Raw genomic sequence first — 57,671 nt, 5'->3', positions numbered from 1 at the left:
AAGCGGCGCGACGGCGGCAGACGCGTCTCCATCGGTTTTTCCTCATCGATCGGCGATCCGGTCATCACCGAGATCCTGACTGCGCTGTGCGAGCAGTTTCCGCAGGACAGCTTTGTCACGCGGCCCGTCATTGCCGACGCGGCGCTTGCCGGCCACCTCGGCACCGGCGACCTCGACTGCGCCTTTGTCGTCGACAACGGGCACGATCCGGAGCGCGTGCGCCAGCACAACATCATGGCCACGCCGCGCCGGCTGGTCAGCGCCACGCGCGGGGGCAGCCATGATGAAGGCGAGAGCGACTGGATCCTGCTGCAGGAAGACAGCGAAGCCGGCAGCCCGCTGCGGGCCTTCCTGAGCCGGCAGGCCAGCACGCCCGGCCATCGCGAGACCGTGGTGCCGTCATGGCATACGCAGATCACGCTGCTGCATTCCGCCGGCGGCATCTGTCCGGTGCTGGACTTCAACGTGCCACTGGTCACGCGCGAGCGCATGACCCGCCTGATGGCACCGCCGAGCAGCTTCCCGGAATGGGCCGCCCTGCATTTCTGGTCCCCGGAATCCAGCCGCGACCAGGGCGTGCTGCGCGACATCCTGGAGGTCGGCAGCACCGTGCTGCGCGATCCGCTCAAGGCCATCGACGGCCGCCGCAACGGGCGGTCCGCGGCACAGGCTCAGCCCGCTGCCGCCTGACGCAGACTGACCCGGATGGCGCGAGGGCGCTGGCAGCCGAATGGCGCCAGCGCCCTTTTTCATTGGTCCATCGCCGCGGGCCTGCGTCGTTTATCACAGTTTTGAGACATATTTTCGAGCGGCCAGAGCGCGCTACACTCGCGCGCGCTGGCCGGCGCAGGCCTTCCGCCACGGTGGCGCTTTGCGAATCTTCCTAGTTTCGTCCGACAGCGCGGCCGATATCCTGCCATGGCATTGCCGCGATCCGGCCGTCTCCCGTTTGGCCCGGATCGTCGGCCGTGCATGCAGTTGTCTGGCGTCGTATTGTTTGGCGTCGTTTTTGCGCCGCACGTCTTGCTGACGTGCGGCGTTTTCTTGATGCCGGCGCTGCCACGAACACGAATCGAGGAGCAACCAGATGGCATTGAGGATCCTCCTTGCCGATGACCACCCCCTGGTCTCGGCGGCCGTCGCGGACCGCTTGCATACACAGACCGGCTGGGAGGTCTGTGGCAGCGTGACCAGCGCCACAGCCTTGCTCAACGGCATCGACAGCCTGCGCCCCGATGTCGTGATCACCGACTACCACATGCCAGCGCACGGCGAAGGCAACAGCGACGGGTTGCGGCTGCTCGCCAGCCTGCGCCGCCGGCATCCGTCGCTGGCCGTGATCGTGCTGACGATGATCACCAATCCGCTGGTGCTGCGTTCCATCCTCGACACCTAGGTGCACGGGCTGGTACTGAAGGATGCGCCGCTGTCCGAACTGGTCACCATGGTCTGCCGCATCCAGCGCGGCTTCCACTACATCGGCAAATCGGCAATGGAGGTGCTGTCCCAGGCTGACCCGGGCAGCCCGATCGCGCCAGGCCACGCCGGCGCGGAACGCCTGTCGCGGCGCGAAATGGAAGTCCTGCGGCTGTACCTGACCGGACGATCCGTCAGCGAGATCGCCATCCAGCTATGCCGCAGCGTCAAGACCATCAGCCGGCAGAAGAATTGCGCCATGCAGAAGCTCGGAGTCACCAACGACCGCGAGCTGTTCGAGTTTGCCGCGCTCAACGGCATGCTGCTGAGCGGCTGAGCGCCATCACCCGGTCAGGCGGCGTCGGCCTCCTGCGCCGCGCGGGCCTGCGCGTGCGCGATGCCGGCCTCAAGCCGTGCCAGGCCGCGCGACAGCTCTTGCATGGTCGCCGGCGACACCTCCGACAGCACGTCCTCTAGAAATGACGAGCGCAGCGGCATGGCGCGCGCCACCACCTCCTGGCCGGTCCGCGACAGCGTGACGTGGGTCACGCGATTGTCGCGCTCGGACGTGCTGCGCTCCACCCAGCCCAGCTCCTGCATGGCCTTCAGCTGGCGCGTCAGCGCACCGGGGTCCATGCCGACGTGGTCGGCCAGCGCCTTCTGGGCGATGGCGCCCTCCTGGTGATGCAGTGCGTGCAGGATGCGCCAGCGTGGCAAGGGCAGTCCTATGCGCTGTTCGAACGCCGCTGCATAGGCGCGGTAGCTCCGGCCGAACTGCTGCAATACGGCCACGCTTTGTCGCTCCAGTTCCATCCGTTCTCCTCGGTGTGGGTTGCTGCAGGCCGGCTGGTCAGTCCGCGGCCATCGCGGGCGCCGGCGCCCGGGTCAGCGTGATCGACGGCACCTGGCGGGCGCACCAGACGCCCAGTGCCGCGGCCGCGGCGGCCACCACCAGGCCGAGATGGATGGAGCTGACCAGCGACACACGCGCCTGCTCCAGCAACAGTGCGCCGTTGTGACCGGCCTGTTCAAGCTGGCCCAGCAGCGCGACTTGCGCAGCCTTGTCGATCAGCACCTGCGGGTCGGCCATGCGCGCCGCCCATTGGGCGGCATTGGCCGCCGACAGCGCATGTTCCACGCCGCCGGTATAGCTGCGCGTCACCAGCGTGCCCACGACCGCCGTGCCGACCATGCCGCCCACCATGCGCAGCGACTGCAGCATCGCCGTGGCGATGCCCAAATGCTCGCGTCCGGCGGTCTGCTGCGCGAACACCGTCAGGTTCGGCATGATGAACCCAAGGCCAAGGCCGCCGACCAGCATGATCGCCATCAACACGCCGTGCGGCATGCTGCGGGTCGCCTGCGACAGACCCAGGCAGGACAGCGCCAGCATGCCGAAGCCGGCGTAAAGCATGGAGTTCGGTCGGCGGATACGGGTAACGAGGCGGCCATTGAGAATGCTGCCCACGGTGATGCAGACCACCAGCGGCGTGATCAGCACGCCCGCGTCCTTCGGCGAGTAGCCGAAGCCGCCCTGGAACAGCAGCGGCGCATACAGCAACAGCGCGAACATGGTGAAGCCCGCGCATACCGAGAGCCTGAACAACGGTGCCAGCCCCGGGTCACGGAACATCTCCACCGGCAGGATCGGGTTGGCGCAGCGCCGCTCCCAGTGCCACAGCGCCACCAGCGCCACCACGGCCAACGCCAGCAGGCCGGCGGTGTAGGCATCGAAGCCGCGTTCGGGCAGCAGTTCCACGCTCATCTGCATGCTGCCCAGCCCCGCCGCGATCAGCAAGGCGCCGAGCCAGTCCACGCGGATCGGCCCGCTGTGCGCCTGCTGGCGCATATGCGGCAGGTAGCGCCAGGCGAACCACAGGCCCAGCACGCCGACCGGCAGGTTGACATAGAACACCGCGCGCCAGCCGTACCACTCCGTGAGCAGGCCACCCAGCGACGGCCCCACCGCGTTGGCAATGCCGAACGATGCGCTCAGCATCACCTGCCAGCGCAGCCGCACGTGTGAATCCGGAAAGAGGTCGGCAATGCAGGCGAAGGCCGTGCCGACCAGCATGCCGCCGCCAATGCCTTGCAGCGCGCGCGCCAGCACCAGGAACGGCATGCTCGGCGCCATGCCGCACAGCGCCGAGGCCACCGAGAACACCACGATCGACGCCAGCACGAACGGCTTGCGTCCGTAGTAGTCACCCAGCCGCCCGAACACCGGCACCGTGATCACCGACGTCAGCAGATAGGCCGTGGCGACCCACGCGTAGTACTCGAAGCCCTGCAGTTCTGCCACCACGGTCGGCAACGCGGTGCCAACCACGGTCTGGTCAAGCGCCACCAGCATCACCACGAAGGCCACGCCCAGCATGGCCATCAGGGATTCGCGAAAGGGCAGGACTTGGCCAGTGGGCGGAGCGCTATGTGGCTCGGATGTCATTTTATTGCTCGGTCAATCGTTGTGTTGTCAAGAATTATAGGACAAGAGCGGAGGCCGCGGGCGCGCCACGCTGATCGCGAGAAATAAAGTCGGTCGGACAAGCCCTCCCCTCATTCGCAACCGCCAACAGGCATGGGCTTGCCGGAAACCCCTTGTCCACAAAGGCTTTCTGCGAAACCGCCAGATTTTGCATGAAAAGTACGGTTGCCCTCCTTGCAACTATCTGACAGATCAGATATTGTCTCATCTGCAAGCAAGGAAACCCGCCATGGACCACTACACAAAGGAAAACTTCCAGATCACCAAGAGCATCGGTTTCTTCCTCAACCGTGCCCGCAACACGCTGCTGATGGAAATGGATGCGGCACTGAAGGATCTGGACATCACTGGCCAGCAAATGGGAATCCTGATGTCGCTCACGCATGGCCTTGCTGCCACCCCATTCGAGCTGAGCAAGTTGCTCGGCATCGACACCGGGCTGATGACCCGCATGCTGGACAAGCTGGAGGCCAAGGGCCTGCTGTCACGCAGCCGCAGTATCGACGATCGCCGTGTGGTCAACCTGACTGTGACCCGGAAGGGCCAGGAAGTTGCCGATCGCATCCCGGATGTGGCCCCCAAAGTACTCAATCAGCGCCTCAGGAACTTCAGCAAGGAAGAATTTGCCGAGTTCCGTCGGTTACTCGCCAAATTTGCGGACGCCTGAACGCGTCTTTTTTGCCCATTTGGTTGATTGGTCAAGGTTGAGAGGTCTGAGCCCGTTTTTTTACCCATTTAACTGACAGATCAGACAATGCACAGTCAAATTACTCGCCCGGCCGCGCTCAGCCTGGCCCGCCGACTTGCCGGTTCCCTCCTCTCGGTGCTGCTAGCTGCAGTGCTGAGCGCCTGTGCCAACTATGCCGGTATCCGTAGCGACAAGCGATTCGCCGAACCCACCGGCTACGCCACCACGCAAAGCATCCCGGCCGAGCAAGGCCACTGGCCTTCGGCGGACTGGGCCGACCAGTTCGGCGACGCCCAACTCAAGGGATTGATCGCGGCAGCGCTGCAAGGCAGCCCGTCACTGGAAAAGGCCCGTGCCCGCGTGGCTTCCGCGGTGGCGTTCAGCGAGGGCGCCAATGCCAACACGCTGCCGCAGGTGGGCGCCGGCTATTCGTTCAACCGCCAGCGCTACACGGAAAGCGCGATGGTGCCGCCGCAGTTCGCCGGGACGTGGCAGTCGGAGAACAAGGCGTTCATCAACGCCTCGTATGATCTCGACCTGTGGGGCAAGAACCGCGAGGCGCTGAAGTCCGCGGTGTCTGGTGTGCATGCCAGCGAAGCCGAGGCCGAGCAGGTCAAGCTGACGCTGAGCAGCGCCATCGCGCGCGCCTACAACGAACTGGCCCGCCTCTACACGTTGCTTGATATCTCCAGGGACGAAGTCAGACAGCGCCGCGAAGTGCTGCGCGTGACCAACGGCCGGGTGACCATGGGCCTGGAGACCGACGTCGAGAAGCGCACCGCCGAGGCCAATCTCGCCGCCAGCGAAGTTGCCGTCGCCGCGCTGGAAGGCAGCATCCAGCGTACCCGCTACAAGCTCGGCGCGCTGCTCGGCCAGGTCCCGGACCGCGGCCTGGCGATCACCCGCCCCAGCCTCGGCGCCGGCGACGAAGTCCGCCTGCCCGACAACCTGCCGGCCGACCTGGTCTCGCGCCGCCCCGACATCGTTGCCGCGCGCTGGCGTGTCGACGCCACCCTGCACGACATCAAGGTGGCCAAGGCCGAGTTCTACCCGGACATCAACCTGACGGCGATGATCGGCCTGGATGCCATCGGGTGGGGCCGCTTCCTGCGCGCAGCCAGCCGCACCGCCTCGGCCGGCGCCGCGATCCACCTGCCGATCTTCGACGGCGGCGCGCTGCGCGCCCAGCTCAAGGGCCGTTATGCAGATTTCGACTTCGCGGTCGCAAACTACAACGAGACGCTGGTGAACGCCCTGACCGACGTGGCCACCCAGCTCTCTGACATCCGCGCCGTCGACGCGCAGATCGACAACGCCGTACGCAGCGACACCGCCGCGCAACGCGCCCTGACGCTGGCGCTGGCGCAGTACAAGGCCGGCCTGACCACGCAACTGACCGTACTGAACGCACAGACCAACGCGCTGCGCAGCAGCCAGGTGGTGGCCAACCTGCGCATGAACCGCCGCGACCGGCAGATTGCGCTGGCCGCCGCGCTGGGCGGCGGCTTTACCGATGCCTCCGAATCGACCACAAAGGCGGCCCCGGTCCGCTGACTCTCCTCTCGACGCAAACAAACACAGTTGCAGATGACGCCATGAACGATACGACCAAGACCACCCCGGCCGACCAGCAAACCGCGCCCGCCGCGGCCGCCCCGACGTCCGCCAGGAACACCCGCAAGCGGCTGCTCGCTCTGCTCGGACTGACCACCGCGCTCGCCGCCTCCGGCTATGGCGCCTACTACTACACGGTGGCCCGTTTCCACGAGGACACCGACGACGCCTACGTCAACGGCAACCTCGTCCAGCTCACGCCGCAGGTCGCCGGCACGGTGATCGCGGTGAATGCCGATGACACGCAGATCGTGAAGGCCGGCGAACCTGTGGTGACGCTCGACGCTGCCGATGCAACGGTGGCGCTGTCCAATGCGGAGGCCACCCTCGGCCAGACCGTGCGCCAGGTCAGCGCGCTCTACGTCAACAATGACGTGCTCGGCGCCACTGTGCAGCAACGCCAGGCCGACCTGGCCCGCGCCCGGGACGACCTGCGCCGCCGCACCGAGGTGGCCGAATCCGGCGCCGTTGCCGCGGAAGATGTGGCGCATGCCGGTGACGCCGTCAAGAGCGCCGAAGCCGCGCTCGAGACCGCCCGCCAGCAGCTTGCCGCCAACCATGCGCTGACCGACAAGACGAGCGTCGCCGACCATCCCAGCGTGCAGGCCGCCTCCGCCAAGGTGCGCGACGCCTACCTGGCCAACGCCCGCAACACGCTGCCGGCACCCGTGACCGGCTACGTCGCGCGGCGCTCGGTGCAGGTGGGCCAGCGCGTCGCCCCCGGCAACCCGCTGATGGCCATCGTGCCGCTCGACGGCGTGTGGGTCGATGCCAACTTCAAAGAGGTGCAACTCAAGCGTATCCGCATCGGCCAGATGGTCGAGCTGCATGCTGACCTGTATGGCAGCAGCGTGACCTATCACGGCAAGGTGATCGGCTTGTCGGCAGGCACAGGAAGCGCGTTCTCGGCACTGCCGGCGCAGAACGCCACGGGCAACTGGATCAAGGTCGTGCAGCGCCTGCCGGTGCGCATCCAGCTCGATCCGGCGGATCTGCGCAAACATCCGCTGCAGATCGGCCTGTCGATGCAGGTCGACGTCGAAACGCGCAAGAACTCCGGTTCACACCTGAGCCCGGGCGCGGAAGTGCCCGAACTCACCACCTATCGCACCGCCTATCGCACCGAAGTGTTCCAGCGCTACGGCGAAGAGGCCGACCGCGTGATCACGCGGATCATCGCGCAGAACAGCAACGGCACGTCAGCTGTAGGTCAGTCATCACAAGCTTCGCAAGTTGCGCAGCAACCTCAGGCGATCAAGCGCACGGCACAAGCTGCCGGCACCGCCTCCGGCGCATGAGCGGCATCACGCCAATCGCCTTCCCGCGCCAATTTGACTGACGCATCAGGGCCGCCGGCCTTGGTCATTCCAAGGTCAAGGCCCGCAACGACGCATGCGCCGCGCCTGGCTTGAACCCGCAGGGAAGGCTGCTGCCGGGCCGCATGGCGTTGTTGCAGCTGGATTGCGTGGAATAACCACGCGGCGTCGGCCACGCCTGGCCCTGCGGCCCGGCAGCAGCCTTCGCGCCCCTGCTTCATTGTGAAATGGGTTCTAAATGGTCGGAGGTGGGAAAGCGATAAGCTTGAGTGGTCAGAGGACGATACCGTGCTCGGCCGTCGGCGCGGGGATATCGCACTTCTCGCCCAGCATGTCCATGAGTTCGTGTTCGATCTTCCGGCAGATCTGTGCCATGGGCACATCATTGGCGTTTCCTTCGAACGGGTTCTCCGTGCTTTCGCCCACTTGCTCCAGCGCGAGGTACATCCAGGAGATCATCGTGCTAAATGGAATGACCAGCCAGATCATATTGCCATGCATGACGCCTGAAACGCTGGCATTGAGCTTTTCGAACTCCGTAAGAATGCCAAAAGGCAGTAGCAAACAAAAGGTACGGACAAAGAGCTTGTTGACGACCGCATATTGCCTGGGATACGGATAGTCCTTGATACGCTCCGCCCGTCCTTGCTGCGCGAAGAAGCCTCTGATCGATGCTACCAACTCCAGATAGAAGGCATTGCTGATCTCGCCAGCGTCAAGGAATCGCCTGATCGTCGCGGACTGCGTTCCCAGCAACCGGCTTGTCTTGCTCTCGGCGTGCGCAAGCGAGTCGAGCTCGGCCTGGGGCAGATACCGCGCAAGCGCTTGTTCCAATGGAGTCTCCCACTCTGGAACCCGGTAGTACTTCCGGTACTCCACGTTGGATGCCTTGCCCGCGCTTTCCCAGATCCTTGGGGTTCTCAGTTGATAGCGGAGCGCCGTCAGCCACGCGCAATGCCGGAGAACCAGATCCCGCCCGCCCGCCTGCCCTGCCAGAAAATCCCGGCTCATCACACCCAGACACCGGCTGCCGTTCAGGATCTCAGTCCAGATCTGCTGTGCCTCCAAGGCCCTGCTGTAGGTCTGCACGTTCCGGAAACCCACGATGAATGACGTGGCGGTACCCAGCAGCACCACAACCGAGACCGGGATCGACAGCCATTTCAGCCCGAAGAAATGATAAAGGACTACGGGCAGCGAACCGCATGCCAGCGAGGCATAAAGTTGCCGTCTCGACCAGAACGTGAACTCGGATACTGTGTACGATTTTCCCAGGTGCATGGTGCGCATCTCGCGGCGGTGCGGCAGGTCGCAGATCCGAGGTCCGAACTGCCGCAGGCAATACGGCCAACCGCCCTCACCACTGACCAGATCGCGGCCCAGGACCTGATTTTTTCATGGTGATATTGCCAAGAAACCGGCGTAGTATCAATTTCCGTCCCACAACCCTTCACGCCACCCTCGAAAACAGCGGCACGGCAAGAGCATGCCGTAGCGCCGCTCTTGCCGGCCGGATGGTGCGCACCGGCATTGCCGGCGCCTGCATGGACGGCGGCTATTTCACCGGCGTCAGGATCGGCGCGCCCTTTTTCTTGAGCAGGAACACGACGAACTTTGCTGGCTGTGTATTGCTGGCGTTGCGTCCGACGGTGTGGATATCGTTGGGACGTTCGTGGAAGGTTTCGCCTGCCTTGAGCGTCACCTCCTTGCCGCCCCTGACGCCCATGACGATGCTGCCTTCGAGCACATAGACGAAGGCGTGTGCGTCATGGCGATGCACGGGATCGACGGCGCCCGGCGGATACTCCACCATGATCATCGTGGCCTCCTTCCCCGGGTACTCGGGCAAAGCCTCCGTGAGCAAGGGCGTGACACTTGCCTCCGGCGCGGCGGCGGCCGGCTGTGCGACCGTCAGGCACGACAATACAAGTGCTGCCGCAACGGAAGTGACCGTCTTCATGGCATCACTCCAGGTTGGCCTTGTCGAGCCCGAACGCCTTGTCCGACGAACCAGGCACCATGCGGAACGCCACGTTCAGGCGGTTCCAGGTATTGATCGCCCCCACCAGGAAGGTGAGATCCGACAGTTCCTTCTCGGTGTACTGGGTGCGCACGCGCTCATAGATATCGTCGGGCACACCGTCGGCGGGAAGCCTGGTCAGCACCTCGGTCCAGGCCAGCGCGGCGCGTTCGCGCGGCGAGAACAGCGTCGACTCGCGCCAGATCGCCACATGATGCAGGCGTAATTCGCGCTCGCCGTGGATCTTTGCCATCTTGATATGCATGTCGACGCAGAACGCGCAGCCATTGAGCTGCGATGCGCGAATCTCGACGAGTTCGCGAATGGGCCCTTCGATCGTGGTCTTCTGGAACAGCGCGCCGAACTCCATGAGCTTCTTGGACAGTTCCGGGGATTGCTGGAAGTAATTCATACGTTGGGTCATGTTTGCTCCTGGTGATCTGCTCAATGTGGTACTGACGAAACCGGTGCTGCTTACGTGGGCATGCGCCCTTCGGACTATCGTTGTTGCGATTGACGCATCCATTCCTCGAGGCCGATGCGACCGAGGCGAGCCTCGCCCAACGGCACCAGCGAATGTTCCTCGACCCGGCCGCCGAAGTAGCGGGCCTCGGGATCGCGCACGACTTCACGCGGGTCGCCAACCGCCTTGAGATAGCGGGCGACGATCTCGTTGAACGGGGCTCGCTCCGGGCCGGCGATCTCGACGATGCCGTTTCGCGGCGGCGCGAGCGCTACATCGGCAACGAGGGCGGCGACGTCGTCCGCCGCAATCGGCTGGAACAGCCCAGGCGAAAGGCGGACGACATTTCCTTGCACACTGGAATCGGCGATGCCGCCGATGAATTCCATGAACTGGGTCGAGCGGATGATGGTGTAGGGGATGCCTGAGGCCTCGATCAGTTTTTCTTGCGCGACCTTGGCGCGGAAATAGCCGTTTTCGGGCGTCCGGTCGGTGCCGACGATGGACAGCGCGACATGGTGCTGAACGCCCGCTGCGGTCTCCGCCGCGTGAAGGTTGCGGCCGGAGGTCTCGAAGAATTCCAGCACCGCCTTGTCTTCAAACGATGGGGAATTGGCAAGGTCGATGACCACCTGAGCGCCGGTCAGGGCCTCCTGGAGCCCCTCGCCGGTGATGCTGTTGACACCGCTCCTGGGCGAGGCGGCGACGACCTCGTGGCCGCCCTGGCGCAGAATGGCGACGGTCTTCGAGCCGATCAGGCCGGTCCCGCCAATGATGACAATCTTCATGACGCTTCTCCGTGCTGAGAAAGGTGGAACGATTCCATGTTAGGGAACGCGGCATCCCCGCGCCAGATCGACTCGGCGCGCACCGTGTTTCCCCTGTCTGGCATCCATCCGGACGCGGCGCAGTGCTGCTTGATGAGGGGCCTCATTGCAGTTCCATGCAGAAGTGGAGGCCCTTGGCGAGCAGGCCGGAACGGAAATAGAAGCGCTGGGCCAGCGCGTTCGCAAGTGCGGTATCCAGGACAAGTCGCTGGCAGCCTTCTGTGCGCCCAAGCTCGCAAAGCGCTTGCAGCAGACGCTCGCCATGACCCTGCCCGCGGCCTTCGGCATCGGTGATCAGGTCGTCGACGTACAGAAAGCGCCCGTGGATCAGGTTGTCAAGACGCCGATATCCGGCCAGCGCAACAGCTTTGCCATCGTCCCAGAGCGCGAGCAGCCGGTACCCTTGTCCGCTTTGCAGCGTGACGGTGTCGAGAAAGTCTTCCGGCATTTGCAGCTTGGGGCGCAGTTGCCGCATGACAGGGAAGCAGGCACGGATCTCGTCCTCCGTTTCCGCATGCCTGAGAGTCAGGTTCTTGGTCATGGTGCCGATGCGTGCTGGTTTGTGCAGGCTTCAATGTAGTTGAGCGATGACACAGTCAACAGGCACATGTTTGTCGTTTTCAACTAGGCCATCGACATAGGGCAATGTGATCTAAGAGTTGTTTTACATGCGATCGGTGAGCCAGTCTGCCGGCGCCTTCGTGGGGCCCGGCAGATGCGGCGTCGTTTCAACTACGGATGAATGCCAACAGGTCGGCGTTGAATCTGTCTTTGTGGGTGTCGGTGAGCCCATGCGGCGCACCGGGGTAGACGATCAGCTTCGAGTTCCTGACGACCTTTGCCGATGCGCGTCCAGCGGCGTCGATCGGCACGATCTGATCGTCGTCGCCGTGGATGATCAGGGTCGGCACATCGATCTTCCTGAGATCCTCGGTGAAATCGGTCTCAGAAAATGCCTTGATCGAGTCGTACGTGCTCTTGTGTCCACCCTGCATGCCCTGCGCCCACCATGCGTCGATCAACCCCTGCGACGGCTTTGCACCGGGACGGTTGAAGCCATAAAACGGCCCCGCCGGCACGTCCTTGTAGAACTGCGACCGATTGGCAAGTTGTGCGGCACGCAGGCCGTCGAACACTTCAATTGGCAGTCCGCGCGGATTGGCGGCGGTCTTCACCATCAAAGGCGGCACCGCTGAAACCAGCACCACCTTTGAAACGCGTCGCGTCCCATGCCGGCCGATATACCGGGCCACCTCGCCTCCACCTGTGGAGAAGCCCACCAGGATGGCATCCCGCAGGTCAAGGGTTTCGAACACAGTGGCCAGGTCGTCGGCATAAGTGTTCATCTCATTGCCATTCCATGGCTGGCTTGAACGGCCGTGGCCACGACGGTCATGCGCAACGGCGCGATACCCCTCCGACGCAACGAGCATCATCTGGGATTCCCAACTGTCCGAGCTCAGTGGCCAGCCATGACTGAATACAACGGGGCGACCGGCGCCCCAGTCCTTGAAATAGAGCTGGGTGCCGTCCTTTGCCGTGATGTAGCCGCCTGAAGCCTTGCCGCTCGCCTTTGCGGTGTTCGCCTTTTCTGCCGACGGCGCTGCCGCCGCAGGTCCGGGCAAGCCGGAAGCCATCAGCGCGCTGGCTGCGGCAGCGCTGCCCAACAGCAGGTTACGTCGCGATAGGCCTTGATCGAGGCTGCGATCTGAAGACATGGTGAGACTCCTTTATCGGCGTGTGCGCGCGTTGCCTTGAATATGTCTGAGCATCAGGTTCCTGGTCATGGTGCCGACGCGTGCTGGTTTGCGCAGGCTTCAATGTAGTTGGGCAATGACACAGCCAACAGGCACATGTTTATCGTTTTCGACTGGGCCATCGACATGGGCGGCATTCGGAATCAACGGTCAAGCGTCCCATGACGATCGTCTATGCTTTCAGCGCGCGCATCAGTTCGGCTACCAGACGATCGGCTTCAGTCTGACTGCGCAGATTGGTAAAGCCCATCATCAAGCCACGCCGCCCTGGCGCACCATGCCGCCAGGCGGTCAGCGAATGGACGGCGAATCCTGCCTCGCGCGCACGACGGGCCATCGCCAGGTCGTCAAGATCGTCCCTGACGTCGAGCAGAAGGTGCATGCCGCCATCCTGCAGGCAAACCGTGAAGCCGTCCGTTTTGTATGGAGCCAGCGCCTGGGCCAGCATTGCGCGTCGTCGCGCGTAAAGCGTGCGCATGCGTTTGATGTGCCGGGCGAAGTGCCCCTGCGCAATAAACTCCGCCGCCACGGCTTGCAAGAGTTCGGGGCAGCCGCCATGCACCGTGCGCCTGCAGGCCAGATCCATGGTCGGCACCAGACTTTGTGGCACGACCACGTAAGCGAGCCGAAGCCCCGGATACAGCACCTTGCTAAGCGTGCCGCAGTAGATCACCCGGTCGCCTGTGTCCAGGCTCTTCAAGGCCGGTAACGGGTGGCCGCGGTAACGAAACTCGCCGTCGTAGTCGTCCTCGATGATCCATGCGCCCTGCTCACCGGCCCAGTCGAGCAGTTCGACGCGACGTTGCAGTGTCAGTGCCACGCCAGTCGGGCTCTGGTGCGATGGCGTCACTACGGCCAGGCGCGCCTCTGGAAAATGCTGACGCCCAAACTCGACGTCGAGGCCATGCTCATCCACTGGCACATTCCGGACCTGCAGGTTCAGGCGCCTGAGTGACTGGGCTGTCGGTGGGTAGCTGGGATCCTCAACCCAGGCGCTTTCGCCCGCCAGCCTGAGCGCATCCACAATCAGCGCAAGGCTGGCCGTATATGCCGGCACGACGAACACCTGGTGCGGCTGGGCGTCGATGCCCCGTGAGCGCTGCAGGTAAGCGGCCAGCGCTTCTCGCAGCGGGCCAAATCCAGCTGACGCCGGCCTGGTCAGCGAGCCGGCGTTGCGTATTTGCCGCGCCATCAACCTCGTCCATAGTTTTCGCGGGAACTCATCCAGCGCGGGAAGGCCCAGCTGCAACGGCGCGGGGATTCCGCCATCCGTTTCGATCGAAAACTCAATAAGTTCCTGGTTCGGTGGCGTGCGGCTGGATCCAGCCGCTGTGGCCACGCGGTGGGGGCGCGATGGCGCAATTTGCTCGGAGACGAACGTCCCCGCAGGGCCTCTGGCGATCAGGTAACCTTCGCCCAAGAGCCGCTCATAGGCGACCTGAACGGTCCCGCGCGCCACGCCGAGCTCGCCCGCAAACGCACGCAAGGATGGCACCCGCTGCCCGGGTTTCAGCTGCCCTTGCTGGATCGAGGCACGAATCCGCGCGTATATCTGCTCATGCAGCGGCGCAGCATTGGATGGAACCTGGGCCGGTGACTTCGTCATAGCCTGGCAGACGTATCCGGGCAGTGCCGCAACGCCGACGCATGGGAACGCGAATCATCGTGGCAACGGATCGGATGTGGGTGTGATCTTGACCTCCGATCATACCCCAGGGCGCGCATCCGCCGGGATCCGGCCCGTAACAGCTTGAGAAGGCAAATGGGCGGAGATTCAGAGTCTCCGCCCATTCCCCTCTTGCCACAGGCACCGGCATTGACCGGCGCCATCGGGCTGTAGAACTACACCGGCACCGCCTCCCCGCAGCCGGCAATGACATGCATATAGCGCGAGGGCGGCATGGATTCGACCGTGGACTGGACCGCCTCCTTGCACAAGGACGGACGCTTGGCCAGCGCATCAACATATCGCTCGATGTTGGGCAGGTTTTCCCACATCGACGCAAGCCCCAGATAAGCCATCCGGACCAGGTTGACACCCCACAGCACATCGCCGAGCGAGAATGATTCCCCCCTGAGGTACGGTGTCGACGAACCAAGCGCATGGTCGAGGTCCGCCAGGAGGCCCGCGACGTGCCGACGTGCGGCGCGCTGAAATGCCGCATCGTGGCGGACCGACTTGCCGCCCTGCTCCTTCGCGATCTTCGCGCGATAGGCCGCAACGAGCTCCGCATCGTCGGCATTGGCCTCAATCATGGCTTCGAGCGCCTTGATCTTGTAGTCGTAGACCGTTTCCATGGCCGTCTTGAGCGCTTCAGGCCGCCGGTCGGCATCGGGATGAAAGCCGTAGAGCAAGGTGCCGTTCGGGATCTGATCGACGATGCTCACCTGATGCATCACCCGGGCCCGCGCATCGGCATCTTCCGGCACGAGATGAATGGAATCGCGCGACACAGCATCGAGATAGCAGCAGATCCGTCTGGAATCGGCAATGACACGGCCAGCCTTGTAGTCCACAAGCAACGGGACCGCGCAGGGATCGAAGCCTTCGGTCTCCACCGACGTGCGCCCGCTATAGCCGCTGACAAGTTCCCGCCCCACTTCCCGGCCTGCAAGCAACCGCAGTCGGACGTAGGGCGGATGGTAGTGCTCGGCTGGAACAACGCCATCCGGACCCATCGAACCGAGGATCATCATATTGTTCGAACGATACGGCAACTGCTTCTCGAACAGTACCGTGCGCACTTTCTGCGAGCAGAGCGAACTGGCCGCGTGGAACAGTTCGAAGCGCGGGTTGGCGTCACTACCCACGAGAGAGATTCGCGCGGGGTCCGCGATGGCGGCGCGGGCACCGGCCGCCATATTCGTCAATTTGTCATGGCTCATTGCTGGTTTCCTGGCACTCAGGTTTGGCGTTACCGTTCATCGTTGTCTCCTGATTGTAGGGCTGGCGTCTAGTAACTCTCGTGGACGGTGCCCGTTCGCAGCATCAGCTCCATCTGCTGTGCAATCTGCAGCAGCGCACCATCGTCGCCGGGCTTCGCGACGATCTGCAAGGCAGCGGGAAGGCTGCTTTCGCCGGTCGCCAGGGGAATCGAAATCGCAGGAAATCCCGCGACATTGAACGGTGCCGTATAGGTCATCAGGGCCTCGCGGACCGTGCCGGTCCAGGCACCAATGCTGACGGTGCCGGCATCGAGATGCGGCGCGGTGCACGGGCATGTCGGCAGCACGAGATAGTCAACCGTCGACATCACCTCGTGCAGCCTTGCCGTGAAATCTCGCCTGGCCTGCTGGGCCATCGCATAGGCGCGCAGGTCCATGGTTTCGGCGCGTTTGAGCCGGTCGACGGTTTCCGGGCTGTAGTGCGTCGAGATACGGTCCCAGTCATTGCGGCGGAAATGCTCGATGCCGCCTTCGATCAGGACGATGCTCGCGAAGGCACCGAATACCGCATCGAACAGGCCGGACGTGCTGACGTTCACACAGGAAAAGACTTGCGCCAGCCGCTTCATCGCGCCATCAAATGCCACCGCAATTTCCGGACTCAGTGGAACCGGTGCAATGTCACGAATGACGCCCAGCCTTGCGGACAGCCACGCATCGCTCTCGGGAACCTTGATGTCAATGGCATCGGCGAGCAACAGCACGTCGTCGACCTGCTCGCCGAGCAGGCCAACGTGGTCGCAAGTGGGCGCCAGGGGGAACACGCCGCGCGTGGATAATGTGCCGAGCGTGGGCTTGTATCCGACGACGCCGCACAGCGCAGCGGGAATCCGGACCGAGCCGCCAGTATCCGTGCCCACGCCCGCCATGATGGCACCGTGCGCAATCGCCGCCGCGGCGCCACCACTGGAACCCCCGGGTATGCGTGCATGGTCCAGCGGATTCAGGGTATCGCCAAACCTGGCGCTGGCGGTTGTCACGCCCCACGCGAATTCGTGGGTCGTGGTCTTGCCGATGATGATCGCGCCGCGCTCCACCAGAGTATTCACGATGTCCGCATCGGCGGCCGGCACATGACCGAGATAGGCTGCGGAACCGTAGCGGGTCTCCATGCCCTTGGTGTCGATCAGATCCTTGACCGCAATGGGCAGTCCTTCCAGTGGCCGCGGCCGCCGTTCGCCATAGCGGCGATCGCTTTCCGCGGCCGCCTTCAGGGCACGGTCCCAATCGATCGCAGAGAATGCATTGAGCAGCCGCTTGCTGGCTTCCGCGCGTTCAAGTGCCTGCTCCGTCAATGCCGTCGCGGTGATCTGCCGCGTGGCAAGGGCATCCCGCGCGTTGCGCAAGCCCATGGAATGCGGGGCCGTCGTTCGGGATGCGCGTCGAATGCCGTGCTGGTCGAGCGACGCGACAGCGGTCGGAAGTATGTCGTGGCCAGAGAAGATCGCGTCTTGTGGCTGGCAGTTCAGCTGGTTCATGTGTTCCACTCCGGGGTGACGTTGCAGTTGGCTTATCCCTGGTTGGAAACGATAGTTGATCGGCTCGGCCTTGGAAGCTGGCTGGCGCCGAACGCAGCGTCCATGAATATGGAACGCCCGGCGGGACACACGGGGCGTGGCCCGCGTGGCATTGGAGGCAGAGGAGGTAGTGCCGGGTCAGCGGCCGTCGAACGCGGTGACCTTGGGCAGCTCTGCGGCGAGGAAATCGACCAGCGACCGCACCGCGGGAAGCAGTCCGGTCCGATAGGGCATGAGGGCGGAGATGCGCGCATCCGCGGCGATCCAGCCCGGCAGGACTTGCCGCAGCACGCCGGTCTGCAGCTCGGACCGGCAGATATACCCGGGCAAGGCTGCCACGCCAACGTTGGCGCAGGCTGCCTCCTTCAGGGACATCATGCTGTTGCTCTGGAATCTTGGCTCGATCGGGACGGTGACGAGCCTGTCGTCGGGGCCTCGCAGTTGCCACTGCAGCGGCCCTTTGCGCACCATCGAGACGATGGCATGGGATGCAAGTTGCTCCGGTGCCTCCAGCAGTGGCATCCGTTCGAGGTAGTCGGCACCGGCAAACAGGTACCATGGCGCTCTGACAATGGGCCGTTGGACCAGGTTGGAATCCTGCAGTGCCGAGCTATGTCCGCGCAGCGCCAGGTCGAAGCCCTCGCCGACAACGTCGACGAGCCTGTCCGTGGCGATTTCCACAATGCTGACCTTGGGATGGCTGCTCAGGAACGTGGGCAGGACCTGCCGCAGCGCAAACTGCGCAAGCTCGACCGCTACCGTCACGCGGATGATCCCGCTGGGTTCCGCGAGCCTCTGGCGCATCGCCTGTTCCGCGACGTCGGCGCTCTGCAGCAAGGCGACAGCGTACTGGTAGAACTCAGCGCCTACGTCGGTCAAGGCAAACTGGCGCGAGGTCCGGTTGATCAGGCGAACGCCCAGCGAAGCCTCCAGTTCCTTGACCCTGTGACTTAACGTGGACTTGGGCAGCCCCAGGCTGTTGCCGGCAGACGTAAAGCCACCGCGATCGACCACTTGCACGAAGTGAAAAACGTCTTTCAGGTCCAGCATCTGGCTGCCTTGGTAGCGGTTGGGTTGGCCAATGGTGTGTGCCTGCCATCGCATGGTACTGCAAGGGGGGTGCACAGTGCCACGGTCGGGCGCCCCAATGACCCCCATTGCCGTGGCCGGCGCCCGCTCGCGCCACGACCGTCAATGCGCGGTGCGCCACCTCGGCCGGTTCGGCCAGTCGATCAAAGAGGGAAGCACAGTTCAACCCAGAACTTGTTGCCTTGCGGCCGATTCTGCACTTCGAACTCGCGCTGATACTTGAACACAATGCCCGCCGCCGGCGACCACATGTATCGTAGTTGCGGCCCGACTGCGACCGCTTTCCCGCGAAACCCATTCCCTGGGACGGGCGTGCCGTTGACTTTGTCATCGGTGAACTGCTTCAGCAGATATCCCTGAAGCCCGAGCTGGATCTTGCTGTTAAGCGAATAGCCAAAAAGATACTCAAGTGCTGCAACCGCGCCGGAGTGATATCGAGTCGCTGAATTCGGTGAACTGATCTCTACCAGCGTCGTGGTAGAGACTTCAACTGCGGCCGTGGGGAACCATGTCGTGCTGAGTTGCGGCGTTAGCGCATATACATTCCGGCCAGTGTTCGCCACTCGGTTCGCGGAGTAGGACCCGCTCGGCACTGCAATTTCGGTGGTGAGGTAGCCGAAGAATGATCGCGATGGATTTGAATAACCGATGTACAGCGGCTCAACGATGATGTCTCCAATTCCATTGCGCTTGCCGCTGCCGCCTGGCGTGTCCGCCCGAATATGAACGAGCGGGATGATTACACCACTAGACAGAGTAAAGGGGCCAAATGTAGTGCCCCATGTGTGAACGATACGCGGGGCGTCAACAAACGCGTTCAACTGGAACCCGGGCAGGAGACTTTCTCCATGCGGGCCAGCGAACTTTCCGGCATCGTAGTAGAGCGTGTAATTGTAAAACTGGGTTTCACCAGGAGGTGGCAAAATTCCATTCAATACGGTATTGACGCCAACCGGGTAACTGGTCTGACCATTCTCGGTTGCCTCGGCGTTGGCGGGCAGCAAGCATGCGAGCGCAACCACCGCAGAAAACTTCGCGGGCACTTTAATCATGTCTCCTCCGTCTCTGTATTCTATTTTTCGGCTGAGGGCTCGGGGCATCCGCATCAGCCGGTGAAGCGCGCCTGCCTTAACGATTCGACATCTCCACAACTTGCCGAAACTAGCTAACGATGGCTATCGCTTCTTCGCGCTTTTCCAGGTCAGGGAGCGGCCTGGACGGTTCCGCGTGTCACCGGTCGACGAACGAGACGAACTCGTCCAGTTCCAGCTTGCGCAGCTCCATGTTGTTTTCCGGAATATTGTTGTCTGCATAGCCGAGTGACATTCCGGCCACGATCATCTCCTCGTCGGGAATGGCGAGGCCTTCACGAAGCACCGCCGATTGCAGCGACCAGATCTGCTGCGGGCAGGTATCCAGCCCCCGTGCGCGCGCGGCCAGCATGATGTTCTGGAGAAAGCAGCCGTAGCAGATGAAGCTGGCCCATTCCAGGCGCCGGTCCATGGTGAAGATCAGTCCCACTGGCGCATCGAAGAACCGGAACTGCCGTTCGACGTCGCGCCGGCGCCCGACGATATCGCTCCTGTGCACGCCCTGCGCATCGCCCAGCATGCCGCGAAACGTATCGAAGCGCGACGAGAATGGCGCCGGCAATTCCTTTGGAAAGAACGGGTAGTCGGGAGTCAGTCCCTCAGGATCGGCGCGATACGCCTCGACCGCGGCTCCCGCAATCTTCTCGCGAGCCTTTCCCGTCAGTACATAGCAGCGCCAGGGCTGCGTGTTGCTCGAACTCGGCGCGTATTTCGCGACCGACAGGATGTCCCTGACAGTCTCGATCGGCACCGGCTGGTCAAGGAAGCCGCGCTTGCTGTGGCGTCCGCGAATCAGCGCTTCTGTAATCTGGATTGCCTCCATCTTCATGTCTCCGTTCTCGTGGTGGGGGTCGCTACGGTGGAAAGGATCATAGACACGTCCCCGGCCTTGTGAAGACGGCAAAACTTGAAAGCTTCGTCCGGAAACAACGAACGACAGGCCCCGGTTGCACATGTGCGGCGTCCAAAATCCTGGACGCTCTGTTCTCAAATCCCGCGCGCACGCGCGAACCCGATTCGCCTATCTTCCTACTCGGGATCGGAGCCCCCGATCGCATACGAAAATATGGTGGAGAAGTGGAATGAACCAGTTGAAATGCTTGCCGCAGGAAGAGATTGTCTGGGGACACGACGTGCTGAAAGCCGTCGCCCCCTCCATGGGGAACTACGGCATTCGCCGTCCGATGACGTTCACCGTGGAATTCCTTGAGGCCTTGAACCGCGAGCACCTGCAGCCTGTCATCGGCGACGGCGTGGGCACCTTCACCGGCCTGCCGCCGCATGTGCCCGATTTCGCCGTAGGCAACGGACTGCGTGCATGCATCGAGGCCAATGCGGGATCGATCATCGCCCTCGGCGGCGGCTCTGTACTCGATGCCGCGAAGGCAGTCTCCTACCGGCATTTCCAGCAGACGGGCCACTACCTGCCCATTGCCGCGATTCCGACGACCCTGTCGGGTTCGGAGTTCTCCCACTACTTCGGCGTGACGGAAACGGACGGTCCCCAGAAGTTCAAGCGCAGTTATGCCGTGCGCGAAACGACGCCCAGGCTGGTGCTGATTGACCCCCGGATGATTGTCGACACGCCACGTATGCTGCTGCTGAGTTCGGCCATCAAGGGGATCGACCATGCGGTGGAAGGCATGCGCCGGGTCGACGTGGACCACCCTCACGCCATCCTGGCCGCCAGGGGCGTGGAGCGCTTCCTTGCCGTGCTGGAGAAGTGGCCGCGCAAGCTCGAAACGCGCGAGGCCATCGCGGGCGGCCACGTCTCGACCGACGACCTGTTGCAGCTTCAGCTCGCCGCGTGGCAGTGCTACTTCTATCCTGCTTCAGTCATCTACGGCCTGAGCCATCGCATCGGGCACATCCTCGGCGGGACGTTCGGGGTACCGCACAGCGTGACATCGTGCATTGCGCTGGCGCCCGTCATCCGCGCCTGCGCCGACGCATATGGCCGAAAGCTCGAGATTTTCTCCACGGACCGTGGCAGCCGCACGCCCGCCGCATTCCTCGCTGACCGCATTGAGGCAGCCGTGGACGCACTGGAACTGCCGAGCCGGCTAGGCGACCTCGATTTCGATCGCGCGAAGCTTCCCGAGATGGCGGCCCTGCTCAAGCAGAACTATCCCTCCGAGGTCGGCGACCTTGGCGAGAATGCCGGCACGAAGCTGGATGCGCTGTTGGAGAGCCTGTGGTAATGACCGGCCGGCCATCCGACAGCTTCCGGCATCCCCTCGGCCGGCGCCACGCGCTCGATGCCCTGATCACCGCGACAGGACTGACGCAGATGGAGTCGATGCTGCGGACCGTCGCCGTTCCACAGAATTTGCCTGACCCCACCACCACGAGGAGACCAAAGTGAACGATACCGTCACGCCCGCATCCCCGGCGCCGGCCGGAACCCCAGCCGGGCATACGCCATACAGTGACTGGCTACAGACAGACGTGCTCCACTCGCTGCAGCGCCCGGTCAGCGATCATCCCGGCGAGCACGCCTGGATCGTATCGGCGCAGGTGTCCGAGCTCTACTGGATGCTGATCATCAAGGAAATACAGGCCGCGCAGACGCAATTGCGTGCCGATGACCTGACCGGAGCCTGCCGTACGCTGCGGCGCGTCGTCGCCCACCACGAGCCGCTCAATGCCACATGGCGCTCCATCGCGTGGATGACGCCTGTCGACCTGCTCGCCATCCTGTCCTGCGTTGGCCCGAAATACGGCAAGGACACTGCCCTCCAGGGCTGGACGTACCGGCAGATGGTCTACCTGCTCGGCATCAAGCAGGGGGAGCACCTGCAGCACTTCCTGCCGCAACCCCGGCGCTGGGAACAACTCAGCAAGGCGCTGGCAGAGCCGAGCCTGTATGACGACGTGCTCGCCCACCTGAGGCGCAAGGGCTTCGCCGTGCCGGCGGTGGTACTCGACCGCGATTTCAGTGCGCCCTACACGCCGGACAAGGTGGTCGAGAACGTCTGGCGCGAGGTCTATGCCGACCCGGGCGAGCACCGGGAACTGCAGCAGCTCGGCGAGACGCTGGCCGACATCGCGGAGGGATTCTCCACGTGGAAGCACCTGCACCTGATGGCAACGCGCCGGACCTTCGGCGCCCGGCCGGCCTACTTCGGCACCGAGGGCATTGCCTGGCTCCTGCCGACCATGAACGAGATCCCGTTCCCGGAACTCTGGTCTGCGCGCGGCTTCATCGGCGATCCGCCCGCGATGTGTCCGCACGCCCGCGGGCAGGGAAACGCCCGGGCTGCGGAGTGACACGCTCAGGACGGTCATGGCAAGCGTCTACGATCACAAGATTGCGGTGCTCGCGTCCATGATCGTCAATCATGCCGGGGACGCAGGACTTGTTGCCGCCTGTCGCGCGAGCATTGATGCCACGGGAAGCTGCATGAAGACGGCGCCGGCCTGAGTGATTGCCATGCCATCGTGTCACCGGCCTGTGCCAGTGCAAAAAAAGGGCGGAGACTGCGAGTCTCCGCCCTTTTTTACCATCAGGCTTTTGCTTTCAGGCTGCCACGGGCTGCGGCTGGACCTGCAAGGCGCGGGTGACGGTCGTCACCCTGCGGCCCTGGAACCGAGCAACCGCCAGGTGATCTTCGTCGGGCTTCACGGCGTCACGCTGCGAGACGTGAGTCGCGCCGTACGGGGTACCGGCCTTGAACATCGCCGCGTCGGCGTAGCCCAGCGGCACGATGATCAGGCCGAGGTGCGCCATCGGCGCGTAGGTCGCCAGCAGGGTGGCTTCGTTGCCGCCGTGGCGCGAGGACGTCGTGCCGAAGACCGAGCCCACCTTGCCATTCAGTTTTCCCGCGAACCAGAGGCCGCCGAGCCCGTCGATATACGCCTTGAGTTCGGCCGAGATCGACCCGAACCGCGTCGGCGTGCCGAACACGATGGCATCAGCCCACTCGGCATCGGCTTCGGTCGGCGCCTCGTATTTCGCGTTCATCTCCGTGGCGTTCTCGAGCCAGCCCGGCGCCTGCCGCATGACGTCGGGGCCGACAACCTCCCGCACACGCCGCATGCGGACTTCTGCGCCAGCCTCGAGGGCCCCCTCGGCGACAGCCTTGGCCAGCATCTCCGTGGAGCTGTTTCGTGAGTAGAAGACAATCAGTACTTTCGGTTTTTGCATGGTGATCCCCGGCAACGTCATACAGAGATGGGCTCGAGCCGGCCCAGCAGCTCGTCCTTGCGATCCGCCAGCCACGGCGGGAGCTGGAACTCCTCGCCAAAATGGCCGGGCTCTTCATCGATCGCGAAGCCGATGTCGGTGGTGGTCGCCTCGAACATCACGCCGCCGGGCATCTTGAAGTACATCGAGCGGAAGTAGTTGCGGTGCACCGATTCGGACGTATCGATGTAACCCAGGGCAAACATTCTCTCCTTCAGGATCGCCTGCTGCTCCACGTTGTCCACCGCGAAGGCCACATGGTGGACCGTGCCTTCGCCGTAGATCGACGAACCCTGGTGCCGGTCCGGCTCATGCAGGAACTCGACGATCATGCCCGGGCCGCCGTTGTACGTCTCGAAGCGGTAGTAGGCTCCCTCCTGGCCTGCGTTCCGGAAACCGATCGCTTCGCTCATGAAGCGGATCGATTCGGCGACTTCCCGCAGCGACAGCGTGATGCTGTGGACGCCGCGGATGGCATGGGCTTCGGGGATATCGCTGGCCACGCAAGCCGGACGCGAATCGCGATCCGTTTCGACGAGATCGAACTCGATGCCGCACGGATGCTGGAGCCGCTGGCGGCGCTCTCCGAAGCGCTCGACGATCTCGCTGTCATACGGCACGTCCATGGCATCGAAGCGGCTGCGCCAGAATTCGAGCGAGCCCTTGGGAACCGAGTAGTTGATGACCCGCACCTGGCCCGATCCCGGACGCGCCATGACGCCCCGCTGACGGAACGGGAACGACGTCACCAGGGTCCCTGGATCGCCATTCGCGTTGCCATAGTAAAGGTGGTAGATGGGATCCTCGCCGTCGAGAAGCACGGTCTTCTTCACGAGGCTCTGCCCGAGCAGCTTGACGTAGAAGTCCACATCCTCCTGTGCGTGCCTTACGCCGAGGGTCAGATGATGAAATCCCTTGAGCATTAACATTGTCCTCTCCAGTTTGAAATAGACATGTGGAAACAGCGCATAGCCGCTCCTGTGCAACAGCTTATGACGGCAGATACCGATTGGGCAGCCATCACGGGTTGTACGCAGGGTTCGGCAAACGTGGACAATGCCGCCCTGTGAGGCGCGGCGCGCGCGATGGCGCAGGAGGGGCATTTCCCGAGGCTGTCGGGACGCAGACGCGTCAGGGCGCCAAGGTTTGCTCGTGTGGCAGTGGGCGCCAGCGCTGGAGTATGATCGGGCGTCGTCCACTCACCCCCGCAACGAACGCCGCCGGCACCGGAATGGCCGGCGAGCCCCCATGCCATGCTCGATCTGAAGGATGACTGCGGTGGAGGACGTACCCAATGCTGCCGAAGCAGAATTCGAGCGGAGATCGAGAAAGATCGGGGAGACAGCGCAGAAGGCTCCTGCCCACAATGACGCCGAGAGCGAACGCCAGCCCGAATCTGTTTGCTCTGCGCGGCCTGAGCCCACCGGTTTGGCGACGCGTCCTCGTTCCCGAGCACTTGACGCTCAGACAATTGCACAACGCGTCATTCAGGTAGTCATGGGCTGGGCGGACGAACATCTGCGTCAGATATCGCATTACTTCCAGGTCCTGGACCCTGCGCCGGGAACGGTGACCGCTGGCCCAAGAGTCTAGTGGGCTTCTTCTTCAACCTCCCAACCGCCGCCCGCAGCAGCGAAAATTCGCACGAGGTTCGTCCGCAGGCTCGCATCCGACGTAGCCCGCCGCGACTCCGCGTCGAGAAGATCACGTTCGGCCACCAGCACGTCCAGCAAGCCCACATAACCGAAACGGTACTGCGCTCGCGCCAGTTCGGCCGCGCGCCGATTCTGGGCCACACCCGCTGCGAGCGACGCGTTTCTCGACTGCTCGTTCAGGTAGGCCGATATCGCGCTTTCCATATCCTCCAATGCATCGAGCACTGCCTGCTGGTATGCCAGGAAGGCTTGCGTCTGCCGCGCATCGGCAGCGTCAATCTGTGAGCGGATGCGACCAAAGTTCAGCACCGGCTGCACCAGCCCGATGCCGATCCCCCACGGCGTTGAGGAGAACGGCGTGGCGTCCTGCACGCCAAACAGCGCGGTTAGCGAGATGTTCGGGAACAGTTCTGCTACCGCCGCCTTTCGCGCGGAGATCGAAGCGGCGAAGCGTCGCTCCGCCACCCGCACATCCGGCCGCGTGGCAATCACTGAGGCCGGGGCCGAAACTACGATACGCCCGTCGAGCGGCGGCTGCGGCGCTGCGGCCACCTCCTGCAGGTTGCCCGGCGTCCGACCGATCAGCGCGGACAGCCGGTTAGCTGCGGCGTCCCGCGCTGCCCGGAGCGACGGTACGCGCGATTCGGTCGTCGATGTCTGCGCGGCCGCGCGCTGCACGTCGAAGTTGCTCACCAGCGCGCCGCGCTGCTGGGCTTCCACCAGCTTCAGCGTCCGCTGTTGCGTCTCGAGATTGCTCTCCGTCAGTTCGATCTGCCGGTCCAGGTTGCGCAACTCGAAGTAGGTGCGCGCCACCTCGGCCAGTAGCGCCACGCGCACGGCCTGCTCGCTGGCCTCAGTCGATTGCAGGATGGCCGTGGCCTGTGCCGTGCGAGCCTGATTGCGACCGAACAGGTCCAATTCCCATGCCGCAGACAGCGCGACCTGGTTCACCGTGACCGACTTGTCGTTAGTCAGCAGCCCGCGATTGCCGCGCTCGCTGCTCACCACGGCGTTCACTTCCGGCACCAACGCCGATTGCGCCTGCACCCGCGCTGCCCGTGCCTCCTTCACCCGTGCCCGCGCAATCGCCAGCGACTTGTTGCCGGAAATCGCCTCACGAACCAACGCGTCCAGCGCAGGATCGTGGAAGTGAGACCACCATTTCTGGAGGACCTGCGCGTCATCGTGGCTGACGATCAGGTCGGCGTTCGTCGGTGTGGGCGCCAGCGTCTGCCAGTGCGGCGCGACGTCGACACCGGGGTCTTGGGGCCCCACAGGGCTCGTGCAACCGGCCACGAAAGCTGTCGCGGCGGCAAGAACGGACGCAGTCAATCGTTCAAGCTTCAACATGCTGCTGTACCTTTTCCTTTCGCGTGAGGCGCTTTTCCAGGTTCCGGATCAGGACATAGAAGACTGGCGTCAGGAACAGGCCGAAGAACGTGACGCCGATCATGCCGAAGAACACTGCCACGCCCATCGCGTGGCGCATCTCGGCGCCGGCACCGTGCGACAGCACCAGCGGGAGCACCCCCATGATGAAGGCGATCGACGTCATCAGAATCGGTCGCAGGCGAAGGTGTGCGGCCTCGATGGCCGCCGCCAGCGTACCCTTGCCGTGCATCTCCAGTTCGCGGGCGAACTCGCATATCAGGATCGCGTTCTTGCAGGCCAGTCCTATCAGCACGAAGAAGCCTATCTGCGTAAAGAGGTTGTTTTCCCCTCCTGTCAGCCAGACCCCCGCGATCGCCGAGAACAGGCACATCGGCACGATCAGGATGATCGCAAGTGGCACGAACGGGCTTTCGTACTGCGCGGTGAGCACCAGGAACACCAGCAAGATGCAGATCGGGAACACGATCAGCGCGGTGTTGCCGGCCAGGATCTGCTGGTAGGCCAGCTCGGTCCATTCGAACGCCATGTCGCCCGGCAGCGTGTCGTTCAGGATGCGCGTGATGGCCGCCTGCGCCTGCCCCGTCGAGTAGCCAGGGGCCGGACGGCCATTGATGTCCGCGGAGCGGTAGGCGTTGTAGCGCGAGGCGTTGTCGGGGCCGCTGGTCTCGCTAAGCGTCACCACGGCGCCCAGCGGCACCATCTTGCCTTCGACGTTGCGTACCTTCAGGCCGAGGATGTCATCGCGCTTCGAACGGAAGTCCTTGTCGCCTTGCGCGATCACCTGGTACGTGCGGCCGAACTTGTTGAAGTCGTTCACGTAGAGCGAGCCAAGATAGATCTGCATGGTCTTGAACACATCATCCACATCCACACCAAGCTGCGCGGCCCGGGTACGGTCCACGTCTGCATAGAGCTGCGGCGTGGAGACGTTGTAGTTGGTATACACACCGGCCAGCTCGGGCGCCTTGCGCGCCTTTTCCAGCACTGTGTTCACCACGTTGCTCAACGCCAGATACCCGGTGTCGCCACGATCCTCGATCTGCAGCTTGAAGCCTCCGGTGTTGCCGAGCCCTTGCACGGGCGGCGGCGGGAAGACGGCGATGAAGGCATCGCGGATCGACGCGAATTGCTTTTGCAGGCTGCCCGCCATCGCCGGCCCCGACGTCCCCTGCTTGCGGAGTTCCTCAAACGACTGTTCACCGACGAATACCACGGCAGAAGATGGGCTGTTGATGAACCCGTTAATTGACAGCCCCGGCAACTGCACGGCGGTGTTGACGCCTGGCGCCTTCAATGCCACATCGCCCATCTGACGGACCACGGCTTCCGTGCGATCCAGCGTTGCGCCTTCCGGCAAGCGAACCAGGTTGACCAGGTAGCCCTTGTCCTGGATCGGCACGAAGCCGGCCGGCACGCGGGCGAAGCCAAGCACCGTGGCCGCCAGCAGCGCCGCGTAGAACACCATGGACCCGCGCTTGTGCTGCAGCGCTCGCTTCACGCCGCCGCCGTAGAACTCCCCTCCCCGCCTGAACACCCGGTTGAAGCGAATGAAGAAGCCACCTAGCCATCGGTCCATCAGGCGCGTCAGCGCATCCTTGGGCGCGTCGTGCGAGCGCAGCAGCAAGGCGGAGAGCGCCGGTGACAAAGTCAACGAATTGAACGCCGAGATCACGGTCGAGATCGCGATGGTCAGCGCGAACTGGCGATAGAACTGACCGGTGAGGCCGCTGATGAACGCGATGGGCACGAAGACGGCGCAAAGTACCAGCGCAATGGCGATGATCGGCCCCGTCACCTCTTTCATCGCCTTGATGGTGGCTTCGCGTGGCCGCAGGCCCGTGGCAATGTTCCGCTCGACGTTCTCGACCACCACGATTGCGTCATCCACGACGATGCCAATCGCCAGCACTAACCCGAACAGCGACAGTGCATTGATCGAGAAGCCAAAACCAAGCATCACCGCGAACGTGCCGATTACCGACACCGGCACTGCCAGCAGCGGAATGATGGCCGCGCGCCAGGTCTGCAGGAAGACGATCACCACCAGCACCACCAGCACGATGGCTTCGAGCAGCGTATGGATGACTGCCTTGATCGAATCGCGCACGAACGTGGTCGGGTCATAGGCAATGCGGTACTCCAGGCCATCCGGGAAGCGCTTGTTCAGTTCGGTCATCTTGGCGCGAACGTTGTTCGAGATATCGATGGCGTTCGCGCCCGGGGTCTGAAAGATCACCATCGCCAGCGCCTGCTTGTTTTCCAGCAGCGCACGCAAGGCGTACTCGCTCGCGCCCAGCTCCACGCGAGCTACGTCCTTGAGGTAGGTGACCGCGCCCCCCTCTCGCTTGACGATGATATTCTCGAACTGGTCCACGTCGGCCAGGCGACCCTGCACGTTCACGGGCAACTGGATCTCGACGTTGTCCTTGTACGGCGGCCCGCCCACTACGCCAGCCGCCACCTGGATGTTCTGCTTGCGGATCGCGGCTACTACCTCGTCGGGATTCATATCGCGCTCGGCAATCTTCTGCGGATTGAGCCAGATGCGCATCGCATAGTTGCCCGAGCCGTACAGCTTGATCTGGCCGATGCCCGGAATCTTGGACAGTTCGTCCTTGACGTTCAGCAGCGCGTAGTTGCGCAGGTAGAGATTGTCATAGCGGTCCGACGGGGAGATCAGGTGGACGACCATCGTCAGGTCCGGCGAACTCTTGACCGTGCTGACGCCGAGCTGCCGGGTCACCTCGGGCAGGCGCGGGAGCGCCTCGTTGACGCGGTTCTGCACCAGTTGCGTGGCGAGGTCTGGGTCCGTGCCAAGCTTGAACGTGACCGTAAGCGTCAACACGCCGTCGCTGGCCGCCTGCGAGGACATGTACAGCATGTTCTCGACGCCGTTGATTTGCTCCTCCAGCGGCGTAGCCACGGTTTCGGCAATGACCTTGGGGTTAGCGCCGGGGAATTGCGCGCGCACGACCACCGACGGCGGCACGACTTCCGGATACTCGGAAATTGGCAGCTTCGGAATGGCCAGCACACCGGCAAGAAAGATAAGTATCGAGATGACCGCCGCGAAGTTCGGGCGGTCGACAAAGAACTTCGACAGATTCATGAGACTACTCCGCCCCGCGTGCTGCGGTCGCGGCGGCAGTCTTCACTTCGCCTTCGGCCAGTTCCTTCGGCATGACCGTCACCTCGGGCTTCACGAACTGCAACCCGCGCGCGACTACGCGCTCGCCGGGCTTGAGTCCACTCGTTACCACATGCCTGCCGTCGAGGCCTGCACCGAGCGCGACTTCCCGATAGGCCACCTTGTTGTCCCGGCCCACCACATACACGAATCTCTTGCTCTGGTCGCTGCCGAGGGCCACGTCCGGCACCACCAGCGCGGACGCGGCGTCACTGCCGGCCAGCCCGATCGAGACGAACATGCCCGGAACGAGCGCCCCGTCGCGGTTCTCGAACCTCGCCCGCGCGCGGATCGTGCCGCTGCGGGAGTCGATCTTGTTGTCGAACGTGTAGATCACGCCCTGGTAGATCCGCTCCGTGTCGCCCTGCACGCGCATTTCCACCGGGATGTGCTGCTCCTCGTTGTGCGTCCCGGCATGCCGGCGGATCGACTGAACATAGGCCTGCTCGTCGACATCGAAGTCGGCATAGATGCCGTTGTTCGACACGATGCGGGTCAGCACAGGCGCATTGGCGCCGGGCTGGACGAGGTTGCCGAGGGTGACTTCCGCGCGGCTGATACGGCCGCCGATCGGAGCCTTGACGTTGGCGTAGTCGAGATTAATGTCTGCCTGCCGCAACGTGGCCTCGGCCGCCAGCACCGCTGCCTTGGCCATGCGGTCTTCGTTGGTACGCTGGTCGTGCAGGCTCAGCGGGATCGCTTCGGCGTCGATCAGGCCCCTGGCACGCTCACGCTCGGCGGCCGCGAATTCGGCGCGCGCACGGGCCGAAGCCAGGTCGGCGCGGGCGCGGGCCACGGCGGCCTCGTAGGGACGCGGGTCGATCACGAACATTACATCGCCTGCCTTCACTGTTTGCCCGTCGCGCACGCGGACTTCCACGATTTTTCCGCCCACTTCGGGCCGGACCAGCGCCTCGTCCACCGCGCTGAGGCGGCCGGAAAAGTTCGCCCAGATGCGCACGTTCTCAGGCACCAGTGTCTTCACGAAGACCTCGGGCGCGGCGGTCGCCGGGGACGTCGCTGCGCGCGTGTCCTTCAATGCCATCGTTGCGACCAATGTGCCGGTCGACACGATCAGTACCCCACCTGCCAAAAGCCAACGCCGCCCAGGGGCGAGGCCGTTCTGTTTCTCTGCCATGCTCTGCTGCCAATCCATCAGTTGATTCATCGGAGATTCGAGCCGACTGGGCACCACGCACGCCCGTCAGATACCTCGGTCTTCAGCGCGTAGTGCCGGATGTTGCGGCGACCACCGCGGCTGGCTGCACTTCCGGCCGCACGATCCGCTGTCGCGCCCGTTCGGCGACGAACAGCGCCACCGTCAGGAAGACCGCCCCCGCGAGGCCGAGGGCATGACGATCGAACCACGTGATGGCCGCGCCGCCGATGACGCCTGACATCGATACGCCAACGTAGATTGCCGCCGAATTCAGCCCCATCAGCAGCGGCGCGGCGGCCGGTGTGATGCTGATGAGCCGGTGCTGCTGCGGGACCAGCACACCCCAGCCACACACGCCCCAGACAATAAGTGCGGGAACGGCGCTCACCAGCGATGCCGACGTCAGGGGCAACAACGCGAAGTCGATGACCAGCGCGGCGATGGCAACGTTGATGATGCGGCGGCTGCCGTAGCGATCGGTCAGCCGTCCGGCGGCAAGGTTGCCGGCAGTCGCCGCCACGCCCCAAAGCAGCAGCAGGCCTGCCAGCACGCGCGAGTCGCCGCCGGTGGCCCGATCAAAGCTCAGGCCAATGTAGGTGTAGACGAGGAACAAGCCCGCATAGACCAGCCACGTAGTCAGCAGAGTCAGCAATACTCGGGAATCGGCCAGCGGCGCGAGACGGCGCGACAGGCTGACCGCCGGCGGTGTCGGGATCTCCGGCAGGCGCCAGGCCACGCCCAGGCCGGCCAATGTGCCGACGGCGGCCACGAACCACATCGTCGCACGCCAGTCCAGCGCGCCGCCGATGAAGGTGCCCAGCGGCGCGCCTAAAGCCGTCGCGCTGGACAGCCCACCGATCACGATTGCAAGTGCCCGCCCACGCTGCTCTGGCGGTACCAGCGACGCTCCTGCGGCCGTCGCGGTCGGACTGAACATAGCCGCGCCAAGGCCCGCGATTAGGCGGCTGGCCAGCACGAGCTCGATGTTCGGCGCCAGGGCCGTCACCACATTGCCCACCACGAACACGGCAAGGCCGGCGAGCAGCAACCGCTTGCGCGGCCAGTGGGCCGCTGCGGCGGCGATCACTGGCGACAGCAACGCATAGCTCATCGCATAGAGCGTGACCATCTGCCCGGCCAGCGCCACGGATATGCCGAGCGAGGCGGAGACCTGCGACAGCACGCCGGCAACAACAAAGCTGTCCGTGCCGATCGCAAACATGCCGCTGGCGAGGACGATAAGACGTCTATCCATTTGAGAGTCCTTCGCGGCACAACTGGCCGCCGATTAGCGGCATTGCTGGGCAAATTCCGCAAAAGTTTCTTGATGCAACTTACGATAGCGTATTAGGTTGCATCATGCAACCTTCTCGTCTACGATTGTGCTTATGCATCGCAAAACTTTCACAGGAATGAACTGCTCCGTGGCAGGCGCCCTTGAGCAAATCGGCGAATGGTGGAGCCTGCTCATCGTGCGTGAGTGCACGATGGGGACGACTCGTTTTGACGACTTCCAGCAACGCCTCGGGATCGCGCGAAACGTGCTGACTACGCGACTGAACACGCTGATCGAGCATGGAGTGCTGGTGAAGGTGGTGGCTGAGGGCAGCGAACGGCGCACCGAGTACCGACTGACGGAAAAGGGAGAGGCGCTTTATCCGATCATCGTGGGGCTAATGCAATGGGGCGACGAATGGTGCAGCTCGCGAAAGCCCATCCGCCTCGTCGAGGACAGCACCGGCAAGCCGGTCGAACCGGTCAGACTGCGCGTGGGTCCGCGCACGCTGGGCTTGCGCGACGTGCGCTTGGAAGCCGGCAAAGGTGCTACGGAGCGAACGACTGAGATCATCGACGCCCGCAACAAGGCCATACTCGGCAAATAATCACCAAGTCACTCACCGCTTGGCAAGGCGCCGGGTCGCACGGGCCCGGCGGCCGCCGCACGCCAACGGCGCGTTTCGCCCCGTGCGGCCCGGGCTTGTGGTACTCCACGCGCCCGCTGCCCTCCCCCTACTTGCCAAGCACGACGAGTGGGGCGCCGTTCGTGACGATATAGGTCGCGAGTTCCGACGCCTGCCCGCTGCCGACGTTCCTGGCCGAATGTGGCGTGCCTGCGGGAATGAAAAGGGACTCGCCCGCGTTGAGCCTGACCGGCTGTTGATCGGCAAGCTGGTACTCAAGGGTCCCCTGCAGCACGTGAGCAATCTCTTCGCCGGGGTGCGAGTGTTTCGGGGCAAACGCGCCGCGGTCGAAGTCCACGCGGACCTGAATGCCTTCCCGACCCGGGACGCTGAGGTCGTGGCGGGCCAGATCGGTTCGATGGACTTCAGGCGTCTGTGCCTGCGCGCTGTGGAGGTGCGCGGCAAGGCTGGCGATGACCAGGGCACCCATCGTGATTCGGACGATATTCATTTCACTTTCCTTGATTGTCTGTCGAAGCGAGCAAGCGATTCGTGCGGGGCAGGCTGGCTGCATCCACAACGATTCATCGCGGGTGAGAGATACTGGAGCGGCCTCGCCTACTCCGCGTCGAATGCGGCGCGCACCTCTGAAATCGTCGCAGCCTTGTCCTGGAGATGCGGGTAATGGCCGATGCCGGGCAACAGCTTCAGATGCAGATGCGCGCGGCTTGCCAGCTCTTCGCCCATCTCCTTGCGAATGTAGATGTCCTTCTCGCCCCAGATCACCGTGACGGGCGTCTTCAACTTGGCCAGGTTTGCTTCGAAATCGTCCTGGTCGCGCGTGAACCGGGTGTAGTACTGGTAGAACGCATCGGCAGAGGTCAGCGCACCGTTCTGCCATCCCCGGGCCATGTCTGCCTTGAACTCCGGCGAGACTTCATAGTGTGAGGACTCGGGAAGCCCGCGCGTGAATGCGTTCTGCAGGATCTCGTCGCGGGTCCGGTTGAACGCCGCATGCACAGCATCCGCCGTGGCGGGATCCTTGAGCCCCTGCAGTCGCTCCTGCATGAATTGCGGACGGTTGAACGGTGCAAAGTCGCCAACAATGATCCGTCTGGCGATGGCTGGGTCATTGACGGCAGCCATCAGGGCGGGCAGCGCCCCGATATCGGTCGCGTAGATCACCAGCCGCTGCTTGTCGATTCCGATCGTGGAGACGTAATCCACCAACACCTTGGCATAGTCCCTGGGCGCATAGGAAAACTTATCCACGCCGGGACGAGACGATTCACCATAGCCGGGCCAGTCGAAAGCATGAACCTCATAGTCTTGGCCCAGGGAAGACGCCACGTCTTTCCACGCGTAAAGCGTTTCAGGAAACCCGTGCAAAAACAAGACCGTGCCCTTGGCGCGCGCATTGTGCACAACCAGACGCCTTAGCTTGATATCGGGATTCACCTGCACGAAACCGATTTCAGGCGTCGTGACCGGCGTTGCCGCTTGTACGTTTCCAATGAGCAGCGTAACAGCTAGGGCGGCTGCGGGGCCCGCGGCACTTTTGAACCGAAGCGCGCTGCGAACCGTGGTTTTCATCGTCATGTCTTTCACCATTTGCTTGACCTGCAAGCACCCAAACCGACACGGCGGATGTCTGTTGCATATGCAGCATTGAAGAAGAGATTTGTATCTCTACTGTAGTGAATCGCTGGGGCCATCGTATTTGTTCGTATCGGCGGCTGCCATCGATACGTTGGGATACAAAAATCCCTCAGTACGTAGTTCGACGTGTGCTCAAATGCAACATCGCCTAGTTCCACGCGAAGTGGTCGGCCTCACAGTTTGCACTTTATCGACGTATGACCGCCAGAATGGTTGTATATGCAACTCAATCACCATGAAGACTTCTGACTCTGGCACTGCAAGAAAGAACAGCGCAGGCAGTGAAATCCTGCGGAGCTGCCTGCTTACCCGTACCCGTCAGATTTCCCGTGTGCTGACAGCGATCTATGACGATGCGCTGCGGCCATTTGGGATCAACGCGCCTCAGTTCACGCTGCTTGTGATGATCCAGGAATTAGGCCCAATAGGCCGCGCGGCGCTTGGCCGACGCAACCACCATGATCGTTCGACACTGACCAGAAACCTGCAGCCGCTGTTGGCACAAGGCTGGATAGCCGAAGGCACCCCGGACGAGAATGGTCGTACGCGGCCACTGGCCGTAACGAAGCTTGGTCAGACTCTGCTTCGCAATGCCGCGCCTGCGTGGGCTTCCGCACAAGCGACGACGAGGACGTTGCTCGGCGAGGCTGGTGCTAACGCCATCATGGACATTGCCCGTGATCTGCCGAAACAATAGCGGCCGCTTTTTTTGCCATCTATGTTGCATATGCAACCTCACCGCATCTATCTTTTTCCCGGATGCCTTCCAGCCGGGCCATCTCATCGTCCAATCTTTCGACGGGCGCAGTGCGTCTCCCCCGCACCGCTCCCCTTGGATCGATGCCTGAGACCCCTGCAAACGTAACGGACGTGGAGGTATTTTCCTCCCCGTCTTTCGAAACAAAGTCCACGTGTCAGGGCTAGCCCGAGTGGGCAATCATATTTACAAGTGAGGATTTCGCAATGACTAATGCACTTGATGACGTACGCGAACACTATCGCGCGACCAACTTGACCGAGCGGCTGAAGATAGCGCTCACCGTTTTCGGGCCGGAGGATCAGCCGCTCACACTGCAGCAACTGAGCGCACTCGATCACTTTCACACGCGTGGGCTTGGTGCCACGGCCGATCTTGCCAAACTGGCGGGAATCTCCGCCGACATGTCCGTGCTGGACGTTGGTTCGGGCGTTGGCGGACCGGCCCGTTTTCTGGCCGCGACCTATGGCTGCCGGGTGACCGGTGTCGACCTCAGCGAACCGTTCGTGGATGCCGCGCGCTATCTCACCCAACGCACAGGGCAGAGCGAGCGTGTGTCGTTCCATACCGCCAGTGCACTGGATCTTCCCTTCGACGGCGACTATTTCGACGCCGTCATGCTGCAGCACGTGGCGATGAATATCTTCGAGCGCCCACGGCTATACCGGGAGATCCGACGCGTACTGAGACCGGGCGGCAGATTCGCGACGTTTGACGTAGTCGCAAACGGCCGCGAGCCGTACTTCCCCGTCCCGTGGGCGCGTACGCCGACAACGAATTTTCTCCTGACGGCCAATGCAACGCGCGAGGCGATTGAACAAGCAGATTTCCGCACGCTGACATGGCAAGACGACACCGAGGCCGCAAAGGCCTGGTTCGCCGAACTGCGTGCGTCAGGGCCGCCACCCTCACCAAATCTTGGTGTTGTGATGGGGCCAGACTTCGCAGAGCTTGCCTCCAATCTGGGTCGAAATCTGCTGGAAGGCCGACTCGGCATTCTCACTGCGGTGTTCGAGGCCGCATGATGAAACACCTACTTCTCAATTTGGCAACAGCCTCTGTACTGGTCGCTTCTGCTGGAGTCTCCATGGCGCAAACCACTTCGATGCCAACCACACCAACCACACCAACCACACCAACCACACCAACCACGAAGATATTGGCGATTGGCACCTTTCCGCCGGGCACGGACATGCAACTTGTCCAAGACATTGTACCGACCGAAGTTCGCGAGACAGCGCAACTCTACCTCGAAGGCAAGATTGACCAGTGGTATTCACTGCAAGACCGGGCTGGGGTAGCGTTCATCCTGAACGTTACGGACGTAAGTCAAGCGCATGGAATGCTTGAGGCACTTCCCTTGGGGAAAGCGCACTTAATGACATTCTCGCCCTCATAGAAGGCCCACTGAAGCCATTGAGTAAGCTTTTGAATTCGCCTTCCCCCCAGTAGAAAGCGCTAGGGCGTACTGGGCTGCTGCGCCGCGGGTTTTCTTGGAGAGGAAGGCAACGTGGGCAGCGATGGCAGCGATCACGCCTGCTTCCATGCGCTGGATGAGGCGGACCGCGCAACCGATGGGCGCCGCGACCGACCGCGCTCGCCTCGCTTCCGCGGAATAAGTAGCGCATCGCGCTCGCACGCACCCGACCAACCATATCTGCGGTCCCGCGCTCCCGTTACTATGCTAGTCACCATCGACCGGCACGGGAGCGAGCTTGGCCAACCCGGATCTTCTCGATCGCGACCAAATGACCGCGCACGTCGTCGCTGCACAAGCAAGCCCGTGCGACGAACTCGTCATCCGCACGCAGCCCACCGCGGTCGACCGCCCGTGCCGGCGCAAGCGTCTGGCGCTCGCCGCGACGATCCTCGGCTCAAGCATGGCGTTCATCGACGGCTCCGTCGTCAATGTCGCGCTACCCGCCATTCAGAGCGAACTCGGCGCGAGCGTCGCGGCAATGCAGTGGATCGTTAACGCCTACCTGCTCTTTCTCGGGTCCCTCGTGCTGGTGGGCGGATCGATGGGCGACAAGCTCGGCCGCCGCACGGTGTTCATTGCGGGCATCGGGGTCTTCACGCTGGCGTCGGCCGCTTGCGGGTTCGCGCCGGACGCGAATTCGCTGATCGCCGCGCGCGCAGTGCAGGGCATTGGTGCAGCGCTCTTCGTACCCGGTAGTCTCGCGATCATCGGCGCCGTGTACGAAGGCGAAGCGCGCGGACGGGCAATCGGCACTTGGGCGGCCGTCGGGGCGATCACGTCCGCGGCGGCGCCGGTGGCGGGCGGCTGGCTCGTCGACGTGTTGTCGTGGCGCGCGATATTCTTCCTCAACGTCCCGCTTGCAGCGGTGACGATCGCGCTCGCGATTGCGTCGGTGCCGAACAGCCACAAGCTCGATGCGCCGCAACGGTTGGACTGGCCCGGCGCGCTTAGCGTCGCAGCGGGGCTTGCTGCCCTCACCTATGGTCTGACCGAGGCGTCCGCGCGCGGTTTCGCAGATCCGCTGGTACTGTGCGCGATCGGCGCAGGCGCGTTCGTGCTGGTCGCATTCGTGATGATCGAAGCGAACAGCCGTCACCCCATGATGCCGCTCGACGTGTTCCGCTCACGCGATTTCACCGGCGCCAACCTCGTCACCCTGCTGCTCTACTTCGGCCTGAGCGGCACACTGTTCTTCCTGCCCTACACGCTGATCCGCGCACATGCCTACACCGCAACCGAAGCGGGCGCTGCGCTGCTGCCGGTGCCGGTCATCATCGGCTTGTTGTCGCGCTTCACCGGCGGCCTGACGAGCCGCTTCGGTTCGCGGATCCTGTTGAGCGCTGGCCCGGGTATCGCGGGAATCGGATTCGTGATGCTGGCATTGCCGTTCGTGCTCGGCAGCTATTGGGCCGGATTTTTCCCTGCGCTCACCGTGCTCGGCCTTGGCATGACGATCACCGTCGCGCCACTCACGACGACTGTGATGGGGTCGGTGCAGGCTGACCACGCAGGCGTTGCATCCGGCATCAACAATGCGGTTGCGCGTGTGGCGAGCCTGCTGGCGATTGCGGTGCTCGGCATCGTGTTTGTGTGGTCGCACCAAGCGGCGCTGTCGGTGCGGCTGGATGAACTGGGCGTTCCTAGGGACGCGCGCCGGACCGGGCAGTTGCTGGAGCCGGGCGCGCAAGCCGGGGCGGCAGCGGGCGACGCCCATTTGCCGACTCAGACACCCGTGGCGCTGGCGGAAGCCGAAGCTATCACCGACGCGCTGCGCGCCGTTGCATTGGTGTCCGCCGTTTGCGCGTTCGCCGGAGCGGGTCTCGCGGTGGCGACCATCCAACCCCGCAGGTGAGATGCCTCGTGCCGCCGGGACGCGTCCGGTCCTGCTGACAGTTCAGCGTTACGTGAACCAAGACCCGGATAGTAGCAACAGATGCATTCAGTGAACTTTGCTGCGCCTCAACTGGAATGCCACAGATACCCGGTCGGCAGGATAGACGGTATCTGTCATTTCCATGATCCTGCCCAGGGCATCCTTGTAATGCCGGATCAGCCGCAACCCCGCAGAGCCCGTCTCCACGCCAAGCCGCTCCGCGAGCGTGGCGTCGATCAGCGTCGCAGTCACCATCTGGCGTATCTCGGTAATGGCGATGGCACGTTCGCGCTCGATCAGGGCGCTGACCATGACATGCGGATAACGGCGAACAGCATCTACCAGGCCGGCAAGCGACGCATCGATATAGATGTCAGCACGGGCCACCGGCGTGCTGCCATTGCGGGCATCCACGCGCAGGCCGCTGAGCAGCACCCATGCACCGCCTACCGGCGCCTCCAGCCGCCGCGCCATTACCCGGTCCAGCGCGACATTGCGCACGTCCTCAATGGCACGGACCTCGGTGGCCGCCACCCGCACCAGGTCCTCGGCCGTGCCAAAGGTCTGGGTATAGGCCGCGCTCGGATTGGCACTCTCGACAATGGTGCCGACCGCTTTCTTGCGCGAAATGTAGCCCAGATCCTGCAGCACCCGGAGCGACGCGCGGACCGTGTGGCGGCTGACGCCGTGCTGCCCGGCCAGTTCGAGTTCGGTCGGCAGCAGGCTGCCGACCACGTGACGGCCTTCCACGATTTGCTTGACCAGCGTGCTGGCCAGTTCGGCATAGCGCGTGGGCGCGACGGGTGAGTCGGCCCTGCTGTCCTTCGTTATGGCGGCCATGGCATTGAGGTGCGGGTCGGGAGCCCGCGCATTGCGGGATCCCCGGGAACTGAATGAACGGCCTTACCCGATAAAGAAGCGCTGGTCCGCCTCTGCCGGCAACGTCATGCCTGTCACCTTGGCCTTTTCCAGCACCTCCCAGAAATAGCGGTACGTGGCCCGGTCGTGCAGCTCCCCTTTGTACTGGATCGGCCCCCAGTCGGCGTCCTGCGCGGCGACCAGGATGCCGGCGGCATCCTCCACTTCACTGAAGTCGGGCCGCATGGCGTTGACGATCGGCAGGATCTGCGCTGGATAGATGCTCCACATGCGCAGAAAGCCGAATTCATTGCGCGCGCGGCTTGCGTCCGCGGCGATCACGTCGGCGTCCTTCAGGTTCAGGCAGACGTTATGCGCGGGGACGATGCCATTGGCCAGCGCGGCGGCCACCATGTCGGCCTTGGCGCGCGCAAGCAGCGCGTGCTCGAACTGGCCGGGACTGCGCATGGCCGCGGCCGGAATGGCACCGTGGTGGCCGCTGACAAAGTCCATCAGGCCAAAGTCCAGCACTTCGATGCCCGGCAACTCGGCGATGCGGAACACGTCGCGCAGCGCCCCGTGGGTTTCGATCAGCACGTGCACCGGCACTGGCCGGGACAGGCCGGCCTGCTTCGCTGCCTGCCCGATGTATTCGGTCACCTCGGCCACCTGCTCGTAGCGGGTCGCCTTTGGCACGGTGATATAGGCAAGACGACCTCCTGCCCCGCCCACGATGATGTCCACGTCCTGGCGCCATGCGGGGTGCGAGGGGTCATGGATGCGCGCGCCGGCCCGGCCGAACTGGTTGCGTTCGGAAGCAATCATGCGCGCCACCATCGCCGCGTGCTCTCGCTCCTGGCCGGCTGCGGCGCCGTCCTCGCAATCGCAGGTCACGTCGAAGACCGGGCCGTATTCGACCTGCAGGTCCAGCGCCTTGCCAATCAGCTTCTCGCTGCCGGCAAAATGCTCGCAGGCGGCCAGTACCGGAAAGCTTTTCTCGCCGGCAAAGAGGGCATCCTTCGGATGCGTCAGCGTCGTCATGTTGTGTCTCGATAGATTGGAAGAAAAAACTTGGGTTACCGCTGCCGCCTCGGCACAGCAATGGTGTAGTCCAGGTCGAGCACCACGTTGGACGGATGCGCCGCCCTGCCCTCACCCGGCTCCGGGAAGACGATCGACGCGCTGCCGGCGTTCTTCACGCCGATCATGCGCAGCCGCAGCCCGCCCACGTGGTCCTGGCCAAGGTCAACCTTGTCGAGCACCGTGGTCGCGCAGGCGATCGTGTCGCCGGCATGGGTCGGATTCACATGGCTGCCGCCGTTGATGGCCAGGATGGACAAGGCGTTTTCCAGGCCGTCATAGGCCAGCGCCCGGCACACCGAGATGACGTGGCCGCCGTAGACCAGCCGCCGGCCACCACTTGCCGCCATGGCATGACCGTCGAAGTGCGCGCGGGCCGTGTTCTGGTACAGGCGCGTGGCGATACTGTGGTCGCTGTCGTTGATCGTCATCGCGCCCGGGTGGTCGATGCGCTCGCCAATGGCGTAGTCGTCCCACAGGTCGTCGAAACCCGTCATCGCCGTGATTTCACGCACGCGCGCAGCGTAGTCATTGCGGCGCAGGTGCTCGGGCGGCACCACCGGCTGCGTGGCTGGCACCACCGCCTCGCCGCAATTGGCGCCATGGTCGCGCTTGTGCACCATCACCCAGCGCACCCAGCTCAGGACCTCGTGCCCGTGCTGGTTGCGGGTGGTGGAGCGCACGTACACCACCCCGCTCTTGCGGTTGGAGTTCTCCTTCAACCCGATGACCTCCGATTCCACGGCCAGCGTGTCACATGGATACACGTGCGAAACGAAGCGCACTTCCGCATAGCCCAGGTTCGCCACGGCATTGAGCGAGATATCCGGCACCGTCTTGCCAAACGCCATGTTGAACACAAGCATGTCTTCCAGTGGCCGGTGCTCGAAGCCGAGTTGCCGCGCATTGGTTTCGGCCGTGCACAGCACCGTGCGGCTGCCGGTCAGGCCGATATGCAGGCTGCGATCGCCTTCCGTCAGCGTGCGCGGGGTGGCATGGCTGAGCGTCATGCCGACGCGGAAGTCCTCGAAGTAGTTGCCGCTGCGATTCTTAGTCATCTCCTGCCCTTCTTGCTATCTGGCCCGCCCGTTTGCGTGGGCCCGGTCTCGTGGCTTTCCCACATAAGTCCGGACATACTCAGGTTCACGCGACATCCAGTCAACACCCCCACCCGATATTCCGCAGAAGTTCGTGAAAATCTCCGCCTTGTTTCACACACAACGAAGCGAAAGCCCACGAAATAAGCCTTGTTAGGCACACGCATTAATTGTACGTACATTGTCTACTGCCCGATCCCGTCTAATCCGATATACCGGAATTAAATTCACCCCCTCGAAATAATTGTTGCCGAACGCGAGCTAGCACCGTAATCTTGTACCGAGTGTCGTAGAGATATTCGATATATCGGAGATCTGATTTGCCCACCAAGATACCAGCCGTCAGCCGTGCCATGGCCGTGTTCGAGGCGTTCGCTCGCGAAAAGCGAGACCTGTCCAATTCGGACATGGCCAGGCTGTTGTCGGTCGCCGACAGCAGCTGCTCCGACCTGCTGCACACGCTGCATTCGCTCGGCTACCTGATGCGCACTTCCCGCACACGGCGCTTCTATCCGACCGGAAGGCTGCTGGAAACCGCACGCCAGATTGCCGGGACCGACCCGCTTAGTCGCCTGGCCCAGGAGGCCGTGGGACGCCTGACGGAAGCCACAAATGAAAGCGCCTTCTTTGGCTTGCTGGAACCGCTCGCCGTTCGGGTGGCCGCCGCGGCGCAGAGTCGCCTGCCGTTGCGCTACATCCTCGACGTGGGCGAGCGCGTAGCCCTGCACGCATCGGCACTGGGCAAGGCCATGCTGGGCATGCTGCCCGAGGAAGAAGCGCGCGCGCGCCTCGACGCCATCAAGCGCCCGGCGGTCACACCCAATACGGTGGTGGACGTGGAGCAACTGATGGTGCAGCTGGCGCGCGGACGCGAGCAGGGTTGGTACGAGGCGCACGATGAAGGCACGGCCGGCGTGACCGCACTGGCCGTCCCCGCGCGCCTGGATGACCGCCCGGTGGCCATCTCGCTGGCTGGCCCGACCGAACGCATCGAGAGGCATCGCGAACCCTATCTGGCGGCCTTGCGCGAAGTGCGCGACGCACTGCTGCCCGAAAACTGAAACCGCTGAAAACACTGCAACAGGAGGAGATATGGATCTTGGATTGAATGGCCGCGTGGCAATTGTCACCGGCTCGGCACGGGGCATCGGTGCCGAAACCGCCCGCATGCTGGCGAAGGAAGGCATGGCCGTGGTCATCACCGACCTGGACCTCGACGCCGCCGCGCAAACCGCGCTCGGCATCGAGGCCGCCGGTGGCAAGGCCATTGCCGTGCGGTGCGATGTGCGCAATGAAGAGCAGGTGCGCAGCATGGTGGGTGCCGCCAAGGAAGCCTTCGGCAGCGTGGACGTGCTGGTGAACAACGCCGGCCTGGTCAAGGACCGCACCATCCTGAAGATGGACGAGGCGGACTGGGATCTGGTGCTGAACGTGACGCTGAAGGGCAGCTTCCATTGCGTGCGCGCGGCGCTGCCGTACATGCATGAAAAAGGCTGGGGCCGCATCATCAACATCAGCTCGCGCGCGCTGTTCGGCAACCCGGGCCAGGCCAACTACTCCACGGCCAAGGCCGGCGTCATCGGCTTCACCCGGGCGCTGTCGCTTGAGCAGGCGCGCAAGGGCGTGACGGTCAACGCCATCGCCCCGGGCTATATCGAGACCGAATACATCAAGAGTCTCCCCAATTACGACACCATCCTCGAGAACGTGATGGCCAAGAACGCCGTGACCTTCCCGGGGCAGACCAGCGACATCGCCGGGGCCGTAGCCTTCATGGCGTCGGAACACGCGCGCTACATCACGGGCACCACCCTCTTTGTGACCGGAGGCCGCTATGGTTGACCAGAGCGTTGACGTCGACGGCCTCGATGCCGACCAGCGGCTGCTGCGCGATAACATCCGCCGCTACCTGAAGGAAAACATTGCCCCGCGCATCGACCAGGCCGAGAAAGAGAAGCGCTTCCCGCATGAGGTGCTGACCGGCCTGGCCGACTTCGGCTACTTCGGCGGCTACCTGCCAGAGGCCGACGGTGGCCTGGGCCTGGACTATCCGACCTGGGCGGTGATGATGGAGGAAGCCGGCTACTGCTGGTTGTCGCTGCGCATCCTGCTCAACGGGCTGAACATCGTCTCGGGCATCATCAACGCGTATGGCTCTGAAGACCAGAAGGCGCGCTTCATGCGTCCGCTGCTGCGCAACGAGCGCAAGGCCTTTGTGTCGATTTCCGAGCCGGACGTTGGCTCCAACGTGGCCGAGATCAAGACCCGCGCCGACAAGCGCGGCGACCGCTACGTGCTCAACGGCAGCAAGCTGTGGATCACCAACGGCATGTTCGCCGACTTCGGCATCGTGGTGGCGCGCACGTTCAGCGAGACCAGCAACGGCGAGCTGTCGCTGTTCCTGGTGGAACGCGACGTGACCCCGTACAGCGCTACGCCGGTGGAGACCATGTTCACCCGCAGCACCGGCACCGCGGCCTTCACCTTCGAGAATGCCGAAGTGCCCGCCGCCAACCTGCTGGGCCAGGAGGGCCAGGGCCTGCGCCAGATCCTGATCGGCCTGAACTTCGGCCGCCTGAACGTGGCCATGGGCGCGGTGGGCGCGGCGCAGTGCGCGCTGGACCTGTCGGTCGACTATGCGCTGCAGCGCAAGCAGTTCGGACGCCCGATCGGGTCATTTCAGCTGGTGCAGAAGCACATCGTGGACATGACGATGAAGACGCAGGCCGCGCGCTCGCTGGGCTATCGCGCCGCGCGCTCCATGCAGAACGGCACCTCGCGCACGGAATGCTCGATCGCGAAGCTGTACGCCACCGAAGCCGCGTTTGACGTGGCCAACCTGGCGCTGCAGGTGCACGGCGGCATGGGCTACGCCACCGGTTACCCGATCGAGCGCATTTTCCGGGATACGCGCGGCGGCATGATTCCCGAAGGCACAACTGAGATCCAGACGCTGATCATCGGCCGCGAAATCCTGGGCATCAGCGCGCTGACCTGAACGCTGGATACACAACCAGCCGCTCTCGTGGGCTCCTTCTTCCCTTTGCGGGAGAAGGGGGCAAACGGGGCAGAAGAGAGACCGAACACTGAAGGGGCACACCATGACTCAACCCGCCATTCTCGAACAGATCGCCAACACCACGCTCTACTGGGAAGACCTGACGCCCGGCATGACGTACACCACTTCGTCGCGCACCATCACGGAAGCCGACGTGGCCGCCTTTGCCGCACTGACCGGCGATTTCAACAAGGTGCACGTCGACGCCGAATTCGCCAAGGGCACCATCTTCGGCCAGCGCATTGCGCACGGCATGCTGGTGGCCTCGTTCATGGCCGGCCTGACCTCGCGCTCGATTCCCAACCAGTTCTTCGAAGGCTCGCTGTTCAGCGTGCTTGAGAACCGCCTGAAGTTCCCCAAGCCCACCTTCATCGGCGATACCATCCGCGTCGAGATCGAGGTCGTGGAGCAGAAGACCACCAGCCGCCCGGACCGCGGCATCGTCGCCTTCCTGCGCAAGGGCATCAACCAGCGCGGCGAAGTGGTGGCCGAGATGGCCGCCACCTGCCTGTTCAAGCGCCGCACTGCCGGAGCGTCGCAATGAGCAGCCAGGGCATCTGGTTCAATGACCTGTCGCGGCTGGTCAATCCACGCTCCATCGTGCTGGTGGGCGCTTCGGAGAAGCCGGACAGCATCGGCGGGCGCACGCTGGAGAACCTGACCACCTTCTCCGAATTCAAGGGCGACCTGTACCTGGTCAATCCCGGCCGCGCCGAGATCCACGGCCGCCCCTGTGTCGCCTCGGTCAATGACCTGAAGGAAGCGCCAGACCTGGCCATCCTGGCCGTGCGCGCCGACATGGTGATTCCGACACTGCGCGACTGCGGCAATCTCGGCATCAAGTTTGCCATTGTCTTCACCTCTGGCTTCGGCGAGACCGGCGAAGACGGGCGAGCCGTGGAAGCCGAGATGCGCGAAATCGTGGCCCGTACCGGCATGCGTATCTACGGGCCGAACTGCCCGGGCCTGAACAACATGAACGCGCGCCTGGGCCTGACCTTCTCGCCGGCGTGGCGCATCGACCGCCGGCCGGGCCCCATCGGCGTGGCCACGCAGGGGGGTGGCCTGGGCCGCTCGTTCATCCAGGCGATGGACCGCGGCGTGGGCGTTGGCCTGTGGTGCTCCGGCGGCAACGAGGTGGACCTGGAAGTCAGCGACTATATCCACTACATGGCCGACGCACCCGACATCGAGGTGATCGTCACCACGCTGGAGGGCGTGCGCAATGGCCCGCGCTTCATGGCGGCGGCGCTGCACGCAGCGCGCCGCGGCAAGCCTATCGTGGCCATCAAGGTGGGCAAGTCGGAGTACGGCGCCAAGGCCGCGCAGTCGCATACCGCTGCCATCGCTGGCTCGGCCGAGATCAACAGCGCGGTGTTCCGGCAGCTCGGCATCATCGAGGTCGACGACATCGACGAGCTGATCGACGTGGCCTCGCTGCTGGCGCGGCGCAAGCCTACGGGCAACGAACAGCTCGCCGTGTACAGTTTCTCCGGCGGCACCGCTGCACTGTGTTCCGACATGGTTGGCATGGCCGGCCTCAAGCTGGCCGAGTTTGCTCCCGCCACCATCGAGGCACTCAAAGAGGCCCTGCCCGGCTTCGCGGCCTTCAGCAACCCGGTGGACGTGACGGCCGAGGTGCTGGTCAACACCGAAGTGAGCTATGCCACGCTCAAGGCCACCGCCAGCGACCCAAATACCGACCTGGTGCTGGTGCCGATCCCGGTCGAGTATGGCAAGACCACCGCCATGCTGGCCGACAGCATGGTGCGCGTACAGTCCGAGCAAACCGCCACACCCATCGTGCCGGTATGGATGAGCGACCGCACCGGCGAAGGCCAGCGCAAGCTGATCGACGGTGGCCTGATGCCCATGCGCGCGGTAGGCAATGCCGTGCTGGCGGTCAAGCGCTTCATCGAGTACGGTCGCTGGAAGGCAGGGTTCGATCACCAATGGCAACCGCTGGCCAGCGTGGCCGGCACCGGCGCCACTGCCAACCTGTCAGAGGCAAAGACCAAGGCGCTGCTGGAAACGGCCGGCGTCTCCACGCCCCGGGGCGTAGTGGCCCGCTCCCCCGCCGAAGCGGCCCTGGCCTTCCGCAACGTAGCGAACGGCAAGGCGGTGATGAAAATCGTCAGCGCCGCCATCACCCACAAGACCGACATCGGCGGCGTGCGCCTGGGCATTGCCTCCGACGGCGCCGCCATGGCGGCCTACGAGGAGATCCACGCCAACGGCAGCAAGGCGTGCCCCGCGTCGGAGATCGAAGGCGTGCTGGTGGAGCCCATGCTGCCCGCCCCGTTCATCGAAGCCGTGGTGGGCATCCACCGCGACCCGGTGTTCGGCCATGTCTGCACCTTCGGCCTGGGCGGGGTCAGCATCGAGCTGTTCAAGGACGTCAGCCGCCGCCTGCTGCCGCTCACACCGGTATCGGCGCGCGCGATGATCACCGAGACGCGCTGCTATGAACTGCTGAAAGGCTATCGCGGCCAGCCGGCCTTCGATATCGACGCCCTGGTTGATGTGCTGGTGAAACTGTCCGACTTTGTCGTCGGGCACGCCGCCACCATCGACGAACTGGAAATCAACCCCCTTGCGGTGCGTCCGCAAGGCCAGGGAGTGACCGCGCTGGACGCCGTCCTCTCCTATCAAGGCAAGGAGCCTGCCACATGGTAAAGACAGAAATCGGCTACACCACCACTGACACGATCATGGTGCGTGGCCTGAACCTCGCCACCGAGATCATCGGCAAGTTCGACTTTGTCGACATGATCTTCTTCACCACGCTGTCGCGCCTGCCCAGCCCGCAGGAAAAGACCATGGTCAACGCACTGCTGGTCACCACCGCCGACCATGGCATCACGCCCAGCTCGCTGGCCGCGCGCCTGACCTACATCGGCGCGCCGGAAGCCCTGCAAGGCGCAGTTGCCGCAGGCCTGCTGGGTGCGGGCAGCGTCTTCCTCGGCACCATGCAGAACGCCGCCGAAATGCTGATCGAAGGCGCACGCGAACTCTCTGCGGACGCCACCGACGAGCAGATCCGCGAAGCCGCGCGCGCCACCATCCGCCAACACAAAGAGCAGCGCCGCGCGATCTACGGCGTTGGGCACCCGATCCACGTCGACGGCGACCCGCGCGTGCCGACGCTGCGTGAGCTGTCCCGCGCCAACGGCTACTACAACGTCCACTGGCGCCTGATGGACGCCATCGGCGAAGTGCTGACCAAGGAGCAAGGCAAGAACCTGCCGCTCAACGCCGTGGGCGCCATTGCGGCCGCGGTGGCAGCCATGGGCCTGGATCCGCTGATCGCGCGCGGCCTCTCGCTGGTCGGCCGCTCGGCGGGCCTGCTCGCCCACGTGATGGAAGAAAAGAGCGCGCCAATGGCGCGCGAAGCATGGCAATTGGTGCTGAAGGACGACCCCCGCAACGTCCTGCCCTGAGGCCAACCCCGCCGCGGCAGTGCCACGGCAAGGCTGCGCGCCGGCGGGCGCGCGGCCCGCACACACAGAACACCGAGGAGTACAGGATGCAGAGACTGACCGAAGAGCGGCGCATGATCCAGGAGGCCGCCCGTCAATTCACGATGGAGCGCGTGCTCCCGATCGCCAATAAGCTGGACCCCGAGAAAGGCCAGATCCCGCGCGAGCTGATCGACGAGATGGCCGAACTCGGCTACTTCGGCATCCTGATTCCCGAGGAATACGGTGGCCTGGGCCTGGGCGCCTATGAGTACTGCCTGGTGGCCGAGCAACTCTCGCGCGGCTGGATGAGCGTGGGCAGCCTGATCGCGCGCGGCAATGGCCTGATCGGCGCGCTCAAGGCCCTGTCGCCGGAGAAAAAAGCCGAATACCTGCCGCGCATGGCGCGCGGGGAGTTCCTTGGTGCGTTCTCGCTGTCCGAGCCCAATGCGGGCTCTGACGTGGCCAATATCTCGTGCCGCGCCGTGCGCGACGGCGACGACTGGCTGATCACCGGCAGCAAGTACTGGTGCACCTTCGCCGATGAGGCCGACTTCATCCTGGTGATCTGCCGCACCGACCCGGTCAGCGATCCGCGCGCGCGCCACAAGGGCCTGTCCGCCTTCATGGTGGAAAAGCCGCGCGGCGAACTGCCCGCAGGCGTCAAGGGCAGCATCATCCCCAAGATCGGCTACCACGGCTGGACCACCTGGGAACTGGCCTTCGACGGCTGCCGCGTGCCGCACGCGAAGATGGTCGGCGAGGAAGGCAAGGCCTTTTATCTCGCCACCGCCGGGCTGGAAACCGCCCGCGCCCACACCGCGGCGCGCTCGATCGGCCTGGCGCAGGGCAGCCTGGAGGACTCGATCCAGTACGCCAGGGACCGCGCCCAGTTTGGCTCGCCGATCGGCAACTTCCAGTCGATCCGCTTCAAGCTCGCGGACATGGCCACGCAGATCGAAGCCTCGCGCGCGCTGCTCTACTCCGTGTGCGAAAAGATCGATGAGGGCACCCGCGCCGACACCGAAGCATCGATGGTCAAGCTGTTCGCCAGCGAGATGTCCGAGCGCGTCACCAGCGAAGGCCTGCAGATCCACGGCGGCGCCGGCTACACCACCCATTTTGCCGCCGAGCGCTACTGGCGCGATGCGCGTCTGACCAAGATTTTCGAAGGCACCTCCGAGATCCAGATGCGCATCATCTCCGATGCCATGCTGGGCAAGGTCGCCACCTGACAAGGAGTGCCTGTGCACACCCAAGCCAAACCCACGGGCGCCCTTGCCGGCCTGCGCGTGATCGACCTGACGCAGATGCTGGCCGGCCCCTTCTGCACCCAGATCCTCGCCGACCACGGCGCCGACGTCATCAAGGTCGAAGCCATGACCGGGGACGGCACGCGCGTGACCGGCCCATTCTGTGCCGATGACACGCTGCGCGCCTTTGGCGGCTATTTCCAGAGCGTCAACCGCAACAAGCGCTCCATCGCTGTCGATCTCAAGACCGGGGAAGGCCGCGCCATCCTGCGCGGACTGATCGACAACGCCGATATCGTGGTCGAAAACTTCCGCGCCGGCGTGATGGAGCGCCTCGGGCTGGCCTATGAAACCCTGCGCGAGACCAATCCGCGCCTGGTCTACGGCACCGTGCGCGGCTTCGGCGACCCGCGCAGCGGTGAAAGCCCCTACGCCCAATGGCCGGCTTACGATGTGGTCTCGCAGGCCATGGGCGGCATGATGGGCATCACCGGGCCAGACCGCGACACGCCTACCAAGATCGGCCCTGGCGTGGGCGACACGATCCCCGCGCTGATGCTCTGCATCGGCATCCTGGCCGCCGTCAACCGCGTGCACGAAACCGGCCAGGGCCAGTTCGTGGACGTCGCCATGACCGATGCGGTACTGGCCATGTGCGAGCGCATCGTCTACCAGACCTCCTACACCGGTGAAGTGCCCGCGCCGGAAGGCAACCGCCATCCGCTGCTCTGCCCCTTCGGCTTGTTCCGCGCGCGCGACGGCCGTGTGTCGATCGCCTGCGCGACCGATGCCTTCTGGGAAAAACTGGCCATTGCCATTGGCCGGCCGGACATGGCCACCGATGCGGCCTTCGCCACCAACGCGGCGCGCGTGGCACGACAGCAGCAGGTGATCGACGCGATCGAAGCCTTCACCACGGTTCGCACCAAGGAAGAGATCGCCGCGGTGCTTGGCGGAAAGGTTCCGTTCGGGCCGGTCTATACCTCGGCGGAGATCTTCGGGGATCCCCACTATCAGGCGCGCGAGATGCTGGTAGAGGTGGAACAACCAGGTTCGGCCACGCCGGTGAAGATCGCAGGCGTACCGATCAAGCTGAGCGAGACCCCGGGCGCCGTGCGCCAGCGCGCGCCGCTGCTGGGCGAGCACACCCGCGAGATCCTGCAGGCCGCTGGCTACGCCATGAGTGATATCGACCACCTGAGGCACAGTGGCGTAGTCCGGTAGGCGTAAAGAATCGGCAGACAACGCTTCCCGGACTCTACGAAATTTCGTATAGTTCTGCTGTCTACCGAATCTGATACCTACCGACCCGCATGCCCACCATGATTCCCGCCGCCGGCCGCGCCATGGCGGTATTTGAAGTCTTCGCCCGCGAAAAGCGCGAACTGTCGAATTCCGACATGGCGCGCCTGCTGTCCCTGCCGGAAAGCAGCACCTCAGACCTGCTCCACACCCTGCACGCGCTGGGCTACTTGGTGCGCACAACGCGCACGCGGCGCTTCTATCCCACCGGCCGCCTTGCTGAAATTGCCCGGCAAATCGCCGAGAATGATCCGCTGACCACCGTGGCCCAGGAAGCCGTCGAGCAGGTCAGCGCCCGGACCAACGAAAGCGTCTTCTTCGGCGTACTGGACGCGACCGCGGTCAAGATCGTCGCCGTGCAGGCCAGCCGTCTGCCCTTGCGCTACATCATCGAAGTGGGGTACCGCGCCGCCCTGCACGCCTCCGCGCTTGGCAAGGGGCTGCTCAGCCTGCTGCCGCCGGACGAGGCGCGCGACACGCTGGCCAAGAGCAAGCTGCGCCCGGTCACTGCGCATACGGTCGTTGACATCGACACCCTGATGGCCCAGATCGACCAGGGCCGCAAACGCGGATGGTATGAGGCGCAGGAAGAAGGCAGCGAGGGCGTCCACGGGCTGGCGGTGGCGGGATGGCTGGGCGGCCGGCCGGCCGGCATCTCGCTGGCGGGACCGGCTGACCGCATGAAGAAGAACCGCGAGGAATACCTGGCGGCGCTCGTCGAGGTGAGGGATGCGCTGATGGCAGAAGGTTGAGGCCTGACCGTGCAATGCCCTTTCGCCGCTGATCGCATCCTGCATTGCCGTGCTGCAGATTGTGGAACCGGGTGGGCCTGCCGCCACCGGCAGGCAGCGCCCCCGGCAGATACTATGAAGGGCTGCGGAGGCAAGCCCCCTGGAGTAAAACGAGGATTCGGAGTCTCGTTTTCCGAAAAGGAGCACGCAAATGGACGCGCCTGACACAGCCCTTCATGGGCAGAATACGCCGATCACCGGCTGGCTGTACATAGCCTTCGAACTGGGCGACAAGAGCTGGAAGCTGTCGCTGGGGGACGGCCGTGCATGGACCGAGCCGGCATACGCTGGCAGCTAGCGACCTGAATGCAGTCCTGCAAGCCATCGCCAAAGCCAAGGCACGCTTCGCTCTGCCGCCGCAAGCTCCGGTGCGCAGTTGCTACGAAGCTGGGCGCGACGGCTTCTGGCTGCATCGCTGGTTGGCCGAGCAAGGAATCCATAACCTCGTGGTGGATTCGGCCAGTATCGAAGTCAACCGCCGCGCAAGGCACGCCAAGAGCGACCGCCTCGATTGTGACAAGCTACTGTCGATGTTGATGCGCTACCACGCCGGCGAGCGGCGGGTGTGGGCAGTCGCACGGGTACCAACTGAAGAGCAGGAAGATGAGCGGCGTTTGCACCGCGAGCTCGGCCGACTCAAACAGGAACGCACCGCCCACAGCAACCGTGTTCGCTCGCTGCTGGTATTGCACAATCTGCGGGTCGCCCACATTGGTGACCGCTCGTGGAAGCAATGGTGGAACGCTCATGGCTCGCAACTGCCTGCTGGCTTGGGTGCCGAGATCGAACGTGAAGTCATGCGACTGGCGCTGGTCAAAGCGCAGATCAAGACCATCGAAGCCCAGCAGTGCAAGGCCGTGAAGGCTGGCACGCAGCCAGCCATCGCCTTGCTCGCCCGGCTCAGCGGGATCGGCGTGGGCAGCTCTTGGCTTCTGGTTAAGGAACTGTTTGGCTGGCGCCGTTTTCACAATCGGCGCGAAGTCGCAGGTTGCCTGGGACTGGCACCGACCCCCTATAGCAGTGGTGAAAGTGAGGTCGAACAAGGCATCAGTAAGGCGGGCAACAAACGAGCGCGCTCGTTGATGATTGAACTGGCATGGGGCTGGCTACGCCACCAGCCAACCAGTCAGCTCACGCAATGGTTCAATGCGCGCTTCGCGCCAGGCAGCAAGCGCACGCGTCGCGTCGGCATTGTCGCACTTGCCCGGCGATTAGCCATTGCCCTGTGGCGCTATCTCGAGGACGGCGAGATTCCCACTGGCGCAAACCTTAAACCAGTAGCGACGTGATGCCAGATCTAAACGTGGAAAAGTGAAGCGGTAACGAAAGCAGGTCAGCGCGCCCGACAATGAGCCGGGCTACCCCCTCGGGTAGCCGTCCGTGCAGATGGGGCGCGCGGGTAACAGGGTAGTTCCAGCGCTTTGCGCATGTGGTATGTGGTGCCCGGCCTCGCCGGGCACGGATAGAAGGTAGCCCGGGGCAGCGAGCCCGGCATTGACCCGAACCCCCGACCTCGATTTCACGCCGCTTCAGTTCCGTCACCGAAAAGAAATGGCTTGCAAGGAGAGAGTATCGCGTCAGACATCCTCGATGCTGAAATCCAATATTGGAGGGGGGTTGACACCCTCGCCCTCATTGATCGTGGTGTGTGCCGCACATCCGATACCGCCCTGCCGTCTCAAAGGGGGGGTGCCATCGCGTTCCTTATGAACCGGCACCTATCAGGTTTTCCGACCCCCAACGGTGGGGGGCGATGCGATGGCCGCGCCCGCATAAGGTGTATGGCATCAGAAGGGCCGACAGCCTGCCGGCCGCGCGACATCGGAGAGCCTCCCCATGAATTTCCAACCCGACCCGATGCTGGACAGCTTCCGCCAGGAAGTCCGCCAGTTCCTTGACCAAAACCTGCCCGTCGACCTGCCGCGCCGCAAGGATGGCATGCGGTCGTCGCGCGCCGATCTGGTGCGCTGGCAACGCATCCTGGATGCGAACGGCTGGGGCGCGCCCTACTGGCCGAAAGAGCACGGCGGCACAGGCTGGAGCGTGGCCCAGCGCCTGGTGTTCGACGAGGAATGCGCCGCCGCGGGCACGCCCTCGCTGGACGCCTTTGCCCACAAGCTGGTTGGGCCGGTGATCAACCATTTCGCCACGGCAGAACAGAAGGCTGGGCACCTTGCACACATCTTCAGCGGCGGGCGCCTCTGGTGCCAGGGCTTCTCGGAACCGGGCTCCGGCTCGGACCTGGCGTCACTACGCACGCGTGCGGAGCGCGACGGTGACCACTATGTCGTCAACGGCCAGAAGATCTGGACCAGCTACGCACACCAGGCCGACTGGATTTTCCTGCTGGTGCGCACGGATACGCAGGCGAAGAAGCAGGCCGGCATCAGCTTCCTGCTGGTCGACATGAGGACGCCCGGCATTACCGTGCGCCCCATCGTCAGCATCGACGGCTGCCACCACTTGAACGAGACCTTCTTCGACAATGTGCGGGTGCCGGCCGGCAATCTGGTCGGGACCGAGGGTGAGGGCTGGAAACTCACCAAGTTCCTGCTCAACAACGAGCACGCTACCACGGCCGACCTGCCCACCCTGCGCCGCTTCCTGACCCAGTTGTACGCGCTGGCCGGCAGCGCGCGCGCCGGCGGGATGACCCTGGCCGAGCGCCATGAATTCTTACTGCGCATGGCACGCTATGAAGCCGAACTGAAGGCCATCACGGTTATGGTCCAGCGTGTGGCCGCGATGGAAGAAGACCACAGTCCGGCGGCGCATGCGATGGGCTCCATGCTCAAGATCCGCGGCACCGAGCTGCAGCAGAGGTTGAGCGAATTCCTGGTGGAGTCGCTGGGCGACCACGGCGCCGTGGCCTACCCGGCCCCGCATGCGGAGCCGGCGAGGGCCGGTGTGCCCCTCCCGATGCAGGACGTGGCGCAGGGCGTGGCAACCGAGATGTTCTTCCGCCGTGCCACCACCATCTATGGCGGCACCAGCGAGGTCCAGCGCTCGATCATCGCCAAATCACTGTTCCAGCTCTGAGCGCACAAGCAAGAACGCCCGCAGGCGCTGAAGCCTGCGGGCGCGGTAGGACAAACGCGGTTTGTCACGCTGCAAGACGCACGCCCCGGCGCGGCGCCGGGGTGGCCAGGTCAAACCTGTCCGCTTAGGGAAACCGGCGCACGATCGACTCGGCAATGCATACCGGCTTGCTGCTGCCCTGGCGCTCCACCGTCATCTCGATCTTTAGCTGCGCGCCGCCCTTGTCCAGGGCCTCGTACGACAGCAGCCTGAAGTGGGCGCGTAGCAGGCTGTCCACCGGCACCGGCGCGGGAAAGCGCACCTTGTCCAGGCCATAGTTCACGCCGGTGCTGCTGTGCTTCACCTTGTAGGCCGTGCTGGAGAATGCCGGCAGCAGGCTGAGCGTCAGGAAGCCATGCGCGATCGGTACGCCGAAGGGGCCGTCCTTGGCGCGCTCCGGGTCGACGTGGATCCACTGATGGTCGCCGGTCGCGTCGGCAAACAGGTTGATGCGGTCCTGCGCCAGCGCCAGCCATTCGCTGGTGCCGAGGACTTCGCCGACCAGGGGCTGCAGGTCGCTGATATTTTCATAGATCTTCATGCTTGCACTTCCTTTCCGGTCAGGGTCGCCTGCAGTGCCCGGGCGTTGCCCGCCTCGTGCAGGTCTGCGTTGCCAAGCAGCACGTCCGCTACCACGGCGCGCTTGAAGTAGTGGCCGACGGTGTATTCCTCAGTCATGCCGATGCCGCCGTGCAGCTGGATGCCTTGTCCGCAGACATAGCGCGCGGCACGGCCGACCAGGGTCTTTGCCTGCGACACAGTGCGCGCCAGCGCCTGCGCGCCGTCGTTCTCGATCGAGGCCAGCAGCGCATAAAGCATGGAGCGGGCCACTTCCAGCTCGGCCGCCATATCGGCCATGCGGTGCTGCAGCGCCTGGAAGCTGCCGATGGGCACACCGAACTGCTTGCGCACCTTCAGGTACTCGGCCGTGATCTCAATGGTCTTCTCCATGCCGCCGACCAGCTCCGCGCAAAGCGCGGCGATCGCGTGCGCCAGGCCGTGGTTGAGCGCGGCCTGGGCATTTCCGGCCTCGCCCAGCAGCCCGTCGGCCGGCACGAAGGCGCCGTTGAAGCGAACTTCGGCAGCCCAGCTGCCGTCGTGCAGCGGCAGGCGGATGCAATCCACGCCTTCGGCGTCCGCCGGCACCAGGAACAGGCTGCACAGCGCGCCCTCGCCGGCCTCGCCGGGCAGGATCGCGGAGACGATGAAAGCATCGGCATCGCTCCCCCCCAACACCAGCGTCTTGGTGCCGTGCAGCGTGAAGCCGCCGCGCGCCGGCTCCGCACGCGTCGCCACCGGCTCGGGCAGGCCACGCGAGGACGCCTCGCTGTAAGCCAGCGCGAAGCGGCGCGAGCCGTCCGCCAGCGCGGGCAGCAGCGTCTCCAGTTGATCGGGCGTGGCTGCCGCGACCAGCGCCTGCGCGGCCAGCACCGCGCTGCCGAGATAGGGTTCGACCACCAGGCCACGTCCCAGCTCGCCGGCGATCAGCACGGTGTCGATGATGGTGCCGCCCAGGCCGCCGGCCGACTCCGGCAGTGCCGCCGCCAGCCAGCCGTTCTCTGCGAAGGTCGCCCAGTGCCGGCGGCTGCACGGCTCGCCGGACTTGACGCGCGCGGTACGGGCCGCGAAGTCGTAGTCTTTCTCGGCAAAGCGGCGCACGCTGTCCTGCAGCAGGCGCTGCTCGTCAGTCAGATTGAAGTTCATGATCAGTCAGGGCCTTCAGAGTTGGAACATTGTCTTGGCGATAATGGAGCGCTGCACCTCGCTGGTGCCGCCGTAGATGGTCGAGGCGCGCCGGAAGAACATCTCGTTGGCAACGCCGCGCGCCTGGTCCTGCATGGGCAGGGGCTCGGCGCCGTCGCCGTCCTGCGGCACGGGGTAAGCCACGGCGCCGTAGTCGCCCAGCGCATCGACCAGGAAGCTGCTCATCCTCTGCAGCAGCTCGGTGCCGCGGATCTTGAGGATGGAACCCATCGCATGCGCGGCAGGGCTTTCGTCCTCTTCCATCGCCGCCACGCGCTGCACCAGCGTTGCAATGGCGGCAAGCTCGGCTTCGAAGCGCGCCAGCTGCAGCGCGAACGCGTGGCGCTCCAGCAGCACGCTGCCGCCCTGGGAGCCGCGCGTGGCTAACGTGCGGATCTGGGTCAGGTAGCGCCGCAGCATCGGCAGGTCCGCAGCCGTCGCATGCTCGTTGTTGAGCAGGAACTTGGTGAGCTTCCAGCCCTCGCCCTCGGCGCCGACAAGGTTCTGCACCGGCACGCGGACGTTGTCGAAGAAGGTCTCGTTCAGATGGTGGCAGCCATCGATACTGACGATCGGGCGCACGGTAATGCCGGGCGTCTTCATGTCGACCAGCAGAAAGCTGATGCCGGCCTGCTTTTTGACCTCGGTGTCGGTGCGTACCAGCAGGAAGATCCAGTCGGCACGATGCGCGTAGCTGGTCCAGATCTTCTGGCCGTTGACGACATAGTGATTGCCGTCACGCTCGGCGCGCGTGCGCAGCGAGGCAAGGTCCGAACCGGAGCCGGGCTCCGAAAAGCCCTGGCACCACTGGCGCTCGCCGCTGAAGATATGCGGCAAGTGCTCGGCCTTCTGCTCCGGCGTGCCGAACGCATTCAGCACCGGGCCCAGCAGCTTCTGCGCGCCGGTGTCCTGCGAGGGAGCGCCCACGGCCGTGCATTCCTCGTCAAACACCAGGCGCTGCATGACGCTCCAGCCAGTGCCGCCGTGCTCTTTCGCCCAATAGGGCGCGCCCCAGCCCTTCTCGTTCAGGATGCGCTGCCAGCGCGTCAGTTCCGCGCGCGGCGAGCGCGTGCCGATGCGGATGCGCCCGGCCAGGTCGTCGGGCAGGTTCTCGCGCAGAAAGGCGCGCACTTCCTCGCGGAAGGTTTCTAGATCCAGGTCGCGTTGAAAATCCATGGCTTGTCTCCTCGGACGTCGGTGGCGGGCGCTTGGCGCCCGGCCACCGTGGCTGCGCTCAGACCGGATCCCAGGGGAAGACGTCGCGCGACAGTTCCAGGGGGGTGAAGCTGCCCTGCAGCATCGGGATGGCGCGCTCGACGCACGACGCCACGGTCCAGCCTTCGCTGTTGTGGGCGGTGCGCACCGGGCGCGGTTGCGAGAACAGGTAGATCTCGTTGTTGCGCACCCCGAAGATCTGGCCGGTGATGTGCCTGGCCTGGTCGCTCAGCAGCGCCAGCGTGAACGGGGCGATCTTG

Annotated in this window: 50 protein-coding genes and 3 pseudogenes (1 of these 53 running past the window's edge); 24 read left to right on the top strand and 29 right to left on the bottom strand. The window is 64.1% G+C overall.

What is annotated here, in order from left to right:
• Together DN412_RS18145 and DN412_RS18140 are read left to right on the top strand one after the other, a co-directional pair.
• A protein-coding gene (locus DN412_RS18145) for a LysR family transcriptional regulator (protein ID WP_115212869.1) crosses the window boundary here: on the top strand, positions 1–690 show its 3' portion. The gene continues 270 nt to the left of window position 1, outside the view; the window shows 690 of its 960 coding nt (coding positions 271–960); the start codon falls outside the window, past its left edge; the stop codon is at positions 688–690.
• Between the two features lie 397 nt (positions 691–1,087).
• Positions 1,088–1,753, top strand: a pseudogene (locus DN412_RS18140) (response regulator).
• 14 nt (positions 1,754–1,767) lie between these two features.
• Here the strand turns inward: DN412_RS18140 and DN412_RS18135 are convergent.
• Both DN412_RS18135 and DN412_RS18130 read right to left on the bottom strand, forming a co-directional pair.
• Complete coding sequence (locus DN412_RS18135) at positions 1,768–2,229, bottom strand: MarR family winged helix-turn-helix transcriptional regulator (protein ID WP_115212868.1); 462 nt, start codon at positions 2,227–2,229, stop codon at positions 1,768–1,770.
• Between the two features lie 37 nt (positions 2,230–2,266).
• A complete protein-coding gene (locus tag DN412_RS18130; RefSeq protein ID WP_115212867.1) occupies positions 2,267–3,862 on the bottom strand; it encodes an MFS transporter in 1,596 nt (531 codons plus the stop codon).
• A 268-nt stretch (positions 3,863–4,130) separates the two neighbouring features.
• Here DN412_RS18130 and DN412_RS18125 point away from each other — a divergent pair, with 268 nt between their 5' ends.
• The 3 genes from DN412_RS18125 (at position 4,131) to DN412_RS18115 (ending at position 7,501) form a co-directional block, all read left to right on the top strand.
• The gene (locus DN412_RS18125; RefSeq protein WP_115212866.1) at positions 4,131–4,568 is read left to right on the top strand and encodes a MarR family winged helix-turn-helix transcriptional regulator; all 438 of its coding nucleotides are present in this window, start codon (positions 4,131–4,133) and stop codon (positions 4,566–4,568) included.
• An 87-nt stretch (positions 4,569–4,655) separates the two neighbouring features.
• Entirely contained in the window at positions 4,656–6,143 is a 1,488-nt protein-coding gene (locus DN412_RS18120) for an efflux transporter outer membrane subunit (protein ID WP_115212865.1), read from the top strand.
• A 41-nt stretch (positions 6,144–6,184) separates the two neighbouring features.
• Positions 6,185–7,501 (top strand): HlyD/EmrA/EmrK family protein, encoded by a 1,317-nt coding sequence (locus DN412_RS18115; protein ID WP_115212864.1) that lies wholly within the window; start codon positions 6,185–6,187, stop codon positions 7,499–7,501.
• Between the two features lie 291 nt (positions 7,502–7,792).
• Here DN412_RS18115 and DN412_RS18110 read toward each other — a convergent pair whose 3' ends face one another.
• The 12 genes from DN412_RS18110 to DN412_RS18055 form a co-directional block, all read right to left on the bottom strand.
• Positions 7,793–8,800 carry a bestrophin family protein gene (locus DN412_RS18110; protein WP_115212915.1) on the bottom strand — a complete coding sequence of 336 codons (1,008 nt, stop codon included), beginning with the start codon at positions 8,798–8,800 and terminating at the stop codon, positions 7,793–7,795.
• A 274-nt stretch (positions 8,801–9,074) separates the two neighbouring features.
• Positions 9,075–9,479: a cupin domain-containing protein gene (locus tag DN412_RS18105; RefSeq protein WP_115212863.1), complete on the bottom strand. Its 405-nt coding sequence runs from the start codon at positions 9,477–9,479 to the stop codon at positions 9,075–9,077.
• Between the two features lie 4 nt (positions 9,480–9,483).
• Positions 9,484–9,963 carry a carboxymuconolactone decarboxylase family protein gene (locus DN412_RS18100; RefSeq protein ID WP_115212862.1) on the bottom strand — a complete coding sequence of 160 codons (480 nt, stop codon included), beginning with the start codon at positions 9,961–9,963 and terminating at the stop codon, positions 9,484–9,486.
• A 74-nt stretch (positions 9,964–10,037) separates the two neighbouring features.
• The gene (locus tag DN412_RS18095) at positions 10,038–10,790 is read right to left on the bottom strand and encodes an SDR family oxidoreductase (RefSeq protein WP_115212861.1); all 753 of its coding nucleotides are present in this window, start codon (positions 10,788–10,790) and stop codon (positions 10,038–10,040) included.
• A 142-nt stretch (positions 10,791–10,932) separates the two neighbouring features.
• Positions 10,933–11,370, bottom strand: a complete 438-nt coding sequence (locus DN412_RS18090) for a GNAT family N-acetyltransferase (RefSeq protein WP_115212860.1) — start codon at positions 11,368–11,370, stop codon at positions 10,933–10,935.
• A gap of 187 nt (positions 11,371–11,557) precedes the next feature.
• Positions 11,558–12,547: an alpha/beta fold hydrolase gene (locus DN412_RS18085; protein ID WP_115212859.1), complete on the bottom strand. Its 990-nt coding sequence runs from the start codon at positions 12,545–12,547 to the stop codon at positions 11,558–11,560.
• A 211-nt stretch (positions 12,548–12,758) separates the two neighbouring features.
• Positions 12,759–14,192, bottom strand: coding sequence for a MocR-like pyridoxine biosynthesis transcription factor PdxR (pdxR, locus tag DN412_RS18080; protein ID WP_115212858.1), 1,434 nt, complete (start codon positions 14,190–14,192; stop codon positions 12,759–12,761).
• Between the two features lie 236 nt (positions 14,193–14,428).
• Complete coding sequence (locus DN412_RS18075) at positions 14,429–15,472, bottom strand: glutathione S-transferase family protein (protein WP_115212857.1); 1,044 nt, start codon at positions 15,470–15,472, stop codon at positions 14,429–14,431.
• A gap of 68 nt (positions 15,473–15,540) precedes the next feature.
• Entirely contained in the window at positions 15,541–16,884 is a 1,344-nt protein-coding gene (locus DN412_RS18070; protein WP_115212914.1) for an amidase, read from the bottom strand.
• 303 nt (positions 16,885–17,187) lie between these two features.
• Positions 17,188–18,099, bottom strand: a complete 912-nt coding sequence (locus tag DN412_RS18065; RefSeq protein ID WP_115212913.1) for a LysR substrate-binding domain-containing protein — start codon at positions 18,097–18,099, stop codon at positions 17,188–17,190.
• A gap of 182 nt (positions 18,100–18,281) precedes the next feature.
• A complete protein-coding gene (locus DN412_RS18060) occupies positions 18,282–19,190 on the bottom strand; it encodes a SphA family protein (RefSeq protein WP_115212856.1) in 909 nt (302 codons plus the stop codon).
• Positions 19,191–19,368: 178 nt separating this feature from the next.
• Complete coding sequence (locus DN412_RS18055) at positions 19,369–20,052, bottom strand: nitroreductase (RefSeq protein ID WP_115212912.1); 684 nt, start codon at positions 20,050–20,052, stop codon at positions 19,369–19,371.
• Between the two features lie 259 nt (positions 20,053–20,311).
• Here DN412_RS18055 and DN412_RS18050 point away from each other — a divergent pair, with 259 nt between their 5' ends.
• From DN412_RS18050 to DN412_RS43430, 3 genes are all read left to right on the top strand, one after another.
• Positions 20,312–21,430 carry an iron-containing alcohol dehydrogenase gene (locus DN412_RS18050; RefSeq protein ID WP_115212855.1) on the top strand — a complete coding sequence of 373 codons (1,119 nt, stop codon included), beginning with the start codon at positions 20,312–20,314 and terminating at the stop codon, positions 21,428–21,430.
• 160 nt (positions 21,431–21,590) lie between these two features.
• Positions 21,591–22,499, top strand: coding sequence for a tryptophan 2,3-dioxygenase (locus DN412_RS18045; protein WP_115212854.1), 909 nt, complete (start codon positions 21,591–21,593; stop codon positions 22,497–22,499).
• Between the two features lie 16 nt (positions 22,500–22,515).
• On the top strand, positions 22,516–22,653 hold the full coding sequence (locus DN412_RS43430; protein WP_161564012.1) for a hypothetical protein: 138 nt from the start codon (positions 22,516–22,518) through the stop codon (positions 22,651–22,653).
• A gap of 96 nt (positions 22,654–22,749) precedes the next feature.
• Here DN412_RS43430 and wrbA read toward each other — a convergent pair whose 3' ends face one another.
• From wrbA to DN412_RS18015, 6 genes are all read right to left on the bottom strand, one after another.
• The gene (gene wrbA / locus DN412_RS18040) at positions 22,750–23,376 is read right to left on the bottom strand and encodes an NAD(P)H:quinone oxidoreductase (protein WP_115212911.1); all 627 of its coding nucleotides are present in this window, start codon (positions 23,374–23,376) and stop codon (positions 22,750–22,752) included.
• A 17-nt stretch (positions 23,377–23,393) separates the two neighbouring features.
• The gene (locus tag DN412_RS18035) at positions 23,394–24,344 is read right to left on the bottom strand and encodes a ring-cleaving dioxygenase (protein WP_115212853.1); all 951 of its coding nucleotides are present in this window, start codon (positions 24,342–24,344) and stop codon (positions 23,394–23,396) included.
• Between the two features lie 660 nt (positions 24,345–25,004).
• On the bottom strand, positions 25,005–26,420 hold the full coding sequence (locus tag DN412_RS18030; RefSeq protein WP_115212910.1) for an efflux transporter outer membrane subunit: 1,416 nt from the start codon (positions 26,418–26,420) through the stop codon (positions 25,005–25,007).
• On the bottom strand, positions 26,407–29,571 hold the full coding sequence (locus DN412_RS18025) for an efflux RND transporter permease subunit (RefSeq protein WP_115212852.1): 3,165 nt from the start codon (positions 29,569–29,571) through the stop codon (positions 26,407–26,409). Before DN412_RS18025 ends, DN412_RS18030 begins: the two co-directional genes overlap by 14 nt.
• Before the next feature lie 4 nt (positions 29,572–29,575).
• The gene (locus tag DN412_RS18020; protein ID WP_115212851.1) at positions 29,576–30,817 is read right to left on the bottom strand and encodes an efflux RND transporter periplasmic adaptor subunit; all 1,242 of its coding nucleotides are present in this window, start codon (positions 30,815–30,817) and stop codon (positions 29,576–29,578) included.
• A 52-nt stretch (positions 30,818–30,869) separates the two neighbouring features.
• Positions 30,870–32,063 (bottom strand): MFS transporter, encoded by a 1,194-nt coding sequence (locus DN412_RS18015; protein ID WP_115212850.1) that lies wholly within the window; start codon positions 32,061–32,063, stop codon positions 30,870–30,872.
• A gap of 133 nt (positions 32,064–32,196) precedes the next feature.
• Here DN412_RS18015 and DN412_RS18010 point away from each other — a divergent pair, with 133 nt between their 5' ends.
• A complete protein-coding gene (locus DN412_RS18010) occupies positions 32,197–32,691 on the top strand; it encodes a winged helix-turn-helix transcriptional regulator (RefSeq protein ID WP_244222687.1) in 495 nt (164 codons plus the stop codon).
• Positions 32,692–32,818: 127 nt separating this feature from the next.
• Here DN412_RS18010 and DN412_RS18005 read toward each other — a convergent pair whose 3' ends face one another.
• Both DN412_RS18005 and DN412_RS18000 read right to left on the bottom strand, forming a co-directional pair.
• Positions 32,819–33,220, bottom strand: a complete 402-nt coding sequence (locus DN412_RS18005) for a cupin domain-containing protein (protein ID WP_167471101.1) — start codon at positions 33,218–33,220, stop codon at positions 32,819–32,821.
• Between the two features lie 107 nt (positions 33,221–33,327).
• A complete protein-coding gene (locus DN412_RS18000) occupies positions 33,328–34,308 on the bottom strand; it encodes an alpha/beta fold hydrolase (protein WP_244222686.1) in 981 nt (326 codons plus the stop codon).
• Between the two features lie 295 nt (positions 34,309–34,603).
• On the opposite strand from DN412_RS18000, the gene DN412_RS17995 reads away from it, so the two are divergent.
• From DN412_RS17995 to DN412_RS17980, 4 genes are all read left to right on the top strand, one after another.
• Positions 34,604–35,065, top strand: coding sequence for a MarR family winged helix-turn-helix transcriptional regulator (locus tag DN412_RS17995; protein WP_115212847.1), 462 nt, complete (start codon positions 34,604–34,606; stop codon positions 35,063–35,065).
• Between the two features lie 266 nt (positions 35,066–35,331).
• Entirely contained in the window at positions 35,332–36,150 is an 819-nt protein-coding gene (locus DN412_RS17990) for an SAM-dependent methyltransferase (RefSeq protein WP_115212846.1), read from the top strand.
• Positions 36,151–36,212: 62 nt separating this feature from the next.
• Positions 36,213–36,524: a hypothetical protein gene (locus DN412_RS17985; RefSeq protein ID WP_244222685.1), complete on the top strand. Its 312-nt coding sequence runs from the start codon at positions 36,213–36,215 to the stop codon at positions 36,522–36,524.
• Between the two features lie 349 nt (positions 36,525–36,873).
• A complete protein-coding gene (locus DN412_RS17980; RefSeq protein ID WP_115212845.1) occupies positions 36,874–38,457 on the top strand; it encodes an MFS transporter in 1,584 nt (527 codons plus the stop codon).
• Positions 38,458–38,544: 87 nt separating this feature from the next.
• Here the strand turns inward: DN412_RS17980 and DN412_RS17975 are convergent, their stop codons facing one another.
• The 3 genes from DN412_RS17975 to DN412_RS17965 form a co-directional block, all read right to left on the bottom strand.
• Complete coding sequence (locus DN412_RS17975; protein ID WP_115212844.1) at positions 38,545–39,318, bottom strand: GntR family transcriptional regulator; 774 nt, start codon at positions 39,316–39,318, stop codon at positions 38,545–38,547.
• Positions 39,319–39,381: 63 nt separating this feature from the next.
• Positions 39,382–40,377: an HpcH/HpaI aldolase/citrate lyase family protein gene (locus tag DN412_RS17970; RefSeq protein ID WP_115212843.1), complete on the bottom strand. Its 996-nt coding sequence runs from the start codon at positions 40,375–40,377 to the stop codon at positions 39,382–39,384.
• A gap of 35 nt (positions 40,378–40,412) precedes the next feature.
• Positions 40,413–41,474: a MaoC family dehydratase gene (locus DN412_RS17965; protein ID WP_115212842.1), complete on the bottom strand. Its 1,062-nt coding sequence runs from the start codon at positions 41,472–41,474 to the stop codon at positions 40,413–40,415.
• Between the two features lie 359 nt (positions 41,475–41,833).
• On the opposite strand from DN412_RS17965, the gene DN412_RS17960 reads away from it, so the two are divergent.
• From DN412_RS17960 to DN412_RS17910, 11 genes and pseudogenes are all read left to right on the top strand, one after another.
• Positions 41,834–42,574: an IclR family transcriptional regulator gene (locus DN412_RS17960; protein ID WP_115212841.1), complete on the top strand. Its 741-nt coding sequence runs from the start codon at positions 41,834–41,836 to the stop codon at positions 42,572–42,574.
• A gap of 31 nt (positions 42,575–42,605) precedes the next feature.
• The gene (locus tag DN412_RS17955) at positions 42,606–43,355 is read left to right on the top strand and encodes an SDR family NAD(P)-dependent oxidoreductase (RefSeq protein ID WP_115212840.1); all 750 of its coding nucleotides are present in this window, start codon (positions 42,606–42,608) and stop codon (positions 43,353–43,355) included.
• A complete protein-coding gene (locus tag DN412_RS17950; protein ID WP_115212839.1) occupies positions 43,348–44,511 on the top strand; it encodes an acyl-CoA dehydrogenase family protein in 1,164 nt (387 codons plus the stop codon). The genes DN412_RS17955 and DN412_RS17950 overlap by 8 nt, the downstream gene beginning before the upstream one ends.
• A gap of 103 nt (positions 44,512–44,614) precedes the next feature.
• Complete coding sequence (locus DN412_RS17945) at positions 44,615–45,115, top strand: MaoC family dehydratase (protein WP_115212838.1); 501 nt, start codon at positions 44,615–44,617, stop codon at positions 45,113–45,115.
• Positions 45,112–47,247: an acetate--CoA ligase family protein gene (locus tag DN412_RS17940; protein ID WP_115212837.1), complete on the top strand. Its 2,136-nt coding sequence runs from the start codon at positions 45,112–45,114 to the stop codon at positions 47,245–47,247. Before DN412_RS17945 ends, DN412_RS17940 begins: the two co-directional genes overlap by 4 nt.
• A complete protein-coding gene (locus tag DN412_RS17935) occupies positions 47,241–48,011 on the top strand; it encodes a citryl-CoA lyase (protein WP_115212836.1) in 771 nt (256 codons plus the stop codon). Before DN412_RS17940 ends, DN412_RS17935 begins: the two co-directional genes overlap by 7 nt.
• An 86-nt stretch (positions 48,012–48,097) precedes the next feature.
• The gene (locus tag DN412_RS17930; RefSeq protein WP_115212835.1) at positions 48,098–49,264 is read left to right on the top strand and encodes an acyl-CoA dehydrogenase family protein; all 1,167 of its coding nucleotides are present in this window, start codon (positions 48,098–48,100) and stop codon (positions 49,262–49,264) included.
• A gap of 75 nt (positions 49,265–49,339) precedes the next feature.
• Positions 49,340–50,506, top strand: a complete 1,167-nt coding sequence (locus DN412_RS17925; RefSeq protein WP_244222691.1) for a CaiB/BaiF CoA transferase family protein — start codon at positions 49,340–49,342, stop codon at positions 50,504–50,506.
• Positions 50,507–50,595: 89 nt separating this feature from the next.
• A complete protein-coding gene (locus DN412_RS17920) occupies positions 50,596–51,336 on the top strand; it encodes an IclR family transcriptional regulator (protein ID WP_115212833.1) in 741 nt (246 codons plus the stop codon).
• A gap of 190 nt (positions 51,337–51,526) precedes the next feature.
• Positions 51,527–52,664, top strand: a pseudogene (locus tag DN412_RS17915) (IS110 family RNA-guided transposase).
• Positions 52,665–53,211: 547 nt separating this feature from the next.
• Positions 53,212–54,414 carry an acyl-CoA dehydrogenase gene (locus DN412_RS17910; RefSeq protein ID WP_115212832.1) on the top strand — a complete coding sequence of 401 codons (1,203 nt, stop codon included), beginning with the start codon at positions 53,212–53,214 and terminating at the stop codon, positions 54,412–54,414.
• Between the two features lie 124 nt (positions 54,415–54,538).
• Here the strand turns inward: DN412_RS17910 and DN412_RS17905 are convergent, their stop codons facing one another.
• The 4 genes and pseudogenes from DN412_RS17905 to DN412_RS17890 all read right to left on the bottom strand — a co-directional run.
• Entirely contained in the window at positions 54,539–54,994 is a 456-nt protein-coding gene (locus tag DN412_RS17905) for a MaoC family dehydratase (protein WP_115212831.1), read from the bottom strand.
• Positions 54,991–56,157, bottom strand: a complete 1,167-nt coding sequence (locus tag DN412_RS17900; RefSeq protein ID WP_115212830.1) for an acyl-CoA dehydrogenase family protein — start codon at positions 56,155–56,157, stop codon at positions 54,991–54,993. Before DN412_RS17900 ends, DN412_RS17905 begins: the two co-directional genes overlap by 4 nt.
• Before the next feature lie 15 nt (positions 56,158–56,172).
• On the bottom strand, positions 56,173–57,372 hold the full coding sequence (locus tag DN412_RS17895; RefSeq protein WP_115212829.1) for an acyl-CoA dehydrogenase: 1,200 nt from the start codon (positions 57,370–57,372) through the stop codon (positions 56,173–56,175).
• A 58-nt stretch (positions 57,373–57,430) separates the two neighbouring features.
• A pseudogene (locus tag DN412_RS17890) lies at positions 57,431–57,671 on the bottom strand (3-hydroxyacyl-CoA dehydrogenase); the annotation flags it as partial.

This window comes from Cupriavidus lacunae (assembly GCF_003353055.1).
Taxonomy (GTDB): domain Bacteria; phylum Pseudomonadota; class Gammaproteobacteria; order Burkholderiales; family Burkholderiaceae; genus Cupriavidus; species Cupriavidus lacunae.
The sequence above is the reverse complement of the archived record's forward strand: the minus strand, read 5'-3'. Positions and strand labels throughout refer to the sequence as shown.

Coding starts and splice junctions, on each gene's coding strand:
- wrbA (WP_115212911.1), bottom strand. CDS start 23,376: ATGCAAAAACCGAAAGTACTGATTGTCTTCTACTCACGAAACAGCTCC.
- DN412_RS18090 (WP_115212860.1), bottom strand. CDS start 11,370: ATGACCAAGAACCTGACTCTCAGGCATGCGGAAACGGAGGACGAGATC.
- DN412_RS17920 (WP_115212833.1), top strand. CDS start 50,596: ATGCCCACCATGATTCCCGCCGCCGGCCGCGCCATGGCGGTATTTGAA.
- DN412_RS17990 (WP_115212846.1), top strand. CDS start 35,332: ATGACTAATGCACTTGATGACGTACGCGAACACTATCGCGCGACCAAC.
- DN412_RS17995 (WP_115212847.1), top strand. CDS start 34,604: ATGAAGACTTCTGACTCTGGCACTGCAAGAAAGAACAGCGCAGGCAGT.
- DN412_RS17945 (WP_115212838.1), top strand. CDS start 44,615: ATGACTCAACCCGCCATTCTCGAACAGATCGCCAACACCACGCTCTAC.
- DN412_RS18135 (WP_115212868.1), bottom strand. CDS start 2,229: ATGGAACTGGAGCGACAAAGCGTGGCCGTATTGCAGCAGTTCGGCCGG.
- DN412_RS17965 (WP_115212842.1), bottom strand. CDS start 41,474: ATGACTAAGAATCGCAGCGGCAACTACTTCGAGGACTTCCGCGTCGGC.
- DN412_RS18015 (WP_115212850.1), bottom strand. CDS start 32,063: ATGGATAGACGTCTTATCGTCCTCGCCAGCGGCATGTTTGCGATCGGC.
- DN412_RS43430 (WP_161564012.1), top strand. CDS start 22,516: ATGGCAAGCGTCTACGATCACAAGATTGCGGTGCTCGCGTCCATGATC.
- DN412_RS17980 (WP_115212845.1), top strand. CDS start 36,874: ATGACCGCGCACGTCGTCGCTGCACAAGCAAGCCCGTGCGACGAACTC.
- DN412_RS17905 (WP_115212831.1), bottom strand. CDS start 54,994: ATGAAGATCTATGAAAATATCAGCGACCTGCAGCCCCTGGTCGGCGAA.
- DN412_RS18120 (WP_115212865.1), top strand. CDS start 4,656: ATGCACAGTCAAATTACTCGCCCGGCCGCGCTCAGCCTGGCCCGCCGA.
- pdxR (WP_115212858.1), bottom strand. CDS start 14,192: ATGACGAAGTCACCGGCCCAGGTTCCATCCAATGCTGCGCCGCTGCAT.
- DN412_RS18125 (WP_115212866.1), top strand. CDS start 4,131: ATGGACCACTACACAAAGGAAAACTTCCAGATCACCAAGAGCATCGGT.
- DN412_RS18060 (WP_115212856.1), bottom strand. CDS start 19,190: ATGATTAAAGTGCCCGCGAAGTTTTCTGCGGTGGTTGCGCTCGCATGC.
- DN412_RS17985 (WP_244222685.1), top strand. CDS start 36,213: ATGGCGCAAACCACTTCGATGCCAACCACACCAACCACACCAACCACA.
- DN412_RS18010 (WP_244222687.1), top strand. CDS start 32,197: ATGCATCGCAAAACTTTCACAGGAATGAACTGCTCCGTGGCAGGCGCC.
- DN412_RS18070 (WP_115212914.1), bottom strand. CDS start 16,884: ATGGGCTTGCGCAACGCGCGGGATGCCCTTGCCACGCGGCAGATCACC.
- DN412_RS18025 (WP_115212852.1), bottom strand. CDS start 29,571: ATGAATCTGTCGAAGTTCTTTGTCGACCGCCCGAACTTCGCGGCGGTC.
- DN412_RS17925 (WP_244222691.1), top strand. CDS start 49,340: ATGCTGGCCGGCCCCTTCTGCACCCAGATCCTCGCCGACCACGGCGCC.
- DN412_RS17955 (WP_115212840.1), top strand. CDS start 42,606: ATGGATCTTGGATTGAATGGCCGCGTGGCAATTGTCACCGGCTCGGCA.
- DN412_RS18130 (WP_115212867.1), bottom strand. CDS start 3,862: ATGACATCCGAGCCACATAGCGCTCCGCCCACTGGCCAAGTCCTGCCC.
- DN412_RS18005 (WP_167471101.1), bottom strand. CDS start 33,220: ATGAATATCGTCCGAATCACGATGGGTGCCCTGGTCATCGCCAGCCTT.
- DN412_RS17950 (WP_115212839.1), top strand. CDS start 43,348: ATGGTTGACCAGAGCGTTGACGTCGACGGCCTCGATGCCGACCAGCGG.
- DN412_RS18055 (WP_115212912.1), bottom strand. CDS start 20,052: ATGGAGGCAATCCAGATTACAGAAGCGCTGATTCGCGGACGCCACAGC.
- DN412_RS18085 (WP_115212859.1), bottom strand. CDS start 12,547: ATGTCTTCAGATCGCAGCCTCGATCAAGGCCTATCGCGACGTAACCTG.
- DN412_RS18100 (WP_115212862.1), bottom strand. CDS start 9,963: ATGACCCAACGTATGAATTACTTCCAGCAATCCCCGGAACTGTCCAAG.
- DN412_RS18050 (WP_115212855.1), top strand. CDS start 20,312: ATGAACCAGTTGAAATGCTTGCCGCAGGAAGAGATTGTCTGGGGACAC.
- DN412_RS18075 (WP_115212857.1), bottom strand. CDS start 15,472: ATGAGCCATGACAAATTGACGAATATGGCGGCCGGTGCCCGCGCCGCC.
- DN412_RS17940 (WP_115212837.1), top strand. CDS start 45,112: ATGAGCAGCCAGGGCATCTGGTTCAATGACCTGTCGCGGCTGGTCAAT.
- DN412_RS18035 (WP_115212853.1), bottom strand. CDS start 24,344: ATGTTAATGCTCAAGGGATTTCATCATCTGACCCTCGGCGTAAGGCAC.
- DN412_RS18065 (WP_115212913.1), bottom strand. CDS start 18,099: ATGCTGGACCTGAAAGACGTTTTTCACTTCGTGCAAGTGGTCGATCGC.
- DN412_RS17930 (WP_115212835.1), top strand. CDS start 48,098: ATGCAGAGACTGACCGAAGAGCGGCGCATGATCCAGGAGGCCGCCCGT.
- DN412_RS18000 (WP_244222686.1), bottom strand. CDS start 34,308: ATGACGATGAAAACCACGGTTCGCAGCGCGCTTCGGTTCAAAAGTGCC.
- DN412_RS17975 (WP_115212844.1), bottom strand. CDS start 39,318: ATGGCCGCCATAACGAAGGACAGCAGGGCCGACTCACCCGTCGCGCCC.
- DN412_RS18105 (WP_115212863.1), bottom strand. CDS start 9,479: ATGAAGACGGTCACTTCCGTTGCGGCAGCACTTGTATTGTCGTGCCTG.
- DN412_RS17970 (WP_115212843.1), bottom strand. CDS start 40,377: ATGACGACGCTGACGCATCCGAAGGATGCCCTCTTTGCCGGCGAGAAA.
- DN412_RS18030 (WP_115212910.1), bottom strand. CDS start 26,420: ATGTTGAAGCTTGAACGATTGACTGCGTCCGTTCTTGCCGCCGCGACA.
- DN412_RS18020 (WP_115212851.1), bottom strand. CDS start 30,817: ATGAATCAACTGATGGATTGGCAGCAGAGCATGGCAGAGAAACAGAAC.
- DN412_RS17910 (WP_115212832.1), top strand. CDS start 53,212: ATGAATTTCCAACCCGACCCGATGCTGGACAGCTTCCGCCAGGAAGTC.
- DN412_RS17895 (WP_115212829.1), bottom strand. CDS start 57,372: ATGGATTTTCAACGCGACCTGGATCTAGAAACCTTCCGCGAGGAAGTG.
- DN412_RS17935 (WP_115212836.1), top strand. CDS start 47,241: ATGGTAAAGACAGAAATCGGCTACACCACCACTGACACGATCATGGTG.
- DN412_RS17900 (WP_115212830.1), bottom strand. CDS start 56,157: ATGAACTTCAATCTGACTGACGAGCAGCGCCTGCTGCAGGACAGCGTG.
- DN412_RS18095 (WP_115212861.1), bottom strand. CDS start 10,790: ATGAAGATTGTCATCATTGGCGGGACCGGCCTGATCGGCTCGAAGACC.
- DN412_RS18115 (WP_115212864.1), top strand. CDS start 6,185: ATGAACGATACGACCAAGACCACCCCGGCCGACCAGCAAACCGCGCCC.
- DN412_RS18110 (WP_115212915.1), bottom strand. CDS start 8,800: ATGCACCTGGGAAAATCGTACACAGTATCCGAGTTCACGTTCTGGTCG.